The sequence below is a fragment of the Acidimicrobiia bacterium genome (assembly GCA_030584185.1).
GTDB lineage: Bacteria > Actinomycetota > Acidimicrobiia > Spongiisociales > UBA11373.
On record CP129495.1, the window covers coordinates 397,911 to 453,634 of the forward strand.

At 68.7% G+C, this 55,724-nt stretch carries 58 protein-coding genes, 1 tRNA gene, 1 other RNA gene and 1 pseudogene (2 of these 61 cut by a window edge); 31 read left to right on the forward strand and 30 right to left on the reverse strand.

What is annotated here, in order from left to right; all coding sequences use genetic code 11:
- The 5 genes in view from QY307_02050 to QY307_02070 are tightly spaced (at most 21 nt apart) and all read left to right on the forward strand, a layout consistent with a single transcriptional unit that may run on beyond the window.
- Positions 1–403: the end of a heme lyase CcmF/NrfE family subunit gene (locus tag QY307_02050; protein ID WKZ83056.1), read on the forward strand. It extends 1,565 nt beyond the left edge of the window; 403 of the gene's 1,968 nt are visible here — the last part of the coding sequence; its start codon lies beyond the left edge, outside the window; its stop codon occupies positions 401–403.
- Positions 390–860 (forward strand): cytochrome c-type biogenesis protein CcmH, encoded by a 471-nt coding sequence (locus tag QY307_02055; GenBank protein WKZ83057.1) that lies wholly within the window; start codon positions 390–392, stop codon positions 858–860. Before QY307_02050 ends, QY307_02055 begins: the two co-directional genes overlap by 14 nt.
- Positions 847–1,581 carry a hypothetical protein gene (locus tag QY307_02060; protein WKZ83058.1) on the forward strand — a complete coding sequence of 245 codons (735 nt, stop codon included), beginning with the start codon at positions 847–849 and terminating at the stop codon, positions 1,579–1,581. Before QY307_02055 ends, QY307_02060 begins: the two co-directional genes overlap by 14 nt.
- Positions 1,578–2,120, forward strand: coding sequence for a TlpA disulfide reductase family protein (locus QY307_02065; GenBank protein WKZ83059.1), 543 nt, complete (start codon positions 1,578–1,580; stop codon positions 2,118–2,120). Before QY307_02060 ends, QY307_02065 begins: the two co-directional genes overlap by 4 nt.
- Before the next feature lie 21 nt (positions 2,121–2,141).
- Positions 2,142–2,585: a pyridoxamine 5'-phosphate oxidase family protein gene (locus QY307_02070; GenBank protein ID WKZ83060.1), complete on the forward strand. Its 444-nt coding sequence runs from the start codon at positions 2,142–2,144 to the stop codon at positions 2,583–2,585.
- Between the two features lie 4 nt (positions 2,586–2,589).
- Here QY307_02070 and QY307_02075 read toward each other — a convergent pair whose 3' ends face one another.
- Genes QY307_02075 through QY307_02090 form a run of 4 tightly spaced genes read right to left on the reverse strand, consistent with a single transcriptional unit; the run spans position 2,590 to position 4,732 of the window.
- Positions 2,590–2,877 (reverse strand): hypothetical protein, encoded by a 288-nt coding sequence (locus tag QY307_02075; protein WKZ83061.1) that lies wholly within the window; start codon positions 2,875–2,877, stop codon positions 2,590–2,592.
- A gap of 18 nt (positions 2,878–2,895) precedes the next feature.
- Positions 2,896–3,204: a hypothetical protein gene (locus QY307_02080; GenBank protein ID WKZ83062.1), complete on the reverse strand. Its 309-nt coding sequence runs from the start codon at positions 3,202–3,204 to the stop codon at positions 2,896–2,898.
- Between the two features lie 42 nt (positions 3,205–3,246).
- Entirely contained in the window at positions 3,247–4,434 is a 1,188-nt protein-coding gene (locus QY307_02085; protein WKZ83063.1) for an acyl-CoA dehydrogenase family protein, read from the reverse strand.
- 40 nt (positions 4,435–4,474) lie between these two features.
- The gene (locus tag QY307_02090; protein ID WKZ83064.1) at positions 4,475–4,732 is read right to left on the reverse strand and encodes a WhiB family transcriptional regulator; all 258 of its coding nucleotides are present in this window, start codon (positions 4,730–4,732) and stop codon (positions 4,475–4,477) included.
- A gap of 120 nt (positions 4,733–4,852) precedes the next feature.
- Here QY307_02090 and QY307_02095 point away from each other — a divergent pair, with 120 nt between their 5' ends.
- The 6 genes from QY307_02095 (at position 4,853) to QY307_02120 (ending at position 9,011) form a co-directional block, all read left to right on the forward strand.
- Positions 4,853–5,284: a hypothetical protein gene (locus QY307_02095; protein WKZ83065.1), complete on the forward strand. Its 432-nt coding sequence runs from the start codon at positions 4,853–4,855 to the stop codon at positions 5,282–5,284.
- 46 nt (positions 5,285–5,330) lie between these two features.
- Positions 5,331–5,695: RNase P RNA component class A (rnpB, locus tag QY307_02100), an RNA gene on the forward strand.
- Between the two features lie 64 nt (positions 5,696–5,759).
- Entirely contained in the window at positions 5,760–7,439 is a 1,680-nt protein-coding gene (locus QY307_02105) for a hypothetical protein (protein ID WKZ83066.1), read from the forward strand.
- Positions 7,440–7,624: 185 nt separating this feature from the next.
- Positions 7,625–8,182 carry a hypothetical protein gene (locus QY307_02110; protein WKZ83067.1) on the forward strand — a complete coding sequence of 186 codons (558 nt, stop codon included), beginning with the start codon at positions 7,625–7,627 and terminating at the stop codon, positions 8,180–8,182.
- A gap of 60 nt (positions 8,183–8,242) precedes the next feature.
- On the forward strand, positions 8,243–8,668 hold the full coding sequence (locus QY307_02115; protein WKZ83068.1) for an aromatic ring-opening dioxygenase LigA: 426 nt from the start codon (positions 8,243–8,245) through the stop codon (positions 8,666–8,668).
- 43 nt (positions 8,669–8,711) lie between these two features.
- Positions 8,712–9,011: a hypothetical protein gene (locus QY307_02120; protein WKZ83069.1), complete on the forward strand. Its 300-nt coding sequence runs from the start codon at positions 8,712–8,714 to the stop codon at positions 9,009–9,011.
- 54 nt (positions 9,012–9,065) lie between these two features.
- Here the strand turns inward: QY307_02120 and QY307_02125 are convergent, their stop codons facing one another.
- Positions 9,066–9,545, reverse strand: a complete 480-nt coding sequence (locus QY307_02125) for an aquaporin (protein WKZ83070.1) — start codon at positions 9,543–9,545, stop codon at positions 9,066–9,068.
- Positions 9,546–9,865: 320 nt separating this feature from the next.
- Here QY307_02125 and QY307_02130 point away from each other — a divergent pair, with 320 nt between their 5' ends.
- Positions 9,866–10,852 carry a TIGR03557 family F420-dependent LLM class oxidoreductase gene (locus QY307_02130; GenBank protein ID WKZ83071.1) on the forward strand — a complete coding sequence of 329 codons (987 nt, stop codon included), beginning with the start codon at positions 9,866–9,868 and terminating at the stop codon, positions 10,850–10,852.
- Positions 10,853–10,858: 6 nt separating this feature from the next.
- Here QY307_02130 and QY307_02135 read toward each other — a convergent pair whose 3' ends face one another.
- Positions 10,859–11,842: an LLM class flavin-dependent oxidoreductase gene (locus QY307_02135; protein ID WKZ83072.1), complete on the reverse strand. Its 984-nt coding sequence runs from the start codon at positions 11,840–11,842 to the stop codon at positions 10,859–10,861.
- A 48-nt stretch (positions 11,843–11,890) separates the two neighbouring features.
- Here QY307_02135 and QY307_02140 point away from each other — a divergent pair, with 48 nt between their 5' ends.
- Together QY307_02140 and QY307_02145 are read left to right on the forward strand one after the other, a co-directional pair.
- Complete coding sequence (locus tag QY307_02140) at positions 11,891–12,250, forward strand: sulfite exporter TauE/SafE family protein (protein WKZ83073.1); 360 nt, start codon at positions 11,891–11,893, stop codon at positions 12,248–12,250.
- Entirely contained in the window at positions 12,247–12,618 is a 372-nt protein-coding gene (locus QY307_02145) for a sulfite exporter TauE/SafE family protein (GenBank protein ID WKZ83074.1), read from the forward strand. The genes QY307_02140 and QY307_02145 overlap by 4 nt, the downstream gene beginning before the upstream one ends.
- Here QY307_02145 and QY307_02150 read toward each other — a convergent pair.
- The 3 genes from QY307_02150 to QY307_02160 are packed head-to-tail and all read right to left on the reverse strand — an operon-like array spanning position 12,615 to position 14,250.
- Positions 12,615–13,139 (reverse strand): metal-dependent hydrolase, encoded by a 525-nt coding sequence (locus QY307_02150; protein ID WKZ83075.1) that lies wholly within the window; start codon positions 13,137–13,139, stop codon positions 12,615–12,617. The genes QY307_02145 and QY307_02150 overlap by 4 nt on opposite strands.
- Positions 13,136–13,549, reverse strand: a complete 414-nt coding sequence (locus QY307_02155) for a ribonuclease HI family protein (GenBank protein WKZ83076.1) — start codon at positions 13,547–13,549, stop codon at positions 13,136–13,138. Before QY307_02155 ends, QY307_02150 begins: the two co-directional genes overlap by 4 nt.
- Positions 13,546–14,250: a hypothetical protein gene (locus QY307_02160; protein WKZ83077.1), complete on the reverse strand. Its 705-nt coding sequence runs from the start codon at positions 14,248–14,250 to the stop codon at positions 13,546–13,548. Before QY307_02160 ends, QY307_02155 begins: the two co-directional genes overlap by 4 nt.
- Positions 14,251–14,414: 164 nt before the next feature.
- Here QY307_02160 and QY307_02165 point away from each other — a divergent pair, with 164 nt between their 5' ends.
- Positions 14,415–14,747 carry a hypothetical protein gene (locus QY307_02165; protein WKZ83078.1) on the forward strand — a complete coding sequence of 111 codons (333 nt, stop codon included), beginning with the start codon at positions 14,415–14,417 and terminating at the stop codon, positions 14,745–14,747.
- On the opposite strand, the gene QY307_02170 is transcribed toward QY307_02165, so the two are convergent.
- From QY307_02170 to QY307_02180, 3 genes are read right to left on the reverse strand one after another with little or no spacing between them, the layout of a single operon-like run.
- The gene (locus tag QY307_02170; protein WKZ83079.1) at positions 14,701–15,486 is read right to left on the reverse strand and encodes a heme ABC transporter ATP-binding protein; all 786 of its coding nucleotides are present in this window, start codon (positions 15,484–15,486) and stop codon (positions 14,701–14,703) included. The two genes, QY307_02165 and QY307_02170, sit on opposite strands and share 47 nt — an antisense overlap.
- Complete coding sequence (locus QY307_02175) at positions 15,483–16,520, reverse strand: iron ABC transporter permease (protein ID WKZ83080.1); 1,038 nt, start codon at positions 16,518–16,520, stop codon at positions 15,483–15,485. Before QY307_02175 ends, QY307_02170 begins: the two co-directional genes overlap by 4 nt.
- Entirely contained in the window at positions 16,517–17,446 is a 930-nt protein-coding gene (locus QY307_02180; GenBank protein ID WKZ83081.1) for an ABC transporter substrate-binding protein, read from the reverse strand. Before QY307_02180 ends, QY307_02175 begins: the two co-directional genes overlap by 4 nt.
- Before the next feature lie 103 nt (positions 17,447–17,549).
- Here QY307_02180 and QY307_02185 point away from each other — a divergent pair, with 103 nt between their 5' ends.
- A complete protein-coding gene (locus QY307_02185; protein ID WKZ83082.1) occupies positions 17,550–17,957 on the forward strand; it encodes a CoA-binding protein in 408 nt (135 codons plus the stop codon).
- A 55-nt stretch (positions 17,958–18,012) separates the two neighbouring features.
- Entirely contained in the window at positions 18,013–19,314 is a 1,302-nt protein-coding gene (locus QY307_02190) for a Glu/Leu/Phe/Val dehydrogenase (protein WKZ83083.1), read from the forward strand.
- Between the two features lie 6 nt (positions 19,315–19,320).
- Here the strand turns inward: QY307_02190 and QY307_02195 are convergent, their stop codons facing one another.
- Positions 19,321–20,676 (reverse strand): FAD-binding oxidoreductase, encoded by a 1,356-nt coding sequence (locus QY307_02195; protein WKZ83084.1) that lies wholly within the window; start codon positions 20,674–20,676, stop codon positions 19,321–19,323.
- On the reverse strand, positions 20,673–22,115 hold the full coding sequence (locus QY307_02200; protein WKZ83085.1) for an aldehyde dehydrogenase family protein: 1,443 nt from the start codon (positions 22,113–22,115) through the stop codon (positions 20,673–20,675). Before QY307_02200 ends, QY307_02195 begins: the two co-directional genes overlap by 4 nt.
- 449 nt (positions 22,116–22,564) lie before the next feature.
- Here QY307_02200 and QY307_02205 point away from each other — a divergent pair, with 449 nt between their 5' ends.
- Positions 22,565–23,143 carry a hypothetical protein gene (locus QY307_02205; protein WKZ83086.1) on the forward strand — a complete coding sequence of 193 codons (579 nt, stop codon included), beginning with the start codon at positions 22,565–22,567 and terminating at the stop codon, positions 23,141–23,143.
- Positions 23,144–23,173: 30 nt separating this feature from the next.
- Here the strand turns inward: QY307_02205 and QY307_02210 are convergent, their stop codons facing one another.
- The 8 genes from QY307_02210 to QY307_02245 form a co-directional block, all read right to left on the reverse strand.
- Positions 23,174–24,802 carry an amidohydrolase gene (locus QY307_02210; protein ID WKZ83087.1) on the reverse strand — a complete coding sequence of 543 codons (1,629 nt, stop codon included), beginning with the start codon at positions 24,800–24,802 and terminating at the stop codon, positions 23,174–23,176.
- Positions 24,803–24,853: 51 nt separating this feature from the next.
- Positions 24,854–25,939 (reverse strand): spermidine/putrescine ABC transporter substrate-binding protein, encoded by a 1,086-nt coding sequence (locus tag QY307_02215; protein ID WKZ83088.1) that lies wholly within the window; start codon positions 25,937–25,939, stop codon positions 24,854–24,856.
- Between the two features lie 30 nt (positions 25,940–25,969).
- On the reverse strand, positions 25,970–26,842 hold the full coding sequence (locus QY307_02220; protein WKZ83089.1) for an ABC transporter permease: 873 nt from the start codon (positions 26,840–26,842) through the stop codon (positions 25,970–25,972).
- Positions 26,839–27,732 carry an ABC transporter permease gene (locus tag QY307_02225; protein ID WKZ83090.1) on the reverse strand — a complete coding sequence of 298 codons (894 nt, stop codon included), beginning with the start codon at positions 27,730–27,732 and terminating at the stop codon, positions 26,839–26,841. Before QY307_02225 ends, QY307_02220 begins: the two co-directional genes overlap by 4 nt.
- A complete protein-coding gene (locus tag QY307_02230) occupies positions 27,729–28,829 on the reverse strand; it encodes an ABC transporter ATP-binding protein (GenBank protein ID WKZ83091.1) in 1,101 nt (366 codons plus the stop codon). Before QY307_02230 ends, QY307_02225 begins: the two co-directional genes overlap by 4 nt.
- A complete protein-coding gene (locus tag QY307_02235; GenBank protein WKZ83092.1) occupies positions 28,822–30,192 on the reverse strand; it encodes an aspartate aminotransferase family protein in 1,371 nt (456 codons plus the stop codon). Before QY307_02235 ends, QY307_02230 begins: the two co-directional genes overlap by 8 nt.
- Complete coding sequence (locus QY307_02240) at positions 30,189–31,628, reverse strand: aminobutyraldehyde dehydrogenase (GenBank protein WKZ83093.1); 1,440 nt, start codon at positions 31,626–31,628, stop codon at positions 30,189–30,191. Before QY307_02240 ends, QY307_02235 begins: the two co-directional genes overlap by 4 nt.
- Before the next feature lie 90 nt (positions 31,629–31,718).
- Positions 31,719–31,949, reverse strand: a complete 231-nt coding sequence (locus QY307_02245) for a hypothetical protein (GenBank protein WKZ83094.1) — start codon at positions 31,947–31,949, stop codon at positions 31,719–31,721.
- A gap of 109 nt (positions 31,950–32,058) precedes the next feature.
- Between QY307_02245 and QY307_02250 the strand changes: the two genes are divergently transcribed.
- Positions 32,059–34,209: an ATP-binding protein gene (locus QY307_02250; protein WKZ83095.1), complete on the forward strand. Its 2,151-nt coding sequence runs from the start codon at positions 32,059–32,061 to the stop codon at positions 34,207–34,209.
- Between the two features lie 4 nt (positions 34,210–34,213).
- Here the strand turns inward: QY307_02250 and QY307_02255 are convergent, their stop codons facing one another.
- On the reverse strand, positions 34,214–34,798 hold the full coding sequence (locus QY307_02255; GenBank protein ID WKZ83096.1) for an isochorismatase family protein: 585 nt from the start codon (positions 34,796–34,798) through the stop codon (positions 34,214–34,216).
- Between the two features lie 110 nt (positions 34,799–34,908).
- On the opposite strand from QY307_02255, the gene QY307_02260 reads away from it, so the two are divergent.
- The 7 genes from QY307_02260 (at position 34,909) to QY307_02290 (ending at position 43,249) form a co-directional block, all read left to right on the forward strand.
- Positions 34,909–36,402: a nicotinate phosphoribosyltransferase gene (locus QY307_02260; protein WKZ83741.1), complete on the forward strand. Its 1,494-nt coding sequence runs from the start codon at positions 34,909–34,911 to the stop codon at positions 36,400–36,402.
- Between the two features lie 84 nt (positions 36,403–36,486).
- Positions 36,487–37,062 carry a hypothetical protein gene (locus tag QY307_02265; protein ID WKZ83097.1) on the forward strand — a complete coding sequence of 192 codons (576 nt, stop codon included), beginning with the start codon at positions 36,487–36,489 and terminating at the stop codon, positions 37,060–37,062.
- On the forward strand, positions 37,063–38,538 hold the full coding sequence (locus QY307_02270; protein ID WKZ83098.1) for a peptidoglycan-binding protein: 1,476 nt from the start codon (positions 37,063–37,065) through the stop codon (positions 38,536–38,538).
- Entirely contained in the window at positions 38,535–39,221 is a 687-nt protein-coding gene (locus QY307_02275) for an ABC transporter ATP-binding protein (protein WKZ83099.1), read from the forward strand. Before QY307_02270 ends, QY307_02275 begins: the two co-directional genes overlap by 4 nt.
- A complete protein-coding gene (locus QY307_02280) occupies positions 39,218–40,408 on the forward strand; it encodes an ABC transporter permease (GenBank protein WKZ83100.1) in 1,191 nt (396 codons plus the stop codon). Before QY307_02275 ends, QY307_02280 begins: the two co-directional genes overlap by 4 nt.
- Positions 40,409–40,465: 57 nt before the next feature.
- The gene (locus tag QY307_02285) at positions 40,466–42,007 is read left to right on the forward strand and encodes an LCP family protein (GenBank protein ID WKZ83101.1); all 1,542 of its coding nucleotides are present in this window, start codon (positions 40,466–40,468) and stop codon (positions 42,005–42,007) included.
- Between the two features lie 81 nt (positions 42,008–42,088).
- Positions 42,089–43,249 carry an FAD/NAD(P)-binding oxidoreductase gene (locus tag QY307_02290; GenBank protein WKZ83102.1) on the forward strand — a complete coding sequence of 387 codons (1,161 nt, stop codon included), beginning with the start codon at positions 42,089–42,091 and terminating at the stop codon, positions 43,247–43,249.
- 114 nt (positions 43,250–43,363) lie between these two features.
- Here the strand turns inward: QY307_02290 and QY307_02295 are convergent, their stop codons facing one another.
- From QY307_02295 to QY307_02305, 3 genes are read right to left on the reverse strand one after another with little or no spacing between them, the layout of a single operon-like run.
- A complete protein-coding gene (locus QY307_02295; protein WKZ83103.1) occupies positions 43,364–44,452 on the reverse strand; it encodes a hypothetical protein in 1,089 nt (362 codons plus the stop codon).
- Positions 44,449–45,099 (reverse strand): ATP-binding cassette domain-containing protein, encoded by a 651-nt coding sequence (locus tag QY307_02300; protein ID WKZ83104.1) that lies wholly within the window; start codon positions 45,097–45,099, stop codon positions 44,449–44,451. Before QY307_02300 ends, QY307_02295 begins: the two co-directional genes overlap by 4 nt.
- Positions 45,090–46,121: a peptidoglycan-binding protein gene (locus QY307_02305; GenBank protein WKZ83105.1), complete on the reverse strand. Its 1,032-nt coding sequence runs from the start codon at positions 46,119–46,121 to the stop codon at positions 45,090–45,092. The genes QY307_02300 and QY307_02305 overlap by 10 nt, the downstream gene beginning before the upstream one ends.
- Positions 46,122–46,623: 502 nt before the next feature.
- On the opposite strand from QY307_02305, the gene QY307_02310 reads away from it, so the two are divergent.
- The 3 genes from QY307_02310 to QY307_02320 all read left to right on the forward strand — a co-directional run bounded on the left by QY307_02310 (position 46,624) and on the right by QY307_02320 (position 48,556).
- Positions 46,624–47,262 carry a hypothetical protein gene (locus QY307_02310; GenBank protein WKZ83106.1) on the forward strand — a complete coding sequence of 213 codons (639 nt, stop codon included), beginning with the start codon at positions 46,624–46,626 and terminating at the stop codon, positions 47,260–47,262.
- Between the two features lie 434 nt (positions 47,263–47,696).
- On the forward strand, positions 47,697–48,254 hold the full coding sequence (locus QY307_02315; GenBank protein ID WKZ83107.1) for a hypothetical protein: 558 nt from the start codon (positions 47,697–47,699) through the stop codon (positions 48,252–48,254).
- Positions 48,255–48,358: 104 nt separating this feature from the next.
- Entirely contained in the window at positions 48,359–48,556 is a 198-nt protein-coding gene (locus QY307_02320; protein ID WKZ83108.1) for a hypothetical protein, read from the forward strand.
- A 105-nt stretch (positions 48,557–48,661) separates the two neighbouring features.
- On the opposite strand, the gene QY307_02325 is transcribed toward QY307_02320, so the two are convergent.
- Both QY307_02325 and QY307_02330 read right to left on the reverse strand, forming a co-directional pair.
- A complete protein-coding gene (locus QY307_02325) occupies positions 48,662–50,716 on the reverse strand; it encodes a pentapeptide repeat-containing protein (GenBank protein ID WKZ83109.1) in 2,055 nt (684 codons plus the stop codon).
- 221 nt (positions 50,717–50,937) lie between these two features.
- Positions 50,938–52,091, reverse strand: a pseudogene (locus QY307_02330) (IS3 family transposase).
- A gap of 702 nt (positions 52,092–52,793) precedes the next feature.
- On the opposite strand from QY307_02330, the gene QY307_02335 reads away from it, so the two are divergent.
- On the forward strand, positions 52,794–53,951 hold the full coding sequence (locus QY307_02335) for a hypothetical protein (GenBank protein ID WKZ83110.1): 1,158 nt from the start codon (positions 52,794–52,796) through the stop codon (positions 53,949–53,951).
- 18 nt (positions 53,952–53,969) lie between these two features.
- Positions 53,970–55,142: a hypothetical protein gene (locus QY307_02340; GenBank protein ID WKZ83111.1), complete on the forward strand. Its 1,173-nt coding sequence runs from the start codon at positions 53,970–53,972 to the stop codon at positions 55,140–55,142.
- 134 nt (positions 55,143–55,276) lie between these two features.
- Here QY307_02340 and QY307_02345 read toward each other — a convergent pair.
- Together QY307_02345 and QY307_02350 are read right to left on the reverse strand one after the other, a co-directional pair.
- Positions 55,277–55,353, reverse strand: a tRNA-Val gene (locus QY307_02345).
- 84 nt (positions 55,354–55,437) lie between these two features.
- Positions 55,438–55,724 carry the final stretch of a hypothetical protein gene (locus QY307_02350; GenBank protein ID WKZ83112.1) on the reverse strand. 508 nt of this gene lie beyond the right edge of the window, so 287 of the gene's 795 nt are visible here — the last part of the coding sequence; its start codon lies beyond the right edge, outside the window; it ends in the stop codon at positions 55,438–55,440.

Sequence of the window (55,724 nt, forward strand, 5' to 3'; positions counted from 1 at the left end):
GGAGGTGGGTGCATCCGCCGATTTCGACGGGTACACCATCACCTATGAGGGCCCGTTCGCCCGCCAGGATCCGAACCGGACCCTGATCGGCGCCACCCTGGCCCTGGCGCGCGATGGACGTCACCTGGCCACGCTTCGACCCGCCCTCGCCCAGTACCCGAACCAGGTGCAGGCGATCCCCACACCGGCGGTGCGCACCGGGCTGCTAGAGGACGTGTACCTGTCCCTGGTCCGCATCGAGCCCGAGTCGGGGCGGGTCACGTTCGACGCCCACCGCTTCCCACTGATGTGGCTGCTGTGGAGTGGCGGCCTCCTGGTGGTGAGCGGCGGGTTGCTCTCGTTCACCGGCAGGAGGCGGCGTCGCGCCGTCTCGCTAGAGGGGGGTATCGGTGCCGCGGTCTGAGCGCACTCGAAACCTGGTTGCGGTGGCGCTGATCACCGCCTCCCTGGCCGTGATCGCCTGGGTGCTGGCGACGACTCCCGCCGCCGACGAGGACCGGGTTCACGCCCTCGCCACAAGGCTGAAGTGCCCGGTGTGCGAGAGCGAGTCGATCGCCGATTCCCCAGCCGAGCTGTCGCGGGAGCTGTACGCCCTCATCGAGGAGCGCGTCGATCAGGGATGGAGCGACGACGAGATCGTCGCCTTCTTCGTCTCCACCTACGGGGAGGAGGTGCTGCTCGACCCGCCTGGTGACGCCCGCACCGCACTGCTTTGGGTGCTCCCGCTGGTGGCTGCCGGGATCGGGGTGGCCCTGGTGCTGGGAAGGAGCCGCCGCGCCGAGGCAGCCGCTCTGACCGAAGAGGAGCGCGCCCGGGTCGCCCGGGCGCTCGAGGAGAGGCGACGACGTGAAGCACGATGAGGCCGGACTCGCCGAGGAACGACGCGACCGGGCGCTCGACGAGCTCATCGCCCTGGAGGCGCAAGTCGAAGTGGGAGAGATCACTCCGGATCAGGCGGTCACGCTGCGGGCCCGATACGAAGCGGAGGCGGCGGCCGCCCTGCGCCACCTTGATGCCGCTGCGACGGCGCCGCCCGCGACGGGCCGCTCCGGCCGGAGGGTTGCCGCCGGCGTGATCGCATTCCTCGGACTGGCGGCCCTGGTCACCGTTGGCCTGGTGGTGGCGGTCCGTCCCGGTTCGACCCCCACCACACCGAGCACCATCGACCTGGCATCGGTTTCGACAGAGGAGATGGAGGCGGTGGTGGCGGCCAACCCCGCGGTCCTGGGGATGCGCCTCGCCCTCGCCCGGCGCTACGTGGAGGCCGGGGAGTTCTCTGCCGCCCTCCCCCACTACCTGTACATTCTGGAGCGGGAGAACAACCCCGAGGCGCTGATGTACCTCGGATGGATGACCTACCTCTCCGGAGACGCCGCAACCGGGGTCTCGCTGCTCGAGGAGAGCCTCGAGCTTGCACCCGATGACGCCCTCGCCACCTGGTTCCTGGCCAATGCCCTTTATCACGGCCTCGGGGACGAGGAGGCGGCGCTTCCCCTCCTCGAAGCGGTGATCGCCTCGGGTGCCGCTCCCGAGGACGTCGTGGCCGAGGCCCGCCGCATGATCGAGGAGGCCGCAGAGTGACCCGACGCACCTGGCTGGTCCTGCTGGTGGGGGTGATCGTCACCGCCGGCGCCGCTGTTGTGTTCGCCTCGCGCTTCGGAACCGACCCGACACTCGCCCCGTCGCCACTGATCGGAAAGCCGGCGCCGGAGGGTGCCATCGACCTGGTGGAGAGCAACGAGGCCCTGTCGCTCGCCGACCTGCGAGGAAGCATCGTGGTGGTCAACTTCTGGGCACCGTGGTGCATCCCTTGCCGGGCGGAGCACGCCGTCCTGGTGGCGGCCGCCGAGACCTACGGCCCGGCCGGGGTGGAGGTGATCGGTGTGGTGTACCAGTCGGACGAGCCTGCGGTGATCGAGTTCCTCGACGAGTTCGGGAGGGCGTATCCGGTGGGAATGGACGCCCGCTCCCGCCTGGCGATCGGCTTCGGGGTGCGCGGGGTTCCCGAGACCTTCTTCGTCGACCGGGATGGGCTGGTGTACGGGAAGGTGACCGGGGCGGTCGACACCGCCATCATCACCGCCACCCTCGACGCCATGCTCCTGGAGCAACCAGGCTGACCGGGCACCTATATTCCCGGGATGCCGCGACTCACACCGGAAGAGGTCGAGGAGTTCCTGGCCGGGCCCCATGTCGCCGTACTCTCCGTGAGCAGACAGGTGAAAGGTCCGATCGCGGTACCGGTTTGGTACGACTGGGACGGCACCGCCTTTCGTGTGATCACCTTCCCCGACTCGGTTCACGGTCGGCTGATCCAGGCCATCGGACGGGCCACCATCACCTGCCACGAAGAGCGCTACGGCGAAGACGACAGCCTGGAGCGATACGTCGTCGCCGAAGGCCCCACCGAGTTCACCGAAGAGCAGATCGAGCCGGTCGTGATGCGGATCAGGGATCGCTACTACCGCAACGCTCGCCGCCGGGAGTGGGTGGAGCGCCCGTTGGCCGGGATGACCACCAGCCAGCGGGTTGCAATCCTCACCCCGGAGCGGATGTCGGGGTTCGAGTGGGCCGACGCCCTGTGAGCGGCTAGCCGATTGCGGCTAGCCGGTCGAGCTCGGCGCGCAGCGCCTCCTCGCCCACCGCCCCGAACCATCCGCCCACGATCACGTCGTCACCGGAGATCAGCACCGAGGCCGGCTGCCCGGGAATGGCGTACAGGGCCCACAGATCGTCCGAGTAGCCCCAGAGGATCCGGGAGGGGTCGAACCAGTCGCCCACCCTTGTTCGCGACGCCTCGAGGCTGCTACGACCGGCGACGGCGAGGAAGGTGATCCGATCCTGGTACTCCGATGCGACCGCATCGATGACGGGCAACTCCCGCCGGCAGGTTGTTCACCACTCCGCCCAGAACACCATGTACACCGGCTTCTGCTCATCGGAAAGCGTGAAGGTCCCGCCCTCGCCGAGCGCCAGTGTGAAGTCGGGAGCGCCGGGACCCTCAGGCGCCTGCGTGGTGGGCGTTTCGCCAACGGTGACGGCGGTGGTCGTGGTGTCGACTCCGGGAACCGCCGAACCGGGCCCGGTGATGGAGACTTCCACCATCGTGGTGGTGGACACGGGCGCCATCGCACCATCGGAGGCGTCGTCACCGCAGGCGGCGGCGATCAGGACGAGTGCCAGGAACGCGGTCGCGGATCGCATGGGACGGTCAACGCCCAGGCGCCACATCCTGTTCCCGGCGGATCAGTCGAAGGCGCTGATACCGGTGAGGGCCTGGCCGAGAATGAGGGTGTGCACCTCGTTGGTCCCCTCGTAGGTGAACACCGACTCCAGGTTGTTCATGTGGCGGATCACCGGGTACTCCAGGGTGATCCCGTTTGCGCCGAGGATCCCCCGGGCGGTACGGGCCACCTCCATGGCGGTGCGCACGTTGTCCATCTTGCCCAGCGAGATGTGGGTGGAGGAGAGGGTTCCGGCATCCTTCATCCGTCCCAGGTGCAGCGCCACCAGGAACATCCGGTTGCTGGCCACCATCATGTCCACCAGCTGCTTCTGGACGAGCTGATAGGAGGCGATCGGCTTGCCGAACACCACCCGTTCCCGGGCGTAGTCGAGGGCGGTCTCGTAGCAGGCCCGGGCAGAGCCGACCACCCCGAAGGAGATCCCGAAGCGCGCCTCGTTGAGGCAGGAGAGCGGTCCCTTCAGGCCCACCACCCCGGGGAGCATCGCCCCTTCGGGCAGCACTACGTCGTCGAGAACCAGCTCCGAGGTGATCGAGGCGCGCAGTGAGATCTTCTTGTGGATGTCGTTGGCCGTGAAGCCGGGGGTGTCGGTGGGAACCACGAACCCGCGGATGCCGTCCTCGGTGCGGGCCCACACGATCGCCACGTCGGCGATCCCGCCGTTGGTGATCCACATCTTGGTGCCGTTGAGCACCCAGTCGGAACCCTTGCGCCGGGCGGTGGTCCGCATGGACGACGGGTCGCTGCCGGCGTCGGGCTCGGTGAGTCCGAAACAGCCGATCGCCTCACCGGCGGCCATGCGGGGCAGCCACTCCTGCTTCTGCTCCTCCGAGCCGAAGGCGTGGATGGGGAACATGGCCAGGGAGCCCTGCACGCTGACGAAGGAACGGGCCCCGGCGTCGCCGTACTCCAGCTCCATGCATGCCAGCCCGTACGCCACCGACGAGGTTCCGGCACAGCCGTAGCCCTGGAGGTGCATCCCCAGCATCCCCAGCCGCCCCATCTCCGGAGCCAGTTCCTTGGGGAATGTGCCCGCCTCGAACCAGTCACCCACCTCGGGAAGGATGCGGTCGGCGACGAAGGTGCGCACGGTGTCGCGGATGAGTCGTTCCTCGTCGTCGAGCAGGGCGTCTAGGGCGAGGAAGTCCTTGGGGTCGGGGCGTCCCGGAGTCACAGGCTGGTTGGACATGCCTCCATTGTGGCAGGCGGCGAGTATCGCTCCGGCGCCCTCAGGCCGATCGGCGGGCGAGCCGGCGGCGATCCCGTTCGGTCGCCCCGCCCCAGATGCCGTACCTGATCCGGGCCTCGATGGCCCAGTCGAGGCACTCTCCCTGGACGGGACACCCGCGACAGACCCGGATCGCCTCCCCGGCCCCCGCATCGTCGGTGGGGAAGAAGACATCGGGATCGACGCTCCGGCACGAGGCGTAGGCGGCCCACGGCCGCTCGTCGAGATCGAGCAGGACCAGATCGGTGGGGAACGTCATCTCATCCCTTCTCGCCGGCTTTCCACTCAGACGAAGCCGGTGCCGTTTCGGTTCCCGACAGGGATTGGGCTACGCGACCCGAGTACAATCGGTGTCCCGTCGCAGACTCAGGAGAGGCTGGTGCTGTACTTCGCCTACGACGCCAACATCGACCCCGAACGGCTGGCCGGCGTGGCCCCGGGGGCTTCGTTCCAGTTCATCGCCCACCTGCCCGAGTGGAAGCTGGAGTACACGATTCCCAACGGCTCGGGCGGCCTGCCATCGGTCCGTCCCCTCCCCGGCAACACCGTCTGGGGAGCCGTGTTCGCCCTCGGTGGCGCCGACCTGAAGAAGATCGATGCCGCCGAAGCGGAAGAGGGACGGGTCCGGGCCACGACCCAGGCCATGGACCGTGAGGGCCGCCGCCATGAGGTGGTCACCCACGTGGGAAGCAACGGCCACGGCGAGTCGCTGCAGCCCGAGGCCGGGTACCTGCGGCTCATGGTCAACGGCGGCCGCCACTGGCATCTCCCCACAGGATGGGTCGCCTCCCTCGAGGAGCATCTGTCCTGATCCAGCACCGGGAACATTGCACGGCCCGGTGATGTCATACTGATGACGAGTCCGCCGGGCGGCCGCGGTCGGCTTCGGCCGGTCGAGGAAAGTCCGGACTCCACAGGGCACGGTGCTGGGTAACGCCCAGGCGGGGCGACCCGACGGAAAGTGCAGCAGAGAGCAGACCGCCGATGGCCTTCGGGCACAGGCAAGGGTGAAACGGTGGTGTAAGAGACCACCAGCGTCCCGGGTGACCGGGCGGATCGGCAAACCCCACCGGGAGCAAGGCCGAGCAGGGACAGGGTGGCCCGCCCGTTACGTCCCGGGTAGGCCGCATCGAGCCCGACCGGCAACGGCGGGCCCAGACAGATGGCCGCCGCCGACCCTTCGGGGCCGGCACAGAATCCGGCTTACAGGCGGACTCGAAACTCGTGAGGGCCCCTTCGGGGGCCCTCACCTGTTCGGTGGGGGCGCCGCCGACACCGCCGGGGTCATGGGTGGATCCGCTCCTGCCACCCTCGACGAGCTGGCGTCGACGGAACGCCAGGTCATGACGGAGGTGCTCGAGCGCTCGGGCGTCACGGCCAGCCTCGGAGCCGACCGCTGGGCCGAATTCGAGGCCTTCCTCTACGCCGCGGTCGCCGGGACCACATCCGATTTGGGCCTGGTCGCCGCCCCGTTGCCTGCGACCGCTTCCGAGGTGGCGGCCGCCGGCCCGGTCGTGGCCATCCCCGCGGTCATCTCCCGCCTGGTCCCGGCGGCGGCCACCCGGGCTGGCGAGGGAGTGATCGGGTTCGTCCTCGCCTTGCCGATGGTGCAGGCGGTGGTGACCGGCTCGCTCGGCGACGGGGCGAGCCTTGAGGTCGCCGAGACCCACGAATCCGAACAGGGTGGTGAGCGCTCGGTCGGCACCGTCACCGGCACGATCTCGTTCAGCCATTCGGGCTCGCGGATCGTCTCCAGCGTCGACCTCGCGATCCAGATCGACGTCTACGACGGCTCGGGCCGCCTGCTACGCAGCGTGACCTTCCGCAGCATCGGCACCGTCGAGATCGACATGTGCCCCGACGAGAACGGTGCGATTCGCGGGCATGGCTCGCTCACGATGACCGGGAGCAGCAGCGGGGGTGCGTCGGGATTGGCCACGGCAACCTCCGACGCAGATGTGACGATCACGGGGATGGTGGATCCGGACGCCTACCTGCAGTCGGTGGAGATCGAGGCAGCGGCCTCCGACGACACCCAGTCGGGGACGGATCCCGCCGAGACGACCGCCGTCGAGTTCGACGGCGCGATGACGATGGGGCCACAGGGCGGGATCGACGGCCATCAGATCACCCGCGACACCGGCCGGATCGTGCGACGGGCCCCGTCGGCGTCGCAGGCTCAGCTCGACTCGATGAGCGATCGCGCCGCCCAACTGATCGGCGGGATCCTCGATGCCCTGGCCCGCTCGGCACAGGAGCAGTGGCGCGGCGGGGCATGCCTCGAGATCCGTTCCACCGAGAGCAGCCGCGACGTCCGCCCGTCGGAACAGGTTCAGTTCACCGCCAGCCTCCACCACCTGGTGGAAGGCAACGAGCTGGACAAGCCGATCTCGGTCGCCTTCAGCGGACGGGCGTCGCTCGACCCGGTCGATTCCGCCGTCCCGGCGCCGGTGTTGCTGTCGTTCCTCGCCGGCAGCCAGTCGGAAGACATCGGGACCGTTCACCTCCAGAGCACCTCCAACCGCGGCATCGCCTCCCTGGAGGTCACCTTCCGGGTGGTTGTCCCGGGTTGGAAGATCGACCAGATCTTCTCCGGTGGTCAGGTGGTCGGCCAGAAGTGTGGAGACCCTACCGGCACGTGGGTGGCCGAGGGAACCTATGAACGCGTCGGCATGACCGGCCACCAGACCTGGACGATGGGGATCGACGCCGACGCCGGGTCCGGCGAATTCACATATGTCGACCTCGCCCAAGGTGCACCGGGCGGCGTCGTGACCGTGTACATGGAAGGTCTGGCGATCGGCACGGTGACCCTGACGATCGACCCCGACGGGATGGCGCGCATGCACATGACAGAGACCGAACACTCGTACTGGTCGTGGACTTCGGTCGGTGGACAGGGCTACGAGGTGGGGGCCGAGCTCGCCGAGTACGACCTCATCTGGGAGCCGGACAGCACCTGCTGACACACCGCCTGCGCCGCGGCGTCGGTGCCGGGCCAACCCAGCCGGATCGCCGCCGCCGACCCTTCGGGGCCGGTGCAGATTCCGGCTCACAGGCGGACTCGAAGCTCGTGCGGGCCCCTTCGGGGACCCTCACCCGCGGATGCCCTAACATCCCGCAGCCCGCATCCACCAAGGAGCCCCCTCGCATGATCCGCCGGAGCCTGACGGTCCTGGTCGCCCTCACCATCCTCGCAACGGCTTGTGGCGACGACCGGGGGGGAGATGCCACCACCTCGACACCCACATTCGCTGCCACCACCACCGCTCAGGCCGAGCCGACGACCGGCACCAGCGACACCTCCGGACCGGCGGCCGGCGTAGACGCATCCGGTCGGGTGACCGTGGCGGCGACGGTGCTGGCGTTCCTGTTCGACACCGTCGTGCTGTGGGGTGAGGCCGCCCTTGACGGATCGAGTCTCGCCGAAGGGATCACCACCGTGTATCCGATCCGGGTACGCGGAGCGGCTGTCGAGGCGGACCCCGAAGGCATCTCCATGGCGATAATGGCCACCGACGACAAGTCACCCGCCTCCGGCGACAACCCCTGGCTGGTGGCGTTCGCCGTGGTCGACGAATCCGGTACCTGCAAGGCCGGGGTCGTGGCAGGCTTCCCGGCCCCGAACACCCCTACAGAGGTCACCATTCCTGCCGGCACCGCCTGCTCGGCGGCGAACGCCGTGGCGCTCTTGAACTACGGCGACTGAGGTTTCCTCGACGGACCACCCACCCACTACGCTCCCGCCGACGCATTCCCGGAGAGCACCATGTTCCACCGCAGGCGCAGATCCACCGTGGCGGCCCTGGGCCGCCTGGTGAGCCTGGCCGGATTGGGTTCGGCGGTCGCCGGAGCCGTGGCGTGGGCAACGGTGAGCTCCCGCCTGGCCGGCGAGAAGATCGTGGTCCCCGACGGGGCGCCGCACCTCGGCGGCCGGCCGGTGCGAGGGCCGCTGACGGCGTTCGCTCAGGCCGAGGCGATCAACGGCATCGCCATGAAGGCGACCGGGGGCCGCGTCTACGCCGAGCTCGACCAGGACGACCCCGCCGCCGAGACCGCCCGCGTGGCATCGTTCCTGCGCGCCTCCCTCTTCACCTCGGTTCTGGCCTTCGGCGTGGCAGCAGGCCAGATGGCCGTCGGCCTGGTACTGATGCTGATCGGAAAGGCACTCAGAGAGACCGGAGACCGCCTGTGAATCGAGGCGGAAACCCTTCGCGCCCACCCGGCGTCGAAACGCCATGAACCACGACCAACCGCAACGAACCCGCCTCGGCCGCATCGTCTACGACACCGTCCTCGGCATCCTCGCCGGATTCGCCCTCGGTTTCTTCGCCTGGATGGTCGCCGACCGTGTCGGTTCGGGAGGACTCTCGGCCTGGCCGTTCACAGGGGCCGGCCTATTCCTCGGGGTGATCCTGGTCCGAGCGTGGTCGGGACGCCGTCGAGGCGGAAAGTGGGTCCACCTGCTGTGGATCCCGGTGATCTTGTTCGCCGCCCTGATGACCATGGTGATCATCGCCCTGCGCAGCTGGAACTGACGCGAGAGAGGCGCCCCGCAGGGCGCCTCTCTCGATCGTCGAAGCCGGTACCGGCTACATCATCTCCTTGATGTCGTCCCGAAGGTCGGTATCCCCGGTGACGATCACCTTGTACAGCACCCAGGCGAGCACGGCCCCCACACCCGGGCCGGCGATGTAGATCCAGATGTCGGCGAACTCGCCGCCGACGATCGCCGGCGCCAGCGACCGGGCCGGGTTCACCGAAGCCCCGGTGAACCCGAGACCGATGAAGTGGACGGCACTCAGCGTGAGACCGATCCCGAGATACCTCGAGTACGAGGTGCTCTTCGCCATCACCAGGACCGTCATCACGAACACCATCGTCAGCAACGCCTCGCCGACGAAGCCGCCGAAGGTGTCCACGTAGGCCGTGTTGACCGAGGTGATGGTGGCCGCCACGGCATCCTTGCTGATGACCCAGGCGAGCGCCAGGCTCGCCAGGACGCCACCCACCACCTGGGCTCCCCAGTAGCCGACCATGTCGCCCAGCGACATCCTCTTGTCGAGGAACATCCCGAGCGACACCGCCGGGTTGAAGTGGCCGCCGGATACCCGCCCACCGTGTAGAGAGCGGCCGTCAGCGCCAATCCGAACGCCAGCGCGATCTCGACGATCCCGCCACCGGCCACGCCGGCCGCCAGGATGGCACCGGTTCCGATCCCAACCAGCACGAACGTGCCGTAGGCCTCGGCGGCGTACTTCTGCCAATTGCCCATTCAGGACTCCCTTCCTGTCTTCCGTCCCGATCTCCGACGGGCGGCAGCGGTCGAGCCGCCACTACCCGCTCGGTTTGCACCAATATGACCCCCGCAACCGACCGGGGGTGACGCGCCATGACCGAGTTCTTCTACTTCTGCGGACATGAGCAGTGGCAGCCCGAGACCCTGGTACGCCATGGTGTCCTCGCCGAGGAGGCCGGGTTCGACGGGCTGGTGGTCTCCGAGCACTTCCATCCCTGGGTGGATGACCACTCGGCGGCGGGGTTCGCCTTCGCCACCATCGGGGCGATGGCACAGGCCACCTCAAGGGTTCGCATCGCCACCGGGGTCACCACTCCCCTGTTCCGCTACCACCCGGGTGTCGTCGCCCAGGCGGCAGCCACGCTCGATCGGCTCTCCGGCGGACGGTTCGACCTGGGCGTCGGTACCGGGGAGAACATCAACGAGGGACCTCTGGGATACGACTTCCCCGGCTACGCCGAGCGGGCGGGACGGATGCGCGAGGCCCTGGAGATCATGCGGCGCCTCCTCGACGGTGAGAAGCTCACCTACGAGGGGCGCTGGTACCGCACCGACCGCGCCCGCCTCTACTCGCCCCCCCTGCGGCACCTGCCCATCTGGATGGCGGCCGGCGGCCCCAAGTCGGCGGCGCTCGCCGCCGAATGGGCCGACGGGATCATCACCAGCGTCAAGGTCCCGGCCGACACCTTCGAGCAGGTCATCAGCCCGGCCCGTGCGGCCGCCGCTGCCGCCGACCGTCCGGCGCCACGCATCCTCGCCACCCGCTGGTCGCTGCACGCCGCCTCCGAAGAGGAGGCCTGGGCGGCGCTCACCTCGTGGCGGGGGCTGCGAGCCCCGGGACGCCTGGAGGCGGTCGACCCCATGGATCTGAGGATCACGGCCGACGAGATGCCCCGGGAAGAGATCCTGGGGAGGTACGCCATCGTCGCCGACGCCGACGCCATCGTCGCCACCTACCGCGAGCTCGTCGAGGATGTCCACGCCGACGTGGTCACCTTCCAGATCGCCTCGATGGACCAGGAGGCGACGATCCGCATGCTCGGAGCCGAGGTCCTCCCTCGCCTGCGAGCCATGGGCTGATCCGTTTCAGGAGGGCGCCAAGGCCTCCAACGCGGAGGCCACCCCGGCGGCGTCGGGGGCGAGCAGGTTGAGCGCGGCCACGTCGAGCCCCGAGGCGGCGTACTGCTCCAACCGGTCCCGGATCGCCCCGATCGGTCCCACCACCGCAACCCGATCCACCACCTCGTCGTGCAGCGCCGCCGCCACACCCGCCCGGTCCCCGGCGGCGAAGGCGCCAGCCACCGCCTCAGCCTCCTCCTCGTGACCGAGGGAGCGCAGGAACCGGTTGTACACCGGTTGGGCGAAGTACGGCCCGAACCCGGCCCGGATGGCGTTGCGTCCGGCCGCGACGTCGTCGGTTGGCACCACGTGGAGCCGGGCCATCATTCGAAAGCCCCCGGTCAGGTCCCTCCCGGTGGCGGCGGCGCCGGCCATCACCGACTCCCGCTGGACGGGGATCATCTCGGGCGGGGTGAGGTTGAGGCACACGCCGTCGGCCACGGCACCGGCCACGGCAAGCATCCCCGGGCCGAGCGCCCCCACGAAGAGCCTCACCGGACCGGCCGGAGGCGATGTGAGACCGAAGCGGCGGATTCGGTGGAATCGCCCCTCGAACCCACTGTCTCCGGCCAGCAGGGCCCGTGTGGCCACCACCGCCTCCCGCACTCGTCCAAGAGGAGGATCGAACGGGGCGTCGTGCCAGGAGGAGACGATGAACTCGGAGGACGACCCGATCCCCAGTGCGATCGGACGGCCTGCCGCAGCCTGGCTCAGGGTTGCGGCGCCCATCGCCAGGAGCGCCGGCGACCGCGTGGATGCGGGAACCACCGCCACCCCCAGTCCTATTCGGCGGGTGCGCGTCGCGATCGCCCCCAGAAGGGCAAACGCCTCGGGCCCGGCGACCTCGGCAGCCCAGGCGGCTCCGTAGCCGTGCTTCTCGGCAAGAACACAGAGATCGACGAGGTCGGTGACCGTTACCCCGGGGGTGGTGGGGCTGAACGCAAGCTCCATGCCGCAACGCTATCAGGAGCCCATCCACGAGGCCCTAGCATCGCCCCGGTGTCCACGACCCTGCGCGCCGCCCTCCTCGGCATCGTCGCTGGCGTCGTCAGCGGCCTCTTCGGAGTCGGCGGCGGGCTGGTGATGGTGCCCGGACTTGTGCTGTTCTTGTCCTTCGACCAGCACCGTGCCCACGGCACTTCGGTGGCCGCCATCGTCGCCTCCGCCTCGGCGGCGCTCATCCCGTTCACGATCGACAGCGACGTCGAGTGGGCCACGGCCGGCTACCTGCTGATCGGTGCCCTCGCCGGCGCGTTCGTCGGCGCCCGCATAATCGGTCGGATCCCGGCCGTCTGGTTGGCACGGGCATTCGTCACCCTGGCACTGGTCTCGGCGATCCGCCTGGGGATCGGCTCGTGACGGTGCTCGCCCTCATCGTTATCGGCCTGGTGGCCGGGTCTCTGGCGGCGACGCTGGGTGTGGGCGGCGGCATCGTCTACGTTCCCGCCCTGGTCGCCCTCTTCTCGTTCGCCCAGCACGACGCCCAGGGAACTTCGCTGGCGGTGATCGTGCCCACGACGATCGTCGCCGGCTACTTGCATGCGCGAGCCGGACGGGTCCACTGGCCGACGACGCTCATACTCGGCCTGGGCGGGGTGGCCGGAGGCCTCCTCGGCGCGCGGATCGCCATCGAGCTCGACGGGCTGGTGCTGCGCCGGATGTTCGCCGTGTTCCTGGTGCTCATGGCATGGCGGATGCTCGGAAAGACCAAGCACAGCAGCCACTAGGACAGGGCGATCCGCCCGTCCTCGATGAACCCTCTGATGCCGCCGGCGCCGGCTAGATGACGGCGCCACAGCAGCACCAGGTAGCCGGCCCCGACCGCTTCTCCCAGCCAGACCAGCGGAGAGGAGAGCATGCCCCGCAGCAGGGCCGGGAAGTCGGACCCGGCGACCTTGGGGAAGTCCAGCCCGAACAGCGGCCAGAGGAACGCCTCGGGACTCAGCCAGACGCCGTCCAGCAAGAGGTGCACGAAGAGGCCGATCACCAGGCCGATCCACTGCTTGCGGTGATCCCCTCCCCGCCTTGTGGCCACCATCACGATCGTCAGTCCGACCACCGGGAACAACAGCGAGTGCGCCCACAGCCGATGGGTGCGGAAGGTCTCGTTGAACAGGATCGAACCGAAAGGCTTGTCGATCAGGTCGGGCAGGATCGACCCGGCGAGCACCCACCGCAGGTCCATGCGGGGATCCCTGAACACATAACGGACGATGAGCACCGTCATCCCCAGGTGCCACAGGATCACGCGAGGCCCTCCCCGTCCAGGGCGGCGTTGGCCAGGGCATCGGCGCGGGTGTTTTGTTCACGCGGCACGTGCCTCAGTCGAGCCGAGCCGATGCGAGCGAGCAGGCCCACCGCTTGACGCTGGAGCGGCTTGAGGCCGGGGGCCTTCACCCGGTACTCCCCGGAGATCTGCTTCACCAGCAGCAGGCTGTCGAGCCGGACCTCCAGGTCGTCGATGCCGGCGTCGATGGCCGCTTCGAGACCCGCGATCAGACCCCGGTACTCGGCGACGTTGTTGGTGGCGACTCCGATGGCCCGACCGCCCTCTACGAGGACCTCGCCGCCGGGGGTGAGCAGCGAGAACCCGTATGAGGCGAGCCCGGGGTTTCCCCGCGAGGCGCCGTCGCAGTACAGGACATGCGTTCCCCTCATCGGGGGACCAGGATCCGACGGCAGTGGATGCAGCGGGGAGGTTCCTCCTTGAGCACCTGAACCTCCTCCGCCGCCGAGAGGCGCAGGTGACATCCAGAACAGGTGCGCTCGACGAGGGCGGCGGCGGCCACACCTTCCTTCGATGGTCGGATCTCCTCGTACAGGGCAATCAGCTCGGGATCGATGGTGGGCACCAACACGGCCTTCTCCGCCTCGAGACGGGCGATGTCGGCGTCGATCTCCTTCCAGGCGGCGCCTATCTCGGTCTCCAACTGCGACTTCTCGACGGTGATCCGGTCACGCTCCGAGGTCATCTGCTCCAGGCTCGCCGACTCAGACTGCTGCCGTTCGAGGAGCGCCAGGGCCTCATCCTCCCGGGTGGAGATCCTCTTGCGCAGCATCTCCACCTCGTCGCGCAGGTGGGTGGCGTCCCGCGCTGAGAGCCCACCGGCGTAGAGGCGGCTCTCCTCGCGCCTGAGCTTGTCCTCGTCGAAACCCATCTCGCCTTCCACCCGGTCCTCGGCAAGAGAGAGATCGCGCAGCCGCGACTCGGCCTCGCCGATCGCCGACGCCAGCTTCTCGAGGCGAACATGAGCGGTCCGAAACCGCGCCAGGGCGGAAAGGCCGTTGCGACGCTCCAACAGCCGATCGATGGCACTGTCGAGGCGCTGCAACTCGAGGAGGTCCTCCAAACTGCGCATCTCCTCCAATGGCACTCCTGGCCGGCGGCTTGGGAAGGCTAACCGTCACCGGCCGCCTGTCGGCCGCTCCCGGACGGCTAGCGTCGACTCCGGGAGACCCCTCACACCATGACGCCAGCGATCGAGTCCCCTCGCACGACCCGCACCTGCCGGACGCCCAACCGATGACGGTCCTCTACGACCTGGTCGTCGGCCTGCTCCTCGGGTCACTGGCGTGGCTGGCGGTGGTGCTCGCCATCGGTCTGGTTCCGGCGGCGGCCGCCCGCCTCCTCCCCGATCCGCCAGCCCACCAGACCGCGCTGCGAGGGGCCTTGGTGGGCGCTCTGCTGGCAGTGGGCATCGCCGACCGTCTCGGGCTGCCCGACCCGACGGCGCTCCTGGTGGCAGGGAGACGACTCATCCCGCTGTGGGCGCTCGCAGGAGCCGTGGCAGGCGTGGCGTCGACGGTGATCAGCCGCCGGGTTCGCCGGCAGGCGCCTCCGGTCGCGGGAGGATGACCGGCGAGCCGTCGCGCGGGTGGGCGATCACGTCCACCCGCTGGCCGTAGACAGTCTGCAGCGCATCCGCCGTCAGTACCTCGGATGGGGCGCCGATCGAGTGGAGCCTCCCTTCGGCGAGCAGGGCCACCCGGTCGGCGTGACGGCCGGCCAGGTTCAGATCGTGGAGCACCACCATGATCGCCGCCCCGCTCTCCGCCAGGCCCCGGAGAACACCCATCACCAGCTCCTGGTGGCGCAGGTCGAGGGTGGCGGTCGGCTCGTCGAGGAACAACACCGGGGTCTCCTGGGCAAGCACTCGCGCCATGGCGACGCGGGTCTGCTCGCCGCCGCTGAGCGTCGGGTACGACCGGTCGGCCAGGTGCGTGGTGTCGGTGGCGCCCATCGCCTCGGCCACCGCCGCGGTGTCGTCGCCGTCGGGTGCGGCGTACCGTCCCATCATCACAACGTCCAGGCAGCGAAAGGCGAACCCGAGCACCGACTGCTGAGGCAACACCGCCCGGCGACGGGCACGTTCCAGAGGGTGCAGCGTCGCCAGGTCGTCCCCGAGGATCCACACCGATCCGGCGCTCGGCTCCCACTCGCCGCTCAGCACCCGAACCAGAGACGTCTTTCCGGCACCGTTCGGCCCGACAACCGCCACGACCTCTCCCGGCTGCAGCACCAGATCGACATCGCGCAGGAGCTGCCGCCCCTCGACGCCGAGTCCGACTCCCCTGACCGTCACCGCGGCGGTCAACCCCAGCCTCCCTGCTCTCGTCGGGTGCGGCGCAGCAGCCACAGGAAGGCTGGGCCGCCGACCAGGGCGGTGAGCAGGCCGACGGGAACCTCGAGCGGAGAGGCCACTGTTCGGGCGAGGGTGTCGGCCCCGACCACCAGAGCGGCACCCCCGATCGCCGACGCCGGCAACAGCAGACGGTGGCCCGGCCCGGCCCCCAGGCGGATGGCGTGGGGCACCAGGAGGCCGACGAAGCCGATCACTCCTGCGGCGGCGACAGTGGCGCCGACGACGGCAGTGGAGAGGAGCAGCACTCGCCTGCGGGTGGCTTCGACGTCGACCCCCAGGTGGTAGGCCTCCCGCTCGCCGAGCAACACCAGATCGAGGCGCCTCCCCTCTCCTGGGAGCAGGACGAGCCCGACCAGGACGAATGGGACCGTGATCCCGAGCAGGCCCCAGGTGGATACTCCCAGTCCGCCTAGCGAGTAGAAGAGCGGGGTGCCCAGACGGGGGTCGTCGGCGAGCACGCTGAGAAAGCCCGCCAGGGCGCCGCCCAATGCGGCGACGGCGATCCCGGCGAGGATCAGCGTGACCACCTCGGTGCGGCCCTGATGGCGGGCCAGGGTGTAGACGGCTGCGCCCGCGGCGAGTCCACCGACGAAGGCGCCAATCGGGCCGGCGATGGTCCCCACCGCCCCCTCCAGAGCCAGGATTCCAAGGGCCGAACCGGCGGCGGCACCGCTGGAGATCCCGATCAGCTGGGGGTCGGCCAGCGGGTTGCGAAAGATCCCCTGGAGTGCCGCCCCGGCCATGCCCAGACCGGCGCCGACCGTCACACCGAGCAGCACCCGGGGGAGCCGGATCGACCAGAGCACGGCGTCCTGCTGGGAGGTGAACCCGCTGCCCTCGACGCCGGCGTGTTCCAGCAGGATCGACACCACCTGTCGCGGCGAGATGGAGACCGCTCCGGTCCCGAGAGACACCACGATCAAGGCGACGAGGAGCACCCCCAGACCGGTGAGTAGGGCAGGCGGCGAGATCCGCCGCGGGCTCACCCTTCGATCTCCGGGTGCAGGGCGCGCACCAACAGATCTGCCAGCACACCGGTGCGCGGCCCCATCCCCAGCAAGAGCAGATCCTCGTACACCAGGACCCGACCCGACTGCCCTGCCGGGGTCTGGGCAATCCCGGGCAGCTGCAGGAACCCCTCCAACCCGCCCCGCTGTTCGAACCCACGCTCGGCGGTGATGATCACGTCCGGGGCCGCCGCCACCATCGCCTCGGGGGTCAGCGGCACGAACCCGTCGGCCCCGGCAGGAGGCCCGACATCTTCGGCGCCAAGAGCAGCGATCACCCCCTCGAATACGGTGTTCTCACCGAGCAGGAGGACGGTGTCACGAGAAGCCACGTACACCACCGCCACCCTCGGACGGCTGGTGGCGGTGGCGGCCAGAGCCACGGCGGCGTCGATCTCTGCCTGGACCTCGCTCGCCAGGCGATCACCTTCGGTGGGGACCCCGAGGACTTCGGCCACGGCGCGGATCTTCTCGGCCGGGGCGTCCAGTCCCGAGTACCGCGGGAACAGCACCACCGGCACACCGGCACCGCGCACCTGGGCGATCACCTCCGGCGGCGATGCGTCCAGGTCTCCGATCACCAGGGTCGGCTCCAGAGCCAGGATCGGCTCTGCGAGCAGACGGAACTCGACCCCCACCTTGGGGAGTACCCGCATCTCTTCCTTGGGGTACACCGACGAGAGGTCGACACCGACCAGGTTCTCTCCGAGTCCCAGTGCCCACACCATCTCGCTGAAGTCCCCGCTGACCGAGACGATGCGCGACACGTCGGTCACGGTCGAGGTCACCCCGTCTGGACCCGCGTAGATGGACACCGGATCGCCGGCAGTCGTCGTGGCGGCGTCGGAACCGCCGCATGCGGCCATCGCAAGCGCCAAGAGCATCACCAGGCGCACCAACCCCATTCGCATGGAACGTACGCTATCGGCATGGACCTTCGACGCCGTGTCGACATGGGAATGGGGGCCAGGTGCCGGTGGTTGGTCGGCGTGAAGGAAGGAAACCGCAATGGACGACATCGCCACCCTGCTCCACCAGCCCGGCTCCACGGTCGCCGTGGTGGGGGCGACCGACGATGAGAGCAAGTACGGCAACAAGATCTACCGCGACCTCAAGGCGAAGGGATTCACCGTGTTCGCGGTGAACCCGGGCCGAGACACCGTGGACGGGGACCCATGTTGGCCGACACTGTCCTCCCTCCCCGAGCCGCCGACCATCGTCGACATCGTCGTGCCCCCCGCACTGACCCTCGAGGTCCTCAAGGAGTGCGACCGGCTCGGCCTGCGCAACGTCTGGGTGCAGCCGGGGGCCGCCGACGAGGCGGTGCGTGAGTTCGTTGCCGCCCACGACTTCAACGCCCTCGTCGACGCATGCATCATGGTGCACTCCCGCGCAGTCGGCACCGGGTCCTCCTGACGGGAAGGCCTCCGTCCCCTACTCTCCAGGGTCTCGCCGGCGACAAGGGGACGAGTTGCAGTCTGAGGTCCTCAACCCGCATCGGATAGCCCGCATCCAGTTCGACCGGGCGGCCTCTCTGATCGACACCCCGCAGGGATGGGGCGGCATGGACGAGTGGCTGTTCCAGCCGGAGCAGACCTTGATGGTGACGATTCCGGTGGTGATGGACGACGGGGTGGTGCGCACCTTTCGCGGCTACCGGGTGATCCACAACACGGTGCGCGGCCCCGGCAAGGGCGGCATCCGCTTCCATCCGGCGGTGAACGAGGACGAGGTCAGGGCCCTCGCCACCTGGATGACCTGGAAATGCGCCGTGGTGGGCGTTCCCTTCGGCGGGGCCAAAGGCGGAGTCTGCTGCGACCCGACCACGCTGTCGACCGACGAACGGCGACGGATCACCCGCAGGTTCATCGCCGCCCTCGGCGACAACATCGGACCCCACACCGACATCCCTGCGCCGGACCCGTACACCGACTCGCAGACCATGGCCTGGATCTACGACACGTACTCGATGATGCACCCCGGCCGCAACACGCTGCCGGTCGTCACCGGAAAGCCCCTCGACATCGGAGGCATCGTGGGCAGGACCACCGCCACCGGGCGCGGCGTGTTCCTCGCCACCCGCCACTTCCTGGAGATCGGGGGGCTGCCCGGACTGGAATCGCTCGAAAGCGCCGCCGTCGCCATCCAGGGCTTCGGCAACGCCGGCAGGCACAGCGCGGCGTTCTTCGCCGAGGCCGGGGCTCGAATCGTGGCGGTGAGCGACACGCGGGGAACGGTCGTCAACGGGTCGGGAATCGACGTCGCCGCCGTCATCGCCCACAAGGACGAGACCGGAGCCGTCGCCGGCGCTCCCGGCACCGAGACCATGCCCCCCGAGGCCGCCCTCGAGGCCGACTGCGACATCCTGATCCCGGCGGCCATGGAGAACCAGATCACGGCGGCCAACGCCGACTCGGTGAAGGCGCGTCTCGTCGTTGAGGCCGCCAACGGACCGACCACACCGGCCGCAGACCGGATCCTGGCCGGTCGCGGGGTGGCGGTCCTTCCCGACATCCTGGCCAACGCCGGCGGCGTGGTGGTGTCGTACTTCGAGTGGGTGCAGAACCTCCAGAACGAGGAGTGGGACGAGGACCGCGTGGAGCAGGGTCTGGCGAAGCGGATGCGACGGGCGACCGAATCGGTGGTGGAACGCCTGGCCACCCTGCCCGCTCCGACGGGCGGTGAACCGGGGCCGGACCTGAGGGTGGCGGCAACGGCCCGAGCCGTAGAACGCACCCGAGCCACCGCCGAGGAGCGCGGCGTCTGGCCCTGACGGATCTCAGCCGACCGGAAGGCGGTCGAGGATCGCCTGCCGGATCCGGGCACGCCGCCCGCCCTCTTCCGAGTGATCGATCGACTCGGTGAGACGCCGACCCAGGTTGACGCCGACCCAGCGCAACGGCTCCGGCTCCCATCGCCGGGCCCGATGCCCCACCCAGGGCAGCGAGAGCAGGTCGCTGTCGGCACCTGTGATCAGGTCGCTCACGGTTCGGCCCATCAGGTTGGCGGTAGCCACCCCCTGGCCCACATAGTTTCCCACGGCCACCAGCGACCCCTCGGCGGAAATCGACGGGCGCCAATCCCGAGGAATGGCGAGCGGGCCTCCCCACTCCCCCTCGTACCGCACTCCACCGAGCGCCGGGAACAGGTCGGCGAGCGTCATCCGCAGGAACTCGAAGGTCGCAGCGTTGCGATCGAAACCAGGCTCGATACGCGACCCGTAGTGGTACGGGGCGCCCCGGCCACCGAAGGCGATTCGTCCATCTGCCGTCCGCTGCCCGTAGATGATCATGTGGCGGCCATCGGAGAAGGTCTCCCGCTGGGCCAGGCCGATCTCCTCCCAGGCGGCTTCCGGCAGCGGCTCGGTCACCACCATCAACGAGTACACCGGGATGGCCCGTCGGCGACGACCAGGCAGTCGCACCCCGTAGGCCTCGGTGGCGAGAACAACCCGGTCGGCCCGGATCCGGCCACCCGGGGTCTCCACGCCCCCTGCAACGGGGACGCCGGGCGTCCCTTCGAAGATGCGTACCCCGCGCCTTTCCACGGCCGCAGCCAGGCCCAGCACCAGCCGGGCCGGGTCCAGCGCCGCGCAGTGCGGTGTGTACGAGGCCCCGTGGTTGCGGGATGTGTTGAGTCTGCGTCGTGCCTCAACGGGCTCCAGCCAGAGTCCGTCGTGGTCGCTGAACCCCGCCGAGTGCTTCAACTCGAGCGATGCCTTGAGCCGGGCGACGTGGGCGGGTCGCGTTGCGGTCACGATGGTGCCCCCCCGTGCCCAGTCGCAGTCGATCGCCTCGCTCTGCAGCACCCTCTCGAACTCGTCGAGGGTCGAGATCATCTGGCGATAGGTTCGGGCTGCCCCGTCACGGGTCTTCGGATCGGCGAGCATCCGGTCCAACCCGGCCACCTTGGCCGAGGCCCATCCGCCGTTGCGTCCCGAAGCCCCGAATCCCACGAAGTGGCTGTCGATCACAGCCACCCGAAGGCCGGGGTCGGCAAGGGCCAGGTAGTAGGCGGACCACAACCCGGTGTAGCCGGCGCCGATGATGCAGACGTCGAAGTCGGTGTCTCCGCTCAGGCCGGGCCTGATGGGTCTATCCAGACGGTCCATCCAGTAGGACACGCCGACGGTCATCCGAACCACCAGGGCTTCACCTCGGGCTCCACGTTCCAGTGAACGTGCTTGGGGTAGGTGTAGGCATCGAGCCCCTCGATGCCCAGCTCCCGGGCGGCGCCACTCGCCCGAACCCCTCCGAACGGGGCGGCCGGGTTGTCTACCACTCCCTCGTTGACCCACAGGTTCCCCACCGGGAGCGTGTCATAGGATCGCTTGACCAGACGAGCATCCCCGGTGTAGATCGATGCCCCCAGGCCGTAGGGCGTGTCGGCGGCCAGGGCGAAGGCATCGTCGGGCTCGTCGAAGGCCATGACCGGCAGCACCGGTCCGAAGGTCTCCTCGTTCATCAGGCTCATCGTGTGGTCGACGTCGGCCACCAGAGCGGGTGAGAGCCAGAACCCGGGATCCTGCCGGTCGCCTCCGACGACGACACGGGCCCCGGCCTCTTCGGCCTGCCGGATGTGGGCGATGACGCGGGCGCGGCCGGCCTCGGTGCGCATCGGCCCCACCTCGGTCGCCGGATCGAAAGGGTCACCGACACGGATTCGAGCGGTCGCTGCTGCGGCCGCCTCGACGAACTCGGCGTACCTGCTGCGGGCGACGTAGACGCGCTCGGTGGAGGTGCACACCTGGCCGGTGTTGAGGAAGGACGACCAAACCACCCCAGGAACGGCCACTTCGAGATCGGCGTCGGCGAAGACGATCGCCGGGTCCTTGCCCCCCAGTTCCAGGAGCACCGGTCGCGTCAGCATGGCGCACGCCTCCCCGATGGCCCGCCCGGCCGAGGTCGATCCGGTGAAGGCGACCAGATCCACTTCGGATGCGTTGACCAGCCACTCCCCCACCTCCCTCCCCCCGACCACGGCGTTGACCACCCCGGGCGGGGTCACCTCGGCGAGCAGGCCCGCCAGGAACTGCGTGGTGCGTGTCGTCTCCGGAGCACCCTTCAACACCACCGTGTTGCCGGCGGCGAGTGCCGGCGCCACTTTGTGCACCATCAGGGCCAGGGGGTAGTTGTAGGGAGCGATGGCGGCCACGACGCCGTACGGCGATCGGAGCACCAGCGACAGCTGTCCGGGATCGTTTGACGGGACCACCCGGCCCCGGTGGTGGCGGGCGAGGTGGGCATACTGGCGTAGCACGAACGCGGTCCAAGCCACGTACACCCGATTGCGGGTGATGGCGCGGCCGGTATCGGCAGTCACCAGGGCGAGCAGTTCCTCCGACCTCGCCTCGACCAGGTCGGCAGCAGCCAGGAGGGCGTCGCTCCGGGTCTGCTGGGCGGCGTCACGCCAGGCCGGGAATGCGGCGCGGGCGGCGGCGACAGCGGCGACGACCTGTTCCTCGCCCGCCGATGCGATCGTGGCCGTCGGTTCGCCTCGTACGGGATCGATCACATCGAACGAGGGACCCGATCCGGTGAGGCTCTCCCCAGCGATGATCAGACGGTCGTGCATCGGCACCGGATCGTAACGGGGCTAATCGACCCTCCGAACGCGCCGGGAGGGCGGGACCAGCCCGCCCTCCCCGACATCGCGTCAGCGCTACTTCTTCTTCGCGCCCTTGGCCGCAGGCTTCTTGGCCGCGCCGGCCTTGGGGGCGGCGGGCTTCTTCGCGGGCTTCTTGGCAGTCGCCATCGTCATCCTTCTCTCGACTCCTCCGCTGTAGAAGGAGTGCCCATGCCCCTCGCGGGGCCGTTGCCGGAATGTCTAATCACGGAAGGCCCGCAGGTCCACGCCATCCCGAGGCAGAACCCTGCCAACTTGGTGACCGCCCAAGGCACCATGCTGGCGCCCCACGACACCTCCAGGGCGGCCATCGGCCAGCACCCCAGAGCGTGCCGGTCGCTGGCAGGACCCTGCCGTGACGGGGCACGACCCTGAACCCTGCCCTATCCTCATCGCTCATGGCCTCAGTCGCCATAGTCGACTCCGCCGCCTCCTACCGAGCCGGACTCGCGGCGGCACTCGCCGCTGCCCGCCACTCCCCCGTCGCCGAGGCCGACCTCGCCGAGGCGGTGGTCGTCACGGTGCACATGCCCGATGCCTGTCACCTGCTCGACACCCTGGTGGAAGAGGGCAAGGTGGTGGTGGCACTGCTTCCCGACCCCTCCCCGGCCAGCCACGCCCATGCCCTGTCCCATGGCGTCGCCGGCACGGCGGAGTGGGAGGCCGATCCGGCCGAGATCGTCCGGATCGTCACCGACGCCATCGCCGGGTGGTGTCGGCTGCCGGGTCCGGTCGCCACGGCGCTTGCCTCGGAGTGGCCGGGTGCGCACCTTCCCCGCCCGGACGTCACCTCCGACGAGGTGTCGTGGCTCGTGGACCTGGCGGCGGGAAAGACGGTGTCACGCCTCGCCGACGACTCCGGGTTCTCCGAACGCGCGATGTTTCGACGCCTGCACGAGTTGTACACCCGCCTCGGGGTGAACGGCCGCGCCGAGGCCATCCTCGCCGCCGAGCGCCTCGGGTTGCTGGACGCCTGACCGCCGCGCTCGACCCCACCCTGCCCGATCTCAGGCGGTGCGATGGACGATCTCGCCGCCCACGATGGTGAGATCGACCCCGATCCGCCAGAACTCGTCCTCTTCGAACGGATTCCCACCCAACACCACCAGATCGGCCATCACCCCGACCCCGATGGTGCCGCGGTCGGAATCGAGATGGTTGGCGTACGCCGACCCTGCGGTGAACCCGACGAGGGCATCGGCGATGGTGATCGCCTGGTCGGGAAGGAACGCAGGAGCGTCGGCATCGCCGATCACGCTTCGCGTCACGGCGACGTACGCCTGTTGCATGACGTCGGGGGTGGACACCGACCAGTCGCTCCCCATCGCCAGCGTGGCTCCGGCGCGCAGCAGGTCTCCGAACGGGTACTGGTGCCGGGACCGCTCCTCTCCGAGGAAAGGGATGGTGAGCTCGGTCATGGCCGCCTCGTTGCATGCCCACAGAGGCTGCGCGTCCACGACGACACCAAGTCTGCGGAAGCGGGGGACATCGTCGGGATGAACCACCTGCAGATGGGCGATGAGGGGTCGCACGTCGCTCCAGCCGAGCGTGCGGCGTCCCTGCTCCACCGCGTTCAGGGCGTTTCGCACCGCGGCGTCGCCCAAGGCGTGGAAGTGGGGCTGAAAGCCCCGTCGCATCACCTCGGTGACGATCTCACCCAGATTGTCGGGATCGATGAAGTCGATGCCGGCGTTGCCGGTGGGCCTGCCGTCGCCGCCCAGATAAGGCTCCAGCATCCTGGCGGTGAAGTTCTCGCACACCCCGTCGAGCATCAGCTTCACCGACCCGGCTCGATAACGACCACCAGATTCGGCGCGCATCTCCTCGAACCGATCCAGCTGTTCCATGCCCGACTCCGGTGACCACCACAGTGCGCCTCGGACCGAGGCGATCAGGCGGCCGTCGCCTGCCGTCTTCAGGTAGGAGTCGTGCAGTTCCTGGGTGACGATGGCGTCCTGCCAGGCGGTGATCCCCAGCGAGAGCAGATGTCGCTGGCCCTCGAGCAGCGCCCGCTCCCGATCTGCCGAGGACTCCGGAGGCACCACCCGCTCCACGATGTCCATGGCGCCCTCCTGGAGGGTCCCCTGGGGCGTGCCGTCAGGGAGCCGCTCGATGCGACCGTCGGCGGGGTCGGCGGTGCCGGCTGCTATCCCGGCCAGGTTCAAGGCGGCGTGGTTGGCCCAGCCTGCATGGCCGTCGGCAACCCTCAGGTAGGCGGGCCGATCCGGAACCAGCCGGTCGAGGAGGTCGGCGGACGGCATGCCGCCCGGGTACCAGGGGAACTGCCAGCCGCCGCCGGTCACCCACGGCTCCTCGGGGTGCTCCGCTGCGTAGCGAACGATGCGCTCCTCCGCCTCGGCGGGCCCGGCGGCGTCGCTCAGGTCACAGGTGAGCATCGTGCGGCCGCCATGGTGGGGATGGACGTGCGCATCCTGAAACCCGGGGCAGACCAAGCGGCCGGCCAGGTCGACCACCTCGGTGGAGGGGCCGATGAGAACACCCACCTCCCCGTCCCCGCCGACCGCGACAACTCTTCCGTCGGCGACCGCCACCGCCGAGGCGATCGAGCGCGCCGGATCGGAGCGGAACACCGCTCCGCCCGTGAGCACCAGATCGGCCGGCCGGGTCATGGACATGGCGCGTGAGTGGCGCCCGCCGCGGCGGGCGCCACTCGTCGCCGCTTCTGCCTAGCTCTTCGCCTCTGCCAGCTTGTCGGTGAAGTTGATCTCGTAGTCACCGGTGTCGGTGATCACCTCGAGCTTCGCCGTCAGCGTGTCCTCGTAGAACTCGACCACTTCCTCGTCGAGGAACGGGGTGGCCGCCTCGTTGGGGCTGCCGTAGTAGTTCCAGTTGGTGAGGGCGGCGCCGTTCTCGGCGTCGAGCAGCCAGTCGATGAACGTGTGCGCAGTGCACGGGGCGTTCGAGTTGGCCGGGATCGCCATGTTGTCGATCCACAGGGTGGCCCCTTCTTCTGGCAGGACGTAGACGAAGTCGTCGGGGTTCTCGGCCTCGCCGATCACCACGATCATGTTGCCCGAGTAGCCGTGGGCGATCGCGACCTCGCCGTTCACCAGGTTCTCGTCGTACTGGTCCGAGTCGAAGGTGGCGATGTTCGCCTTGGCGTTCTTGATCAGCTGGGCGGCCTCATCCAGGTGGTCGATGTTGGTGTCGTTGAGCGAGTAGCCCAGGTACTCCAGGGCGGCGCCCATCGTCTCCCTGGGGTCGTTGAGCAGCGAGACACCCACCGGGTACTTGCTGGTGATCTCGGTGTCGAAGACCAGCGCCCACGAGGGCACGAAGTCGTCCCCGACCATGGTGAGGTTCACCCCGAGGCCCGTGGTCCCGTACTGGTAGGCGACCGAGAAATCGCCGGTCGGGTCGTAGGGCTGAGTGCGGAAGCTCTCCGCAAGGTTGCCGTAGTTGGTGAGGGCTTCCTTGTCGAGCTTCATCAGGAGGCCCTCGTCGATCATGATCTTGATCATGTAGTCCGAGGGAACGACCAGGTCGTAGACGACTCCCGACTGGAGCTGGGCGAGCATCGCCTCGTTGGACTCGTAGAACGACTCGACCACGTCGACCCCGTACTCGGTTTCGAAGGCCGCGATCAGATCGGGGTCCATGTACTCCGACCAGTTGTAGAAGTTGAGGTCGCCATCGGTCTGGCCTGCGGTGCAGTCCCCGACTGCGACGGTGTCTCCGCCGTCGTCACCACATGCGGTGGCCACCAGCATCAGGATGGCCACCAGGCCGACGGCCCTGGGCATTCTCTTCATTCCGTGTCTCCCTTGGCTCCATCGTCAGTTTCAGAGCGTGGCGTCACCGTCGGGTGCCGCCGCAGCGATCACCTTACTCCCGGCACCCCTCTGGAGGCCGAGCGAAACGGCGATCAGCACCATCGAAGCAAGCAACATGACCGTGCTCACGGCGTTGATGAGCGGGGTGACCCCCCGCCTCACCAAGCCGAACACGTAGACCGGCAGGGTCGTGGCCCCCGGCCCTGCCACGAACGACGTGACCACCACGTCGTCGAGGGAAAGCGTCAGCGCCAGGAGTGCCCCGCCGAGCACGCCAGGGAGGATCAGTGGGAGAGTCACCCGGCGAAACGCCTGCCAGCGGCCTGCGTAGAGGTCGGCTGCTGCCTCCTCCAGACGGGGATCCAACTGGCCGAGCCGGGCACGCACCACCACCGCCACGAACGAGATGTTGAACGCGATGTGGCTCAAGGAGATGGTTCCCAGCCCGAAGGATGGGCTCCACCCGACCGCCCCCTCCAGCATGGTGAAGGTCTGGGCGAAGAAGAGCAGCATCATCACCGCCATGGTCACGTCGGGGATGATGATCGGGAGGTACACCAGCCCGTCGTAGACCCGCTGCCCCCGGAACCGGAAACGCTCCAAGGCCAGGGCGGTTGTCGTGCCCAGGACCGTCGAGACCACCGTCGAGATGGCGGCGACGATGAGCGAGTTGCGCACCGCGTTCATCACCGGAGCCGAAGCGAACACCTCCCGGTACCAACGAAGCGACGGCTCGGTCCAGATGCCGACGTTGCTGTTGTCGTTGAACGAGAACACCACGAGCAGCAGGATCGGGGCGTAGAAGAAGACGAAAACCAACCCGGCGTGGGATGCCATCACCCTCTCCACCGGGCTCTTGGGCCGTAGGCCGACGGCGCTCATAGGTTCTTGGCTCCGGAGCGGAAGTACACGACGGTGGCGGCGAGCATCACGGCCATCAGGCCGAAGGAGAGCGCCGCCCCGAACGGCTGATTGCGGGCGGCGAGGAACTGGCTGACGATGTAGTCGCCGAGCAGCGTGGTGCGTGCCCCCCCGAGGATGGCCGGCGTGACGTAGGCGCCGAGGGCCGGGATGAACACCAGGATCGACCCGGCGACCACGCCAGGTCGGGAGAGAGGCCAGGTCACCTTGCGAAACGCCGTCCAGCCGTCGGCGTAGAGATCGCGGGCCGCCTCGACCAGGCTCCAGTCCATCCGCTCCAGGGCGGCGTACAGCGGCAGAACCATGAACGGCATGAACCCGTACACCAACCCGATGAGCACCGCCGTGTTGGTGAAGAGCAGCCGGATCGGCTCGCCCCCGAGGGCCTGGGAGAGCTGGGAGAGCGGTCCGTCGCTGCCCAGGAGCACCTTCCAGGCATAGGTGCGAACCAGGAAGTTGGACCAGAACGGGATCATCACCAGCACCAGGAGGAGGTTGCGCACCACCGGACGCCGGGTGGCGATGAAGTAGGCGAATGGATACGACACCAGCAGGCAGATCACCGTCGTCGCCACCGCCAGAGTCAGCGAACGCAGGGCGATCTGACCCACCAGCGGGTCCCACAGTCGCCGGTACGAGTCGAGGTTGAGGTCGGAGAGGGTGGTGCGCCCGGTGCTGGTGCGAGTGCCGAACGAGTACACGAACACGATCACCAGCGGGACGGCGAAGAACAGCATCAGGTAGAACCATGAGGGCAGGGCGATCAGGAACCCGCGTCGAGCCTCGGCCCGCCGAGATGCCGCCTCCAACTCGGGGCGAGCGGTCTCGGTCGTATCAGGTGGCGCCGTCATCCGCCCACGACCGTGGAAGCCTCCGGGTCCCAGGTGACCACCGTCTGCTCCCCCACCTCGTACAGCTCGACCCCGGGCCGGTTCTCCTCCTTGGCCTCGATCACGCCGGCCGGGGTGTCCACGTCGTAGTAGAAGACGTCGCCGAAGTAGGTGCGCCGGATGACGGTGCCGGGAAGCCGGTTGAGCCCGTCCGGAATGGCCTCGTCCGGGTCGTAGAGCTCGAAGCGCTCGGGGCGGATCGCCACCGTCACCTCCTCGCCCGGCGCCCCGACCCCCGACCCGGCGACCACCAGGCCGCCGAGAAGGCGCACCGACCCACCGTCGACGACGGTCGCCGGCAGCAGGTTGATCTCGCCGATGAAGTCGGCGACGAACCGTGAGCCGGGGTGCTCGTAGATCTCCTGGGGCGTGCCCACCTGGAGCAGCCGCCCTTCGTTCATCACCCCGATGCGGTCGCTCATGGTGAGCGCCTCCTCCTGATCGTGGGTGACGTAGATGAAGGTGATGCCGACGCGAGCCTGAAGGTCCTTGAGCTCGACCTGCATCGCCTGGCGGAGCTTGAGGTCGAGGGCGCCCAGCGGCTCGTCCAGGAGCAGCACCTCGGGCTCGTTCACCAGCGCACGCGCCAGGGCGACACGCTGCTGCTGCCCCCCCGAAAGCTGCGACGGGGTGGCGTCGGCGCGATGGCTGAGCTGCACCATGTCCAGCGCACGGCTCACCTTCTCGCCGATCTCGCCGCGCGGCGTCTTGCGCATCAGCAGGCCGAAACCGACGTTCTCCGCCACGGTCATGTGCGGGAACAGGGCGTACGACTGGAACACCGTGTTGACCGGCCGGCGGTTGGGCGGCTGCAGAGCCATCTCCACGCCGTGGATCAGCAGCGACCCCTCGGTGGGGAACTCGAACCCGGCGATCATTCGCAGCGTGGTCGTCTTCCCACAGCCGCTGGGCCCGAGGAGCGAGAAGAACTCGCCGTCGGCCACAGCCAGGTCGAGGCGGTCGACCGCCACCACATGCCCGAATCTCTTGGTGACGCCTTCGAGGCGCACCGCCTCGAAGGGGGCGGTCGGGGTCGCGGGGATGATGGTGTCAGGCAACCGCCCGCCTCCCGGTGACATCCGAGGCGAACGACTCGAACACCGCCACGTAGTGGTCGAGCTCGGCATCGGTGTGGGCGATCGACAGGGTCCACTGCTCGTCACCACCCGGTGTCATGAACACTCCCTCGGTCATGTGGTACAGCCACGCCAGATAGTTGAGTTCCTCGTCGAAGTGCTCCAGGTAGGAGCGGTAGTCGACCACCCGCTCACGAGCGAACATGACGCAGCCCTTGGAGGACATCCCCGTGGTGTAGGCGGGCAGGCCGAAGCGGTCGCAGACGGCGGCGCAGCCCTCCAGGATCCGCCTACCGGCGGCCTCTAGCCGTGCGTAGGCGGCAGCGTCGAGCACCCGGGTGAGGGTGGCCTCGGCGGCGGCCATGGTCAGCGGGTTCCCGTTGAAGGTTCCCACCTGGGTCACCTTGCCCTCGGTCACCAGAGCCATGATCTCCTCGGTGCCCAGGATCGCCCCGATCGGAGTCCCGCCCCCGGTCGCCTTGGCCAGCGCCACCAGGTCGGGCACCACGCCGAAGCGCTCCACGGCGCCGCCGGGGGCGATGGTGCATCCGGTCTTCACCTCGTCGAACACCAGGACCACCCCGTGGCGGGCGGTGATCTCGCGCACTGCCGCCAGGTACCCCGGCAGCGGCTCGACCACTCCGATGTTGAGCATCATCGGCTCGATGATCATCGTGCCGATGCCGGGATCGGAGCGCAACGCCGCCTCCAGGGCGTCTGGGTCGTTGAACGGAACCACGGTCACCAGGTCGACCACCGCCTGCGGGATGCCTGCGCTCTGTGGCACCCTGGCCGGGCTGTGGCGGGGCCCGATCTTCCCGGGATCGGGGTGCACCGAGACCATCACCGAATCGTGATGTCCGTGGTAGGTGCCTTCGATCTTGACCACGCCGTCACGGCCGGTGAAGGCCCGCCCGAGGCGGATGGCGTCGAGAGTGGCCTCGGTGCCCGAGTTGGCGAACCGCACCTTGGGCAGACCGAAACGGCGCGAGAGCTCCCTGGCCACCCGCACCGCCGCCTCGCCGGGGGCGGCGAAGTGGGTGCCCCGCCGGGCGGCGCCGGCGATGGCCTCGGCGATCACCGGATGGGCGTGGCCGGTCACCATCACGCCGAACCCGTTGTGGAAGTCGGTGTATTGGTTTCCATCCACGTCCCACACGCGGGAACCCTCTCCGTGGGTCACGTAGATCGGGTGCGGCGGCTGATCCTGAAACGACGAGGGCACGCCTGCCGGAAGCACCTGCCGAGCCTCTTCGAGCAGTGCGCGCGATGCCGTGGTGCGGCCGGCCAGCGCCGACAGCCGGCGTTCCCTCAGTGCGGCGATCCGATCGCGATCCAGGCTCATTGCTTGATCAGGACGTGCTTGCTGATCGTGTAGTCGAGGACCGCCTCCTCCGACATGTCCTTGCCGAAACCGGACTGTTTGAACCCGCCGTGGGGGAACTCGGAGGTGATCGGCAGGTGATCGTTGATCCACACCGTTCCGAACTCGAGGGCGGCAGCCACGCGCATCGCCCGTCCCACGTCCCGGGTCCACACCGAGGCCGCCAGGCCGTAGAGCACGTCGTTCCCGAAGCCGATCGCCTGTTCCTCCCCATCGAATGGCAGCATCACCAGTACCGGGCCGAACACCTCGTTCTGTACGATCTCGGAGTCCTGAGCGGCGTCGGCGATGACCGTCGGAGCGAAGTAGTGGCCCTTCTCCAGGCCCACCGGGGTGCCGCCACCGACGACGACGCGCGCCCCCTGGGCCGCGGCGCGCTCCACGAACCCGGCAACCCGCTCCTTCTGACGGCCTGAGATCAGTGGGCCCATCGCGGCCTCGGGATCGTAGGGCCCACCCACCTTGACTTCGGCCATGGCGGCGGCCACCGCGTCCACCGCCTCGTCAAAGCGGCTTCGCTCCACGTAGACGCGGGTCGCCGCCGTGCAGTCCTGGCCGGAGTTGAACGTGGCGCCGAGGGTCGCCCCGGCGGCGAGCGCCTCTACGTCCGCGTCGTCGAACACCAGCAAGGGAGCCTTGCCTCCCAGCTCGAGGTGGACCCGCTTCAGGGTCTCGGCGGCGGTGGCCATCACCTTCTTCCCGGCGGGGGTGGACCCGGTGAGCGACACCATGCGGACATCCGGATGCTCGACGATCCACTGCCCTACTTCGTTTCCCCCGGTGACCACGTTGAGCACCCCGTCCGGGATGCCAGCCTCCTTGGCCAACTCGGCCAGCATCAGCGTGGTACGCGGCGTGGTCGGCGCCGGCTTGAGCACGATGGTGCACCCTGCAGCCAGTGCCGGCCCGATCTTCCACACCGCCATGTTGAGCGGATAGTTCCACGGGGTGATCTGCCCCACCACACCCACCGGCTCGCGCCGCAGCATCGAGGTGTAGCCCTTGAGGAAGTCGCCGGCGGCGGTGCCGGCTGTGCTGCGGGCGGCAGCGGCGAAGAACTTCAGGTTGTCCACCGAGAAGGCGACATCGTTCTCCAGGCTCATCGACTGGTACGGCTTTCCGGTGTCCTCGCTCTCCACCTTGGCGAACTCGGCCCCGCGCTCGTCCAGCATCCGGGCCAGGGTGTGGATCGCCTCCGAGCGCTCGCCGGGGCTGATGCGTGACCAACGGCCGTCGTAGAAGGCGCGATGAGCCGCCGCCACCGCCGCGCCCACGTCCTCGGGCGAGGCCTCGGTGACCTGGTCCACGACTTCCTCGGTGGCCGGGTTCTCCAGATCGGCGGTGCCACCACCCCGGCCGTCTCTCCACCCGCCATCGATCCACAGCTTCCAGGCCACGGCTGCCTCCCTCGTGCTCGATCCGCCGCCGAAAACCTAACGCGTCGCGAGCCGTCGCGTCGTGTCCCGGAGTCTGTTTTCGATCAGGTTTCAGGTCGCGGGGCGTCGGAGGATCGACACCAGCACATGGCCGACCGGATGGGTCGGGACCGGCTGCAGCGCCACGAACTCCCACCCGTCGCCACCCATCCGGTTGGCGTAGTCCTCGAGACGCTTGATCTCGGCGATCCGGTTCTCGTCGGTCCACCGCTCGGTGGTCGCAAACTGTTTGATGCTGTACTCCCAAGCCACTGCCGCCTCCATGGTCGATGTGGTCGGCACGCTAACCACCGGGAACTCCGCTCCCAAGCAATGTGGTTACCGGTATCGCGGTGGGTACCCTCCCACCCAACGACTCCACCCGCCGGCACCGGTCAAGACCCTCAAGCCCATGTCCGATAGATCGGTGGCTCAGGCTCGAGGCTCATCGATGAACAACACCGCATCGGTTTCGACTTATCACCGGCTCTCCCGCGTGCTCCACGCCTCGCGGGCGATCGGATCGGCAACCGCCATGGTGCTGCTGGCGGCGGCGTCGCTGCTCTGGGACTGGCCACCAGGCCTGGTGGCTGCGGCTGCAGTGACGCCGCTGCTGATCGACTCGATGGTTCGAGTCCGCCATCCGGGAGCCAGCGCCGCCCCCTCCCTGATGCTCGACGCCACGGTGGTCTCGCTGGCAATCGCCCTCACCAGACCGCCTTTCGCCGCCCTGCTGGCTCCCCTGGCGGTGAGTGCCGCCCTTGCTCCGCTGGTCATGTCCGGCATCAGGGCCGCTCTGGTCGCCGGCTACGCCATGCTCGCCGTCGGCGGCACGACGGTCCTGGTCGATCGGGTGTTGGAGCCGGCGACATGGTCTGCCGGGGAGGCGGCCCTGCTGACCATCATCTCCTTCGTCGTGTTCGTCCCCTACCTGGGCCGGGTGGCGCTCGAGGCGACCCGGGACGAGGCGCGTCGCGCCCGGTATCGCTCCGACCTCGAGGCGCGCGAGGAGCGGCTGAGGACCCTCTTCGAGGGCCTTCCCGTCGGGGCGTACCGAACCGCCCTCGACGGCACCATCCTCGAAGCCAACCCGGCCCTGGTGTCCCTGCTCGGCTATTCGGACCGGGAGTCGCTGGTGGGGCAGTCGGCCCTGGTGACCTACGCCTCCCCGGCCGATCGCGCCGCCTGGGCGGCGAGCACCGACGAGACCGGCTCCCTGCCTGCCGTACTGCACCGGATGCGGCGGCGCGACGGCACCCAGATGTGGGTGCGCGACAGTGCCCGAGCCGTCACCGACGCCCAGGGCAGCGTGCTCTACTTCGAGGGCACCCTGGAGGACGTCACCGAGGAGGGACGCCGGCAGGCCTACGAGAGAGCGATCTTCGCCCTGTCGCGCGGCCTGCTCACAGAACGCACCCAGGAGGCGATCCGGGCAGGGCTCGACGAGCTCCTCCTCGCCGCCGAGGTCACGTCGGTGTTCGTGGAGCGCAACTCGGAGCACCCGGTGCTGGGGCCGTGCTCATCGCTGGTCTACGAGGCCGACGCCGAGGATCTGGTCGTCGACTACGACCGCTGGACCATGACGCCCTGGGCCGACATGCCCCAGGCCTTCGCCCATCTCTCCCAGGGCCTCCCGTTCTCCTTCGATGTCACCCAGCTGGACGGCCCGGAGCGAGCCCTCTACGCGGGTGTCGCTACCAAGCGCGAGCTGGACGTCCCCATCTTCATCGGCGAGCGATGGGTGGGCCTGGTGGGGCTGACCGACAGCACCGGCAGCCGGGAGTGGGACGAGCGCGACGTGAGGCTCCTGCAGACCGTCGCCGAGATGATCGGCGCCTCGTGGGAGCGCGATGCGCAGCAGGAGCGTCTGGAGCAGCTGGTGCGAGCCAAGGACGAGTTCGTCGCCTCGGTGAGCCATGAGCTTCGCACGCCCCTGACGGCGGTCGTGGGGGCGGCCAGCCTCCTCCACTCCGAGACCGACCTCGCCGACTCCGATCGGGAGGAGCTCACCGCCCTTCTCGCCGCCCAGAGCACCGAGGTGGCACACATCGTCGAGGACCTGCTGGTGGCGGCGCGCGCCGACATCGGCCGGGTGGCGGTGGCCGCCCGCCAGTTCGACCTTCCCGTGTTGGTCGGTGCCGTGGTCGGTGCCCTGCCCGGCCCGGATCGGGACGCCGTGACGCTTGACATCCAGGCTCTTGAGGCCTGGGGCGATCCGACGCGGGTCCGCCAGGTGCTGCGCAACCTGCTCACCAACGCCTTCCGCTACGGGGGAGGCAAGGTCGCGGTGCGGGCTTCCGTCGTCAGCGGCGAGGTCAGGGTCGATGTGTGCGACGACGGGCCTGGTATCCCCGAGCACCTCCGGGAGAAGGTGTTCGAGCCGTACGAGCGTGCCCACGACATCGCCACCCAACCGGCGTCGGTCGGTCTCGGCTTGACCATCTCCCGCCAGTTGGCCCGGCTGATGGGAGGTGACATCGTCTACTCGTACGAGGGTGGCGTGAGCACCTTCACCTTCACCCTTCCCGCCAAGGCTCCCGCCGATACGCCGGCGGACGGCTGAGCCTTCACGCCACCTCTCCCCCTGCGGCGGCGACTCGCTGCAACGCTCGCTCCCCATCGCCTGGCTGCAGGTCGACGGCGGCCACGCAGCCGGTGGGCACGATCACCTCCCACCCGGCGGCCAAGCCGTCCAGTGCGGTCTCCGCCACGCAGTAGTCGGTGGCCAGCCCCACCACCACCAGCCGAGCGATCCGATGCTCCCGCAGGAGCCCGGCGAGGGCGGTGGGCACGGTCTCTCCGGTCACCGGATGGCGCATGGTGAACCCGGAGTAACCGTCCTCGCCGCCGGCGCCCTTGTGGACGACCGGCCCGATCACCGGTAGCGCCGGGTGGAACTCGGCGCCCCAGGTACCGGCCACGCAGTGGACCGGCCAGATGCCGCCGTCCTTGGCGAAGTGCGGGGTGTCGGGTGGATGCCAGTCGGCGGTGTACACCACCGGTGCGCCGGCGTCTGCAGCCCGCCAGATCTCGGCGCCCACGGCGGCGACGACGGCCTCGGCACCCTGCACGTAGAGGCTGCCGCGCGGGTCGGCGAAGTCATTCTGCACGTCGACCACCACCAGGGCGGTCTCCGGGTCGTACTCGACCATGACCGGAGCCTATCGCCGGGTGACGGCACCGGGTGGGTAGCCTCGGCGACGTGGACCGACCCCAGCCACCAGACGCCGGCGCCCTAATCGTCGACCTCTACGAGCTCACGATGGCCCGGCTCTACTTCGAAGAGGGCCTGCACGAGACGCAGGCACTGTTCGAGCACTCCTTCCGCACCCACCCCGACTACGGAACCCACCAGGCGGGGTACTGCATCCACGCCGGCGTGGCCGACCTCCTCGACTGGATGGCGCGATTCGCCTTCACCCCCCGGGATCTCGAATACCTGGCCACCCTGACCGACCCCGGGGGTCGGCGACTGTTCGATTCCGCCTTCCTGAACTGGCTGGGCGGCATCGATCTCGATGGGGTGATGCTGAGCACCGTCCCCGAAGGCCGGGTGGTCCACGCCGGGGTCACCCTCACCATGGTGGAGGGACCGCTCGCCGTCGCCCAGATCATGGAGACGGCGTTGCTCAACCGGCTCGCCTACCCGACCCTGATCGCCACCAAAGCGAGCCTGGTCGCCGAGAGCGCCCGGGGCAGGCCGGTCTTCGAGTTCGGAGTGAGGCGCGGCCCTTCCGACGGGGCGGCGGCAGGCACCCGGGCGGCACTGATCGGAGGGGCCACCTCCACCTCGTTCGTCGGGGCGGCTCGGGACGCTGGCGTGGCCCCGTCCGGAACCCACGCCCACTCGATGGTGCAGGTTTCGATGGCTCTCGGCCTGGGCGAGGTCGAAGCCTTCCGCGCCTACTCCCGCCTCTACCCCGACTCCTGCCTGCTCCTGGTCGACACCGTGGACACCCTGGAGAGCGGGGTGCCCAACGCCATTCGCGTGTTCCAGGAGCTTCGAGCGGCCGGGCACGAGCCGGTCGGCATTCGCCTCGACTCGGGAGACCTGGCACACCTGGCGGTGCGGTCCGCCCGCATGCTCGACGACGCCGGGTTCGGCGACACGACGATCGTCCTCTCCGGAGGCCTCGACGAGCTCGCCATCTGGCAGATCATGACCCAGATCGAGCAGGAGGCGGGGAGTTACGGGATGGAACCCGAGGCGCTGATAGCCCGGCTGGCGTTCGGCGTCGGAACCAGTCTGATCACCTCGCAGGGGGCACCCTCCCTGGACGCCGTGTACAAGCTGGTGGCGCTGCGCCGCGACGGCGCCTGGCTGCCGGCGGTGAAGGTGTCGGAGACGCCCCGCAAGACGGTGATCCCGGGACGCAAGCAGGTGGTGCGAATCTACGACGGCAGGGGGCGAGCCACGGCCGACGTCATGGCCCTCGAGGACGAGGACCTCTCCGCAGCCGCGACGATCGAGTTGCGTCACCTGCACGAGCAGGACGTGATGCGGGTCCTGTCCCGGAACGAGATCGGGAAGATCGAGCGGCTCCCGGTGCTCGCCTGGGCTGAGGGACGCCGGGTGATGGCTCCCGAGCCCATCGAGGTTCTCCGACGGCGACGGAACGACGACCTGGAACGACTGGATCCCGGCGTGCGCCGCATGATGCACCCCCACATCCACCACGTGTCGCTCACCCGCGCCCTCTGGGACCTCCGGCAGCAGACGGTGGCGGCTGCCCTGGGCGCCACGCCACCGGACTGAGTCTCACCCTCCTCTCATCGCATCCTGAGGGTCCGATCAGATGGGCATGTCATCGTGCCGGTCATCGACAGGAGGTTCCAGACCATGAAGAAGACGATCGCCCTCGCCGTACTGATGGCCGTGACCGTCGTCGCCTGTGGCGGCGACGGTGGCGCCGCGGGAGGCGTGGCCAGCATCGACGACCCGGCGGCGGTGACCACCACCGCTGCGGACCAGGCGGCCGCCGCCGCCGAGGAGGCGGCCCTCGAGTTCACCGAGTGCCTGCGCGACGAGGGCCTCGACGTGGACGATCCCGTGTTCGACGAGAACGGGAGTTGGGACTTCCGCAGCCAGCTCGGCATGAGCCAGGGGCGGCCCGACGAGGCCACCCGGGCCGCCCTCGACGCCTGCCGCCCGCTCCTGGAGGGTGTGGTCACCAGTTTCGAGAGGGAGGACCTGACCGAGTTCGAGGACGACCTCCTGGCGTTCGCCCAGTGCATGCGTGATGAGGGCATCGACTGGCCCGACCCCGATCTCACCGCCATCGGATCCGGAGGCGGCGAAGGTGGGGGGCGCCCGTTCGGCGACTCCGCGATCGACATGGAGGACCCCGAGGTCCAGGCGGCGATCGACGCCTGCCGGGTCGAGTTCTCGTTCGGTCCGAGCGGGGAAGGATCCTGAATGAGCAAGCGACTCATCCTCACCCTCGGCGCCTCCATCGCCGTGGTGGCGATCACCGGCGCCGCGGTCATCTACACCAACGGTGGCGGCGGATCAGCCGAGCCGGCGGACACCTCGAATCTGGAGACGGTCCAGGTACGCGACATGGTCGAGGTGACCACCCTCGCCGGAACCCTCGGGTTCCCGGAGAGCGACCCGGTGGCGGCACGGGCCAACGGCACTGTCACCGCCGTGGCCGAGGGTGGTGCCCTCGTCGTCGAAGGGGACCAGTTGTTCGCCGTCGACGGCGAGCCGGTGGTGCTCCTGCTGGGGGCGCTGCCCGCCTACCGCGACCTGGGTCTCGACCCCGTGCTGCACCCGGTCGCCCCGGGGCGGCAGGGAACGGTCACCTCACTCCCCGCGGCGGGCGACTTGATCCCCTTCGGAGGCGAGCTGCTTCGCATCGACGATGTCCCGGTGATCCTCCTCGAGGGCGATGTGCCTGCTTGGCGCGTCCTGCGCAACGGCAGCACCGGACGCGACGTGGAGCAGTTGGAGGCGGCCCTGGTCTCCCTGGGCTACGACCCCGACGCCACGGTCGTCGTCGACGAGGAGTTCACCGCGGCCACCGAGGCGATGGTCCGGGAGTGGCAGGAGGCCTCCGGCCTCGAAGTGGATGGGCGGTTCACCCCCGGTGACGCCGTGTTCCTCCCCGGTCCCGCTGAGATCGAGCAGGTCCAGGCGAGCGTCGGGACATTCGCCTCCCCGACTGCGCCGATTCTCACCGCCCAGGTGGGCGCCGAGCCGATCGAAGGCGACGACGTGCGCCAGCTTCAGGAGGCCTTGGTGAGGCTGGGCCACGAAGTCCCGGTCTCCGGGGTGTTCGACGAGGCGACCAGGACGGCGGTGACGGCATGGCAGCGCGCCGTGGGCGCCGAGCCCGACGGCGTCGTCCACCTGGGTGAGGTGGTGTTTCTCCCGGAGCCGGTCCGGGTGACCGACGCCCTGGTGACGGTGGGCCGCCCGGTGAGCAACGGGACCCCGGTGCTCGCCACCACCGGTTCGAGCAGCGTCGTGTTGCTCGGCCTGCCCGCCGACGACCAGTCCCTGCTGGCGGTGGAACAGACGGTCACCGTCGAACTCCCCGACGGAAGCGAGGCCGAGGGCGTGGTGGTCTCGATCTCCGGTGTGGCCACCCGGCTGCAGACCGGTGCCGTGGTGTTCGAGACCACGATCGAGCTGCTCGACGCCACCGTGGGCGCCGACCTGGATCAGGCGCCGGTCGACGTGCACGTGGTCACCGACTCCCGTCAGGGGGTCACCGCCGTGCCCGTCACCTCCCTGCTGGCGCTGGCCGAAGGCGGCTACGCCGTCGAGGTGAGCGATGGTGCCGGAGCCACCCGGCTGGTGCCGGTCACGCCCGGCCTGTACGCCGATGGCTGGGTGGAGGTCTCCTCGGACGGCCTCGCCCCCGGCGACGAGGTGGTGGTGCCGTGAGCGATCGGGTACTCGAACTGCACCAGGTGGTCAAGCAGTATCCGGGCACGCCCCCGGTGGCCGCCCTCAGGTCGGTCGATCTGGTGGTGGATCGCGGGGAAGCGGTGGCGATAGTGGGGCCTTCGGGCTCCGGCAAGTCGACGCTGCTCCATGTGATGGGAACCCTGGACCGACCCACGTCGGGCCTGGTCACAATCGCCGGGCGACCGACCGCCGGCCTCTCCGACGAGGCGCTGTCGGCGGTGCGGGCCCATCACATCGGGTTCGTCTTCCAGCAGTTCCATCTGCTGCCGGGGTATCGGGCGATGGACAACGTCGCCGACGGGCTCCTGTACCGCGGGGTCGACCCGGCCGATCGCCGGCGCCTGGCCGCCGAGGCCCTGGATCGGGTCGGGCTCTCCCATCGCGCCGACCATCCCGCCGAGAAGCTCTCTGGCGGGGAGAGGCAGCGGGTGGCGGTGGCCCGCGCCATCGTCGGCAGCCCCGACGTGGTGCTCGCCGACGAGCCCACGGGGAACCTCGACTCCGCCACCGGCGAGGCCGTGATCGCCCTCCTCACCGGGCTCAACCGGTCCGGTGTGACCCTGGTGGTGATCACCCATGACCTCGACGTCGCCTCGCGCTTCGCCCGGCGGGTTGAGATGCGCGACGGTGTCGTGGTCGCCGATCGGAGGGCGGCATGAGCGACGCCAGCAGGCTCCGCCGCGGCGATGCGGCGCGCGTGGCCGTCGTCGGCCTTCGCACCCGCACCACCCGCGCCATCCTCTCGGCTCTCGGGATCACGATCGGCATCGCCTCGATGGTGGCGGTGCTCGGCCTCTCCGAGTCGAGCAAGTCGGATCTGCTCAGCAGCCTGGATCGTCTCGGCACCAACCTGCTGGTGGTCGAGGCCGGCAGCGGAATCGGAACCGGGACCGGCACGCTCACCAGCACCGCCGAGGCGATGGTGGATCGGATCGGCCCGGTGGAACAGGTGAGTGCCGTGGGGGCGGTGGACGCCAAGGTGTTCCGCACCGACCTGGTCCCCGAGACCCGGTCGGGCGGCCTCTCGGTGCAGGTAGCACCCGACAACCTGCTGGCAACCCTGGGGGGCGACCTCTCCTCGGGGCGCTTCTTCGACGAAGGCACCGACCACCTTCCGGTGGCGGTCGTCGGCAGCGTCGCCGCCGAACGCCTGGGGATCACCGACACCGGGGGCACCCAGCAGATCTGGCTGGGAGGGCAGTGGTTCGGAGTCATCGGGGTGCTCGACCCGCTGGAGCTGGCTCCAGGGTTGGACCGCGCGGTGATCATCGGCGAAGAGGCGGCGGCCGACCTGTTCGACTACGACGGGATCCCCCAGACCCTCTACGTACGCGCCGCCCCGGAGCACCTCGACGCGGTGTCCGCGGTGCTCCCCGCCACCGCCGACCCCGAAGCCCCCGACCAGGTGCAGGTCTCCCGACCCACCGACGCCCTCGAGGCGCGCGCCGCCGCCGAAGGAGCGTTCACCGCCCTCTTCCTGGGGCTGGGGATCGTGGCGCTGGTGGTGGGAGGCGTCGGCGTGGCCAACGTGATGGTGATCTCCGTGCTGGAACGGCGCGGCGAGATCGGGTTGCGACGCGCCCTGGGCGCCACCCGGCGCCATGTCGCCGTGCAGTTCGTCGGGGAGTCGCTGATCCTGGCCACGGCCGGCGGCATCGCCGGGGTCACCCTCGGGGCGGCGGTCACCGCCGCCTACTCGTCGCTGCGCGGCTGGACGGTGCTCATCCCGGGGATCGCCCTCTGGGGCGGCCTGACGGCTGCGATCCTGATCGGGGTCGTGGCCGGGCTGTATCCGGCGAGGAGGGCGGCACGCCTCGATCCGACCGAAGCCCTGCGGGGGGCGTGAGCCGGGAACCATCCGATGACACCGGCTATCGGGGTCGCCCACTTATCCTGAGCGGCGATGTCCAGCAACGCAGGCGGTCGCCCGCTCGTCGCCGCCCTGTTGTCGGCGCTGTTCCCCGGGCTCGGCCAGATCCGCGAGGGCCACCGGCGCCGCGGGTGGTGGTTCGTCTGGATCGGGCTCGCCTTCGTGGTCCCGGCGCTGGCCCTGCTCGTCCTGGTGTTCTACGTCACCGGGCTGAGCCTGGCGCTCGACCTGGCCCGCCCCTTCTTCCGCAACCCCGGCCTGCTCCTGGTCCTGCTCGCCGCCAACGTGGCCGTGCTCGGATTCCGCGCCGTGGCGGTGATGGACGCCTTCCAGATCGCCTCCCCCACCAGGGGTGTTCCCGGTCGGGGAGGGTTGGGGAAGGCGACGAACCTGGCGGCACTGGCGGTGATCCTGGCGGCGACCGCACTCCCCCACGTGTGGATCGGACATCGCAACCTGGTCTTGTACGACCTGCTCACCCACGACTTCACCGCCGACCCCGGTCAGGCCTCCACCACCACGCTCCCGGCGCCGACGACGACCACCGGCACCACGCAGCCCGGGGCGACCACGCTGCCCACGACCACCACCACGGTGGCGACGACCACCACCACGACCGAGCCCGACCCGTTCGCCGGCGAGGATCGGGTGAACGTGCTGCTGATGGGGAGCGACGCCGGGATCGGACGGGTCGGGGTCCGCACCGACACCATGATCATCGTCTCGGTCGACCCGGAAACCGGGTGGACCGCCATGTTCCAGGTGCCCCGCAACTTCATCAAGCTGCCGATTCCCGAGGGTCATCCCGCACAGCCACTCTGGGCGGACGGCGCCTGGGGTGATCCCGGGAACCTGGCCTGGGGGATATACGCCTACGGTCAGAAATACCCCGACCTGTTCTCCGGCCCCAACACCGGCGGCGACGCCGCCAAGGTGATCCTGGGCAACCTGGTCGGGCTGGAGATCGACTACTTCGCCATGGTCGACCTGCAGGGGTTCGCCGACATGATCGACGCCCTGGGCGGGGTGGAGATAACCGTCACCCGTCGCATCTACGACTCCTCGTACCCACAGGTGGACGGGACCTCGGTGGAGATCGAGTTCCTCCCCGGGACGTATCACATGGACGGGCGGGAGGCCCTGGCATTCGCCCGCTCCCGACAGCAGTCGGACGACTTCGACCGCATGGGAAGGCAACGCTGCGTGCTGGAGGCCCTGGCGCGACAGGCCGACCCGGTGAGCCTCCTCCGGGAGCTTCCCACCCTGGCGCCGGTGATCGAGCAGAGCGTGATCACCGACATTCCGATGGCGCTCATCCCCGACTTCCTCGAAGTGCTCGAGAAGGTCGACACCGAGCAGATCGTGTCGATGCGGTTCATGCCCAACGCCCCCGAGTTCGCCGGCACCTCCACCTCATACGTCGCCTACCGCATCCAGGGGTACAACGTGCCCAACGTCGACCTGATCCGGGATCGGGTGGCGATCGCCACCACGCTCTCCCCCGACGAGGCGATCGCCGCCCTCGGGTTGCAGCCGCTCGACTCGGCGTGCGGCGTCGCCGCAGAGGAGGAGTGAGGCCCTGCCGGGGGTTTGGCAGGGCGGGTACCGTTCGTGCAGACCTCTCGATGACGCGGGGCTGATCAGGGAGACGAAGGCATGGCCGACTCGAAGTCAATCGTGATCCTCGGCGGAGGCATCGGAGGGGTGGTGGCGGCCCGTGAGCTGCGCCGGAGGCTCCCCCGGCAGGATCGCGTCGTGCTGGTCGAGCGCGGCACCCACCTGCTGTTCGCCCCTTCGCTGCTGTGGGCCCTGGCCGGGACCCGCACCATCGAGCAGATCTCGCGTCCGCTCGAGCGGCTGGAGCGTCACGGCATCGAGGTGATGACCGCCGAGGTGACGGAGATCGACCCGACGCAACGCCGGGTGACCCTGGGCGATGGGCGGTCCCTAGAAGCCGACGCCCTGATCGTGGCCCTCGGAGCCGAACTCGATCCGAATGCGGTTCCCGGTCTGGCCGCGGCAGGCCACTGCCTCTACACCGCCGACGGGGTCGCCGGGGTGCGCCGGGCCCTGGAAGGGTTCACCGGAGGCACCGTGGCCGTGCTCACCGCCGCGCCCGGCTACAAGTGCCCGGCGGCACCCTACGAGGCGGCCCTGCTCCTGGAACACATGCTCGACGAAAAGGGCCTGGGCGGCAGTGCCACGGTGGAGGTCCATGCCGCCGAGCCGGGCCCCATGGGCACCGCCGGGCCCGAGGTCTCCGCCGGGGTGCGCTCCATGCTCCAGGCCAGAGGCATCGCCTACCACCCGGACCGCCAGGTGGCACGGGTCGATCCCGAAGCCCACACCATGCAGTTCTCCGACGGGACCACGGCCGGGTACGACCTGCTCGCCTTCGTCCCCCACCATCGGGCACCGAAACCGGTCCGGGACTCCCCTCTCGTCGACGACTCCGGGTGGGTGCCGGTGGATCGCTCCACCCTGGCGACCCGGTTCGACGGGGTGTTCGCCATCGGCGACGTCACCCAGATCCCGCTGGCGATGGGCAAGCCGCTGCCACGCGCCGGGGTGTTCGCCGAGCGCCAGGCAATCGTTGTGGCCCGCAACCTCGCCGACTCCTTCACCGGAGGCGGCCGTTCGGCCACCTTCGAGGGCAAGGGCGAGTGCTTCATCGAGACCGGTGACGGTCGCGCCGGGCTGGGTCGCGGCGACTTCTACGCCGAACCGACGCCTCGAGTCGGAATGCACCAGCCGAGCCGCCGCTGGCACGCCCTCAAGGTGGCGTTCGAGAAGTACTGGTTCCGCAGGTGGCTCTGAACAGAACCGCCGGGCGCTCCACCACCCTGGGCCGGATCGTCGCAGCGCTCGAAGTCGAGACGGTCATGGGTCTCGGCGGGCCGCCGGCCAGCACCCCCACCTCCCCGTAGCCGCTCAGCGGTCCTTGAGCTGGGCGGCGATCTGCCCCCTACCCGCCCACAGCCAGGCGAGCGGAGCAGTGATCAACGCCAAGAGCAGAGCGGATCCTGCACCCCGGGCGGCGACCAGCAGCTGGTCCATCCCGGGCTGGACCTCGGCGACAGCTGCGTGGGCGACTGCGGCCCACAGGTACCCGGAGACCATCGCCGGGACCAGGACGTACGCCACCTCCAGCTGGCCGAGCAGCCACAAGGCAGGGTTGGAAGTCCCGACCGCGCGATACAGACCGATCTCCGAGGTTCGCGCCCACACGGTGAGCCAAACCAGCAGGGCAATGGCGACGCCGATCGGGATCCAGGCATCCTTCTCCGGGCGGCCGGCCAGGTCGGCCACCGGATCGCGAGCGAAATCGTCGAGCCGAATCCACCTGCGCACCTCCAAGTCCGGTTGCAACTCGGCGAAAGTGGCGGCGAGCACCTGTAGGCCGGTCTCCAGAGTCCCAGGGGCGAACTCCACCCAACACTGGGATGCGGTGCCCGCGGGCGGACCCACCTGGATGATCCATCGGGAGACGAACGGGTTGCGGGCCTCGGTGTCGATCACCGCACCAACTGTCTGGGCGGTGTCGAGACCGTCCGCCCCCAGTAGCATCCCGGTGGCCAGACCCAGCTCGTCCGCCGCAGCCCTGCCGAGCACCGTACCCACCGCCAGGTCGGCATGGGAGGGAGGGTCGGCGGCCCACAGCAGGATCGCACCCGGGGTGGCCGTCCCAGTCTGGAACATCGTCCCCGGCGCCTCGTGCAGTTGCACCGTGTTGCCGGCCGAGAGTGCTCCCGCTGCGATGACCCCGACACGCTGAGCCAGGGACACGCAGCGCCCAACCGGGACCTGGTCTTGCGAGTCCGATGCCACGGCGACGAACCCGCCGAGCCGCGCGAACTCCCGCTGGAAGGCCAGGGCGTCGTCTGTGGCGGCCAGGTCCATCCAGGTCAGCCCGAAGGCAAGACCCCCCGCCAACACGACCGTGGCCACGGTTCGCACCATGGAGACCGTCGTCGACCGCCACGCCTCCCGACCGATCTCGAGTGTCCGCCAACCGCTCATCCCGAGACCACCTCCCCGTCCACGAGGCGGAGCACCCGGTCACAACGGGCGACGACGCTCGGATCGTGGGTAGCGATGACGATCGCCGTCTCGGGCCGTCGAGCAGCCCAGAGGGCGTCGAGCACCCGAGCCGAGGTGGAGCTGTCCAGCTGGCCGGTGGGCTCGTCACACAGCAGGAAGCGCGGCCGCACCGCCGCCGCCCTGGCGATGCACACCCGCTGTAGCTCGCCACCCGAAAGCTGCTGCACGGCTGCCAACGCCAGGTCGGCCAACCCCACGTCGCCCAGCGCCCCAGCGGCGGCGCTCTCCGCCTCAGACCGGGTCATGCCCCGAGCCAGCAGACCCACGGCGGCGTTGTCGAGCGCCGTGCGTCGCCGGACCACGTTCACCGTCTGGAACACCCAGGCAAAGGCTTCCGATCGCAGACGAACCCGGCCGCGGCGTCCCACCGGGCGCCCGTCGAGCGCCACGGTTCCAGCCGCCGGCGTCTGCAGAAGTCCCATGATCGAGAGCAGGGTCGTCTTCCCCGACCCGGACGGCCCGAGCAGAGCCACCGCCTCGCCGACGCCGACCTCCAGGTCGATTCCCCGCAGGATCCACTGACCAGGTCGATAGGCGTGCGAGACCCCGTCGAGGGTCAGCGGCACGCCGGCGCCTCCAGCAGGTCGCCCGGGTTGGCGAGGACGAGGTCGCCGTCCGCCAGGCCGGAGAGCACCGCCACCGAGGCGGCGCTGCCCGGGCCGATCACTACCGGCACCGGCCGATAGGAACCGCCGTCCGGCCGGTACACGCACAGCTTGCCATCGGAGCCGACCACCACGGCGGCGGCGGGAACGTCGATCACGCGACGCGGTTCGGCGAGTCGCACCACACCGGTCAGCTCCGTGACCGACGGGTCGAGCGCATTCGTGAGAAGGGCGACATCCTCTGCCTCTGGCATCCCGTCGACCAGATGGATGGTCACCCCCGAAGTCTCCAGCACCCACTCGCCGGTCAGCGCCAAAGGTGCCCTATCGACCCCGAGCAGGTCGATCGACGCGATGGATCGGGTGCCGACCACGATGGGCTCGCCCAGGCCGGGTGCGCTTCGGCCCGGCTCTACCAACACGCCGCCGACCTCGAAGGTGTTGACGGGTAGCCAGATCACCCACGCCGGGTCGAACGCAGACACCCGCCCGACGACGCCCAGGTCGGCACCCCACTCCTGCACGGCGGAGAGGGTCGCCCGGTCGAAGACGCCATTGGGATCTGCCTCGAGGTATCCGAAGCGGTTGAGGAGACCCTGCAACGTCTCCACGTCCGGGCCGCGGTCGTTGAGGACCAGGTGTCGATGGAACGGCACCGGCGAGACCACCGCCGGTCGGCTCACCCCGTCGATCACAACGAGGACGTCGCCGTCGCCCACGGTGTCACCGGCGGCCACCCGCACCTCGGTGACCAACCCGAACCATGCCGGAGCAGCCACCTCTCCGGTATCACCCCACTCGACGGTGACGGCGACGCTGCGGCGGCCGTCGTCCTCCCGCAGCGACACCGCCATCTCGACGGGCTGCGGGGCGAGGTGCAGCTCGGCGAGGCGATCCTCCGTGCCCTCCCGAATCCACAACAGCGCTGCTGCGGGAACCAGGAGCAGGAGTAGCCCGAATGTGGCGACCAGGCGGCCTCGCATGACTTAGAAAAAGATAACAGTTGGAGGGGTCATGCGGCCTCGCACCCGGTACGCGCCGACGGATGCCGGCAGCGCCTCACCTCGCACCGAGCCCGCTGTGCGTTCCGCCTCCTCCCGCCCGGGCGGGTGGGTTCGTTGATGCTGCGCCGCGTGCGACCGAGGGGCGTCGGCGCGGCACCTTCAGTACTCGCCACCCGGGATCCCGAGACTTCGGATAAGAGCCGGGGCGGCAGTGGGTTGCGAGAAGGGGTCGCAAGTCCTCGTGCTCTGCTGGGACCCACCTCCGGTGGCCGAGGGACCCTGCCGACCCTGCGCCGCAACTGGCGGGCCCCACCCATGCTCATCATCTCAGGAAGGCGACCATCCACAACGGTCTCGGCAGTCAAGGCGCCTCCTTCCAACCCTTGACAGATACTCGCCTCAGCGTAGAATCTTTCCACAGGCACTTCAAGGGGCCGACCGTGCTCTGCGGCATCTGTGAACGGGAATTGGCGATCTGCTGGTGACTCCCCCATCTTCCCCCGCCGGCCGCGGGTTCGGTCGCCTGTCTCGTCTGCTGCTTGCCTCGGTCGTGCTCGCCTCGTCGGCCTGCTCGCAGGCCTCCACGACGACCACCTCGGAGGCCCGGTCGGGTGCGGCATTCATCGAGGAGGTCCTGAGCACGCTCGTCCCGGCCTACACGGGACCAGATGTGGGCGGAAAGGCCCTGCAAGACGAGGTGTTCGCCGACGGCATCGTCACCTTCGCCGAGTACGAGCGGGCGATGACTGCTCGCGTCGAGTGTCTCCGCGCCGAAGGATACGACGTCGAAGGCCCTCTGGCCTATCCGGATGGGGGTCTCAGCCTCGCCCCCGGCGACGATCCGCGACTCTCCCTCAGCTTCCAAATATACGGTGACCTGCCCGCAGCCGAGAACCCTGCCGATGACGTCGACATCCGGTGTCAGTCGCAGTGGTCGCTCGCCATCGAGGCCGTGTGGGATGCACAGAACGCTCCGTCTGAGAAGGAGGTCCAAGCGTGGTTGGAGCGGGCGTGGCTGTGCGCCGCCGAGCGGGGGATGCCCCTCTCCGACCCGCCAACGGTGGACGAGGCGATGCTCTCCGTGATCCGCCCCTACAACTGCACCCCCTGGGAGGAGTGACCAGGGGGATGGCCGACGCTGCCGCCCACGGAAGGAGCCATGTCGCCAGCCCACATGAGACCCGCATCGGTGGTCTCCTTCGAAGAGGTGGCGGCCACGGTCGGCCGGTCCGGGAGGCCTGCGATCATGCCATGGCTCTTTGTAAGCAATCCGCTCACCCCAGCGGTCGGTGGAAACGCTAGGACTCGCCGCGACCCAGGACGTCCGGTACACGTGCGGCCGGCAGGCAAAGCTGCGGTGGCAGGAGCTGGGCGGCGGACCGTTCTACGAGACCACCTTGCAGAACTCACCAGTCTGGGCGCCACATGTACCGTCGGTCGCGGTGGCGAGTCAGCATCGGGCTCAGCATTGCTGGAACCTCGTGTGGTCCTCGCTCAAGTCCATCCACTGGTGATTGCGCCACCCGATGCGAAAGGGCCCAACGCGTGATCCGCATGAGGTCCGCCTTCATACTGCTGATCGGGGTGATGGTTGGCGCGTGTTCACGAGCACCTGCCGACGGGTCGCAGACCGATCCGCAACCTGATCTGATCGGACGAATCCTTGCCCAGCCGCTCCCCGACGACCCTGGCCCCGATGTCGGTGGAAAGGCACTCCAAGACGAGGTGTTCGCCGATGGGACGGTCACATGGGCGGAGTATGAGAGGGCCGTTCTCGCCGAAGCCGAGTGCATAGAGTCTTCCGGCTACGCCGTCGTCGGCCCCTATGAGATTCCGCCCAGCCCTGGGTATCGACCGCCGTACCTGCTTCGACTCTCTGCGGAGAGTGCTCCCGGCCTGGCAGACGTGATGGCGCGATGCGCAGCCCAATGGAGGTACTACATCGAGTGGGTGTGGTTGGAGATGACCGCGCCCACCGAGGAAGAGACCCGCGCCTGGCTGGAGCGACTGCGGGCATGCGCCGCCGAGCTGGGGATCGGCCTGCCAGATCCCCCCAGCGACGACGACTGGGGCACGCCGATCGCCGCGGGTTGCAGGCCCTGGGAAGAGTGAACCGAAGTCAACCAACTCGTGTTCCGGTGTTCCCTTGTAGTTCCCCGCGGCGCGTTTGGTCTCCCACTCGCCGGCCCCGCCGCCCCCCGGAGCCAGCATGGTTGGTGCTCGCTTCACCGGACCGAGATGGCCCACACCCGAGACGCTCGGGCCTCATCGAAACCGGTGACGGTCGCGGCGGGCTGGGTCGCGACGACTTCTACGCCGAACCGACGCCTCGAGTCGGAATGCACCAGCCGAGCCGCCGCTGGCACGCCCTCAAGGTGGCGTTCGAGAAGTACTGGTTCCGCAGGTGGCTCTGAACAGAGCCGCCGGGTCGTCCTCCCCGGGACTCTCGGCGAGTCGCCAAGGCCAATGGCGCCCGGCGTCGAGATGCGGGACCGGACCAGTGGGGCGGCCCGCTCGGATCAGAGCCCCGGGCAGGACTGGTCGTACACGGGGCCATGGTCCGTGGAGAGCGACCCGTCCGGACAAGTCACGTCATTCAGTACCAGGCCGTCGAGGTTCGCCCCCACGAACAAGGCCCCGGTGAGATCCAGGTAGCTGATGGCGGCCCGGGTGAGATCGGCGCCGGTGAAGTCGCTGCCGGCGATCGTCCCCGGGTCGAGGATCGATCCCGACAGTCGGGCGTCGACGAGTGTGGCTCCACCGAAGTCGATCGGTTCGATCGGCCCGGGGAGGAACTCCAGGTTCGCCCCGTTGGCGACGGTGTCGGCGAAGACGGCTCCCGAGGCCGCCACATCGCTCCAGTCGGTGGCGAGCAGGAAAGCTCCGCGCAGGTCGGCCCCCGTCACCTCCACCCCCCACCATCTCGTGTAGGAGAGGTTCGCCCCGCGGAGTGCGGCGCCGTCGAGCGATGTGCTCGAGATCACCGCGGCGCGCAGATCGGCATCGGAGAGATCGGCACCGGCGAGATTCGAGCCGTACACCTCCGAGTGGCGGAAATCGGCGCCGGTCAGGTTCGCCCCGCCCATGTCGACCTCGGAGAGAAGGGCCCCCACGAAGGAGGCGCCGCGCAGGTCCATGCCCGAGAGATCCAGTCCCTCCAGAACTGCCCAGGAACAGTCGACGCCGGGACCCGGATCGCACACGGCAGGCTCGGGAGTGGTCACCTCGCCGGGACCGCTCACCCAAGCCATCAAGTCGTCGGCCCCGAATCCACGGTCCTCGGCCAGGGCGACCAGGTCCGATCCCAAGACGGCGACCCCCGCGATCGTCCCCCGAATGGCATCACGCCCATACCCGCCGGGCTGTGGCGGTGCCATCGGCAGTTCTCGCCAGCCAATCTCGGCCTCGATGTGAGCCCGGAAGGTGACCAGGTTCGTAGCCGATCTGGAGACCTCCTCCAACAGCATCAGCCCGTCGGGTACAGCCGCCGCCACGACGACGTCCGCCCGCACCAGGTCCGACACATCGATCCAGGCGCCCCGATCCTGCGCAACCAGCCAGGTGACATCCTCCTGATCGGGCGGCTCGATTCGGAGGGTGCTCGCCTCGACACCGCGGAGCACGCGCAGGTCTGGTGGTCCTACGGCCTCCCCGCACTCGGTGATGGGAAGGGTGTCCAAGGGCAGCGGTCCCAGGGCATCGAGGCGGTCCCAGGTGACCCCTTCGGCGGTGGCATGGGCCGCAAGGCGTGCCACCTTTTCGTCGCAAAGGTGCTCCTCCGAGATGGCGACAACCATCCCGTCGGCGATCACCACCGCCCGAGGCACGAGGATGCCAGGCGTTTCGAGAACGCCGGTCTCCTCCCAGGCCACTCCGTCCGCCGAGACGAAGGCATGGACCAGAGGTTCCTGGTCGCCCGGAGCCAGGACGGAGGCGGTCAGGATGAAACCCACATCGGTGCCGGCCAGCCCGCCTGCTACGAACCAGGCATTGGCGTCGACCGATCCGAAAGTCTCAGGGTCGATCCGCTGCCAGGTCGCGCCCTCGTCGATGGACACCCAGACTGCCGCGAGACGCGTGTCACAAGAGAACTGGACCATTCCCTCGGCGACCATGTCGACGCACTCGTAGCCGGCGGCCACCACGGATTCCTGCGACACCGCCAGGTACTCCGGGAGGAACATGGGCCACTCCGGGTCCGGCAATTCCGGGCGCCGGGCAGTGGGAAGGGCCACGGATGCCCACTCCCGCCCGTCCGTGCTGTACCAGGCGACGGGCTCCCCCGACCTTCCCTCGATCACCTCATCGAAGCCGAGACCGACGACACGCTCCCCCACCGACACGATCGCCGTCGCCTGAAGGGTGTTCGTCCCCTCGAACGCCTCGTGGCGCACCGGCTCCCAGATCACCCCGGCGGGCACGGCAACGGGCCCCGCTGCGACGGTCGAGGTGGTGACGGAAGCAGTGGTGGTCGTGGTGACGGTGGACGGCAGAGTCGAAGTCGGGCTGCCACCGGGGTCACCGCACGCAGTGAGGAAGAGGATGACCACCGTCAGGACTCTGGGCCGCCTCACAGTTGCCTCCTCCCTGGTCACACGATCGGCAGGAACGATAGAAGTCGAGTCACACGGATGCCCCGCCCGCTCGCCAAGGGTCGGCCCCGGGGGTCGGCACCCACCCACAACACTCCAGAACGGTGAGACGGCACGATTCGGAGGCGGCGGCTAGCTGAACCTCCCCGGGTTTGGTGGAGGCTTTGGGGTGTCCTGGGTTTGGCGGAGGCAGCTTTCTGGATTCATGCTGCCGGTGTCGATTGATGTCGAGCTTCGAACTCGACTGGTGTGATCATGCCAAGTGCCGAGTGCCGTCGCTGCCGATTGTGCCAGATCTCGAGATACTCGAAGATTGCCGTCGCCAGCTCGACTCGAGTCTTCCACCGCCGGGTGTTCAACAGTTCGACCTGCATCCGGCTCCAGAACGATTCGATGACCGCATTGTCGAAGCAATCCCCGATCGAGCCCATCGACGGGACCAATCCGGAATCGACGGCGCGTTGGGTGAACGCCCACGACGTGAACTGCGTGCCCTGGTCGCTGTGGATCACGGTCACACCGCCGATGGGCCGGCGGTTATCGATGGCCATCCCGAGGGCGTTGGTCACCAGGCTGGCGGTGGCAGTCGAATCGATTGACCAGCCGACCACGCGTCGAGAGAATGTGTCCAGGACAACAGCGCAGTAGACCTTGCCTTCCCGGGTGGGATGTTCGGTGATGTCAGTTACCCACAAACGATCTGGCCGGTCACGACCGAAACGGCGGTCGACCAGGTCCGATGCGGTCGCCATGTTGGGAACCTTGCGAAACTTCGGCCTTCCGGATAGACCGTGGATGCCAGCCCGGCGCATCAGCATCGCCACCGCCTCAAGCCCGACGGCGATGCCGTGGCCGAGGGTGAGTTCGGCGTGCACCCGCCGAGCACCGTAGGCAGCCTTGGCGTCGGCGTGGATCTTGCTGATCAGCTCGCTCAACCATGCGTGACGCACCGCTCGAGGCGACAGCGGACGGTCCAGCCACCCGTAATAGCCCGACACCGACACCCCCAACACCCGACAGGCCTTCTCCACGGGGAGTCCTTCTGCGGCCATCACCCGGATCGCCGCGAATCGCCTTTTGGGGAGGCCTCGCCCTTCAACAACTCGGTGGCTCGCCGGTGGATAGCGACCTCGATCTCCAACTCCCGAATCCGCCTCCGGGCAGCGACCAGCTCGGCCTTCTCCCCAGACGTCAACCCCGGCTCCACGCCAGCGTCGATGCGGGCCTGACGTCGCCACGTGTAGATCGACTGGTCGCTGATCCCCAGCTCGGCCGCCACCTCCGCCACCCGGCGGCCACCCTCGACCAGGTCCACCACACGGCGCCGGAACTCCCCCGGATACCCTCTGCGTGCCATAGGTCCTCCTCACAGACCATGACAGCAGAATCCAACAATCCGCCTCCGCAGAACCCGGGGCACACCACGACGTGGGCCTAACTGGACAGAACGCGGACCTCGCAACCGCCTTGCTTGAGTAGATGGGACGGTGCGCGAAGCCTCGCATTATGAGAACCTCGTAGCATGAGGATGTGGTGGTAGCTATCACTCCCGGGGCCATTCAACTCGGCGCGGTTGGTCTCCTTGTTTTCGGGGTCCTAGCACTCGTGCGCGCGCAGCGATCAGAGTTCCGTTCGCTACCACTCGCCGGTCTAGGGTCTCTGCTCGCAACCCTTGGCGCCGGAACCGCCTGGCGAGCACTGACGGCGCGTAGCTCGGTTGGAGGCCCCCTATGGGCTTCGATTAGGGACGTCTACCGGAGCATGTTCGACTCCTGGTTGTACGTGTTCGTGGTCGGCTCGTCTGCCGCCTTGCTCTGGGTTGTCGTGGCGGGGCTCATATTTCACAAGTGGTCCGTTCGGTCGACTGTCGCGACACTTATAGGCTCCCTCGTGGGATCTATGTCAATGGGGCTACTGGACTCCTCCATCTGACCTTGTGGCGACAGCGAGGCGAACGCGCCGGATCTCCCTTGCGGTTAGAGACCCTTGTCCGAGGAGCTGAGCGGCCGTCGGCTCCGGTGGGCAGGCACGCGCACCACACTGGGTGTACCATCCAGGTATGGGCGACCCCCGAAGGCCGAGGCCCGAACAGACGGTCAATCCGAGCGAGTGCCCCTCCAATGCTGATGAGGGCCATTCGGCCTCGTGGCACTGGCCGTTACTGGTGTTGGCCGTATCCGTGTTCTCGATAGGTTTGGGCTTCTTCGCGTCGCGGGCGGTTGCCTATCCCCTGCGGTCAGGTACCTACTGCACTGGCGTTTCGAGTCTCGGGTACAACTTCGCAGGGAGTGGCTGGACAACTGACCTGCAGGCCTACTTCACGTCTGGAGCAACTCATTGGGACGCCGTCAGGAACCCATTTGGTGGCACCTTCACATCGTCATACACGGGCGGCGCAATAGAGATATTCGTAGTGGACCTTCCTGGGAAGGTGGGTACTACGAACTGCGACATCTTCGGCAACCTCCACGACATAAGTATTGACCCGGCAGGTCTATCAATAGATGACTTCATCGGCGTGGCCGCCCATGAAGTCGGACATGCCCATGGACTCGGTCACACAGGTCCCACCGACAGCTTCGATTCGTCGATCTCAACGATGACCGACGCTTGTGGGCTGGGCGGTGCTCCCTATGGGACGTTCCGGTTCCTGGAGCAGGACGACTACGCAAACCTCGCGTCCCATTTCGGCGACAATGCGCATGCCAACGCGAGCTTCGAGAACGGCTTCAGTTTCTGGGGAAGTGGGGGTGGCGCTTCAGTCACCGCCGTGAGCTCCGGTGGCACGGACGGACCCCGATACGCTCGCGTCTTCGGCTACGGCGGGTACATCTACCAGACGGTGAGGATCACGGACCCACCTTCGAGCTTGACTGCGCGAGTCAACTACAAGAGGTACTTCTCAACGAGTTCGGGCACCATCTACCTCGCAATGTATGGCCGACAGGTGTCCTACGGCTCGGAGCCTGAGGGATGCAGCTATCACAACGGCTGGAACCTGAACGCGCCCCAGTTCCCAAACGGCACCAGCTTCGTGTTCCAGAAGGGTCTGACCGTGACACCAGGAACCAGCTGGACCTATAGCACCACCTCCTCGTGGACGTCGGTAGGTAGTTGGCAGGGGGCTGACGTCAGAATCTATGTTTACAACTACATGACGATGGCGGGCAACCCAACGTATGTCTCTATCGACCACACCCGAACCCGGATACCGTAGAGGGTAGAGGAGATCCCGGTGCCGTTCTCACGAAGAAAGACTGTGGTGGGAGCCGTTGCGGCGGCAGGTTTCGTGGTCGGGTTGGCGGCTGGAGTCGCTCTGTACATGGGTGGGGGAGAGAATGCGATCGAGGTCGGAGCGCCTGCAGGACTCCCGCGTGTCCTCCGTACCGGCGATTCGTTGGTCGTTGTCGAGGGCGTCTCCCTGATTGGGATCGAACAGGACGAGGTGGCTGCCTATCTCGTCGCCGATGTGACCATAAGCGAGGTGCTCTTCACCGCGCCATACGCGTCGCAAGGCATGCTGCATGATGACTACCCAAGCCCCCCTGTAATAGGCAAAGGTCGCCTTCGCGTTTACGAGCCTCTCGGATCAGTCCGTGACGGAGCGGCCGATGCCGTCGGACGACTGGCCGGCCTAGCCGATGACCAGACTCGGTTGGTCCTACTTCTTGGGTATTGGGCCCCCGGCCTATATCCGGACTGGCCTGCTGAATGGGGCGTGGAGTGGGTCGGCACTACCGATAGCAGGGGTTCCATTGACTTCCTGAGCACTGCCGACAGCGATCAGGCGCAAGTCATGGCCCGCGATCTGGAAGCAGCAGGTCGAGGAGGCGATCCATTCTCGACCGATGTCGAGAAGCTTGAGGCATGGTTCGCCGAGATAGCCATCGAACGTGGCGGCGGATCAAAGGGTCCGATGCAAGTCGCTTTTGAACTTGCGACGCGCGTCGACCCGTATGCCGATTGGTATGCGGCAGAGCCAACGCAGCGCGCTCTTGACCCGGAGTCCGTACCCCCTGAGGTGTTCGACGGCCTTCTAGAGGTGGTGGTCTTTGTCGAAGTCGAGGAGAGTGCGAGGCTCGAAGGGCAGTACCTTGCGGTCTTGAGCGACCTCGGTGTTCTGCACATAGCTTATCTTTCGGGCGGAACCCACCCAGCCACTGTGTTCACGGACGCAGTCGGCGACTGGCGAGTCGTGATTACCGACGACCTGTCGCAGCTGGGAACGTCTACAGCCATCGCCGTTATCGACGCGAGCGAGTTCAGCCCTGAGCGGGGTCTATCGGTACTCGTCACCAAAGAGACCGAGGGCGAGTGGAGAGTATCTTCTCGATCCCTGGGATCTAGCGAGCTGTCGGGCGTGATCGCAGATTGGCTGGGGCGTCAAAGTTCGACGCCCAGCCCCTAAGCTTCACTCTTGGATGCGATGACTATTCGGGTAGCTATCGCAGCCTCGCTCGCATTTTGATTGCGTGTGGGGCTTGCCGCTCTGTCGGGGTCAAGCCGCGCCACGCCTTGGTGTGTTGTCGTAACAACACCGGTTGGTGGGCGCTGAGGGACTCGAACCCCCGGCCTCTTCCTTGTAAGGGAAGCGCTCTGGCCAGCTGAGCTAAGCGCCCGTGTCCCCAGGCTACCGGCAGATAAGCCGGTCACGGGTCGCCGCCAACTGGACCGCCGGAACGTCATTCCGACACGGACGCCGGTCAGGATCCGGGTATCGCCAACAACGCCCCCTGGGGCACCTGTCGGGGGACGGAAGTCGCCTGAACGATCCCCAGCTCGTCGACCGAGGCGGTGGTGTTGTCGCAGCCGCCCTCGCTTCTCGACTGGTAGTTGACCCGAACCCGGGCCGGCCGCAGTTGTCGTCCCGCCTGGTCGACCGCCCGCAGGTCCGACCACCGGACCGCAACACCGGGATGCTCACATCGGGCGAACGACTCGGTCCACACCATCGGTGTGGCGAGGTAGGCGCCGTCGGTGTACAGGTCGC

What these genes read in the sequence shown, in the direction of transcription:
- QY307_02070 (WKZ83060.1), top strand. Translation starts at nt 2,142, where the DNA reads ATGCCGCGACTCACACCGGAAGAGGTCGAGGAGTTCCTGGCCGGGCCC.
- QY307_02080 (WKZ83062.1), bottom strand. Translation starts at nt 3,204, where the DNA reads ATGCGATCCGCGACCGCGTTCCTGGCACTCGTCCTGATCGCCGCCGCC.
- QY307_02085 (WKZ83063.1), bottom strand. Translation starts at nt 4,434, where the DNA reads ATGTCCAACCAGCCTGTGACTCCGGGACGCCCCGACCCCAAGGACTTC.
- QY307_02090 (WKZ83064.1), bottom strand. Translation starts at nt 4,732, where the DNA reads ATGACGTTCCCCACCGATCTGGTCCTGCTCGATCTCGACGAGCGGCCG.
- QY307_02105 (WKZ83066.1), top strand. Translation starts at nt 5,760, where the DNA reads ATGGGTGGATCCGCTCCTGCCACCCTCGACGAGCTGGCGTCGACGGAA.
- QY307_02110 (WKZ83067.1), top strand. Translation starts at nt 7,625, where the DNA reads ATGATCCGCCGGAGCCTGACGGTCCTGGTCGCCCTCACCATCCTCGCA.
- QY307_02115 (WKZ83068.1), top strand. Translation starts at nt 8,243, where the DNA reads ATGTTCCACCGCAGGCGCAGATCCACCGTGGCGGCCCTGGGCCGCCTG.
- QY307_02120 (WKZ83069.1), top strand. Translation starts at nt 8,712, where the DNA reads ATGAACCACGACCAACCGCAACGAACCCGCCTCGGCCGCATCGTCTAC.
- QY307_02125 (WKZ83070.1), bottom strand. Translation starts at nt 9,545, where the DNA reads ATGTTCCTCGACAAGAGGATGTCGCTGGGCGACATGGTCGGCTACTGG.
- QY307_02130 (WKZ83071.1), top strand. Translation starts at nt 9,866, where the DNA reads ATGACCGAGTTCTTCTACTTCTGCGGACATGAGCAGTGGCAGCCCGAG.
- QY307_02135 (WKZ83072.1), bottom strand. Translation starts at nt 11,842, where the DNA reads ATGGAGCTTGCGTTCAGCCCCACCACCCCCGGGGTAACGGTCACCGAC.
- QY307_02155 (WKZ83076.1), bottom strand. Translation starts at nt 13,549, where the DNA reads ATGAGGGGAACGCATGTCCTGTACTGCGACGGCGCCTCGCGGGGAAAC.
- QY307_02160 (WKZ83077.1), bottom strand. Translation starts at nt 14,250, where the DNA reads ATGCGCAGTTTGGAGGACCTCCTCGAGTTGCAGCGCCTCGACAGTGCC.
- QY307_02165 (WKZ83078.1), top strand. Translation starts at nt 14,415, where the DNA reads ATGACGGTCCTCTACGACCTGGTCGTCGGCCTGCTCCTCGGGTCACTG.
- QY307_02180 (WKZ83081.1), bottom strand. Translation starts at nt 17,446, where the DNA reads ATGGGGTTGGTGCGCCTGGTGATGCTCTTGGCGCTTGCGATGGCCGCA.
- QY307_02185 (WKZ83082.1), top strand. Translation starts at nt 17,550, where the DNA reads ATGGACGACATCGCCACCCTGCTCCACCAGCCCGGCTCCACGGTCGCC.
- QY307_02195 (WKZ83084.1), bottom strand. Translation starts at nt 20,676, where the DNA reads ATGACCGTCGGCGTGTCCTACTGGATGGACCGTCTGGATAGACCCATC.
- QY307_02200 (WKZ83085.1), bottom strand. Translation starts at nt 22,115, where the DNA reads ATGCACGACCGTCTGATCATCGCTGGGGAGAGCCTCACCGGATCGGGT.
- QY307_02205 (WKZ83086.1), top strand. Translation starts at nt 22,565, where the DNA reads ATGGCCTCAGTCGCCATAGTCGACTCCGCCGCCTCCTACCGAGCCGGA.
- QY307_02210 (WKZ83087.1), bottom strand. Translation starts at nt 24,802, where the DNA reads ATGTCCATGACCCGGCCGGCCGATCTGGTGCTCACGGGCGGAGCGGTG.
- QY307_02215 (WKZ83088.1), bottom strand. Translation starts at nt 25,939, where the DNA reads ATGAAGAGAATGCCCAGGGCCGTCGGCCTGGTGGCCATCCTGATGCTG.
- QY307_02220 (WKZ83089.1), bottom strand. Translation starts at nt 26,842, where the DNA reads ATGAGCGCCGTCGGCCTACGGCCCAAGAGCCCGGTGGAGAGGGTGATG.
- QY307_02225 (WKZ83090.1), bottom strand. Translation starts at nt 27,732, where the DNA reads ATGACGGCGCCACCTGATACGACCGAGACCGCTCGCCCCGAGTTGGAG.
- QY307_02235 (WKZ83092.1), bottom strand. Translation starts at nt 30,192, where the DNA reads ATGAGCCTGGATCGCGATCGGATCGCCGCACTGAGGGAACGCCGGCTG.
- QY307_02250 (WKZ83095.1), top strand. Translation starts at nt 32,059, where the DNA reads ATGTCCGATAGATCGGTGGCTCAGGCTCGAGGCTCATCGATGAACAAC.
- QY307_02255 (WKZ83096.1), bottom strand. Translation starts at nt 34,798, where the DNA reads ATGGTCGAGTACGACCCGGAGACCGCCCTGGTGGTGGTCGACGTGCAG.
- QY307_02260 (WKZ83741.1), top strand. Translation starts at nt 34,909, where the DNA reads ATGGCCCGGCTCTACTTCGAAGAGGGCCTGCACGAGACGCAGGCACTG.
- QY307_02265 (WKZ83097.1), top strand. Translation starts at nt 36,487, where the DNA reads ATGAAGAAGACGATCGCCCTCGCCGTACTGATGGCCGTGACCGTCGTC.
- QY307_02270 (WKZ83098.1), top strand. Translation starts at nt 37,063, where the DNA reads ATGAGCAAGCGACTCATCCTCACCCTCGGCGCCTCCATCGCCGTGGTG.
- QY307_02280 (WKZ83100.1), top strand. Translation starts at nt 39,218, where the DNA reads ATGAGCGACGCCAGCAGGCTCCGCCGCGGCGATGCGGCGCGCGTGGCC.
- QY307_02285 (WKZ83101.1), top strand. Translation starts at nt 40,466, where the DNA reads ATGTCCAGCAACGCAGGCGGTCGCCCGCTCGTCGCCGCCCTGTTGTCG.
- QY307_02290 (WKZ83102.1), top strand. Translation starts at nt 42,089, where the DNA reads ATGGCCGACTCGAAGTCAATCGTGATCCTCGGCGGAGGCATCGGAGGG.
- QY307_02295 (WKZ83103.1), bottom strand. Translation starts at nt 44,452, where the DNA reads ATGAGCGGTTGGCGGACACTCGAGATCGGTCGGGAGGCGTGGCGGTCG.
- QY307_02305 (WKZ83105.1), bottom strand. Translation starts at nt 46,121, where the DNA reads ATGCGAGGCCGCCTGGTCGCCACATTCGGGCTACTCCTGCTCCTGGTT.
- QY307_02315 (WKZ83107.1), top strand. Translation starts at nt 47,697, where the DNA reads ATGAGGTCCGCCTTCATACTGCTGATCGGGGTGATGGTTGGCGCGTGT.
- QY307_02335 (WKZ83110.1), top strand. Translation starts at nt 52,794, where the DNA reads ATGGGCGACCCCCGAAGGCCGAGGCCCGAACAGACGGTCAATCCGAGC.